Here is a 56,868-nt window from a genome sequence, read left to right on the forward strand (position 1 = left end):
GGCACCGGGGAGACGGCAAAGTGACCGAAGGCCCCAAGCAAAAAGTCGGACCGTTTGTCACCATGAGCTCATCTTCCACCTCGTACCCTCCGATCGATCCGTACGGCTCCGGCGCTTTGCGGGAAGCGAATTTCATCAAGACGCTGCGCGTCCTGTACCAACATCAACGGGCTGCCGGGAGTCTGGTTCCCTCCGTCGATTTCAAAGCAACGCTGGACTACATCGAAAAAAACGGGGTCAAAATCTACGGTGCCGTCATTACCGGACCGACCAAAGATATTTTAAAACTGAAGGAAGATCCGGAAGTATCCGCGATCCGCATCGGGGAGGTTGCGTTGTGGAACTGGCGCGAATAGGCCGCGCAGAATGATATTTACTCTTAAACCGTCTTTTCAGGCAACGGCCGAGGGGCGGTTTATTTTTGCATGCAGCCGTACCGAAAGGATCCTTTTTTTTCGAGACATGCACTCCCAACCTCCTAACGGGCCGGCGGACTGGCAACAATGGGTGAAAGAGGCACCACGCGCTCATGAAAAAATCAAAGAACGGCACAGGCCGAAATGCCTTATAATGAAAAAATAAAAAAAACGGAGTAGGGAGTGCTGTATATGAATATCAAGGATCAAAGGGAACATCGTCAGTACCCTGAACAAACCAAAGCGGACGCATCCCGGGCGACGTATGAACGGGATTATTCGCGGCTGATCCATTCGCCGACGTTCCGCCGCCTGCAAGGGAAATCGCAGGTCTTCGGTGCCGGCACGGGCGATTATTACCGGACGCGCCTGACGCATTCGCTGGAGGTGGCGCAAATCGCGCGGGAAGCGGCCAAAAGCCTCGTGCGGGCTTACCCGGAAGTAACCGAGGAACAGGCCGGCAACCCCGGGCTCGTCATCGATCCGGAGGTGGTCGAATGCGCGGCGATCGCGCATGATTTCGGGCATCCGCCTTTCGGCCATAAGGGCGAAGAAGTGCTGGACGGCATTTTGGAGCAGCTGATCAAGGATAAAACGAAAGAAGCCGTGGAAGGGCTCTACATGAATTCCGAGCAAATCCAGGACGTGCGGACGCGGATGCGGCATAAATACGAGCATTTTGAAGGGAATTCGCATAATTTCCGGCTGATCATGTTTCTGGAAAAACGCGAAAACGTGGACGGCCTGAATCTGTCCGACGCCGTGCTGCTTGGCATCAACAAATATCCGTTTCCCGGCACGGTCAATAAAAAGGGCTTGTACAAGCATGAATGGAGCTATATTTCGGAGATTCGCAACGAGTGGGGCATTCCGGCAGGAAAAAGAACGCTGGAATCCCAGCTGATGGACCTGTGCGACGACATTGCCTATTCGGCCCATGACCTGGAGGACGGCATCAAGGCGGGCAAAATCGAAGTGCATGAGCATTTTCTATATGACCCGTACATTATCCGGCTGATCATCGAAAAAATCATGACGCTCGAGGACGCTTTCTGGCAGGGCTGGGACGCGGACCGCATCCGGCTGAAGGTGGAAGAGGTCATGGCCGCTTTTCTTCACGTGTGGAAGGAGAAGCTGCCGTATTGCGAGCATGATTTTTCGCGGGCGCGGCGCGAGGTCAAAGCCTTTTGGGTGAGCCATTTTGTCGGCAGCCTGGGCGTCATCCCGGACGGGGATTGGAAAAAGGTCACCTTCATCAAAGGGCAGGAAGAAGATTTCGATATGCTTCGGACCGTCAGCGTGCTGAAAAGCTTTGCGTGGGTGACGATGATCCGCGACCTGCGCGTGCAGCGACTGCAAAAACGGAGCGAATGGATGATCAAACGGCTGTGGGACGCTTTCCTTGATCCGGTGGCATCGAAATCCATCATCCCTTCCGACTGGCTGCAGCGGTTCGAAAGGGATCAGGCCAGCCCGAACCCGATCTGGACTTGGGAGCATATGGTGATCGATTATATTGCGGGCATGACGGACGCCTTTGCGGAAAAGATTTATAATGAACTGTACGGACTGAAGGTCGGGTCCATTTACGATTTGGATTAAGCGGCCGGGTTCGCTTGAGAAGAGACGAGAAACAGCGGCATGAGGGGAGAGTTTCGCAGATGGTTACGGGGTTAAGCTTGGGAGTGCTGGACTTGGTTCCGAAAATCGGGGAGGCTTCTTACGAACAAGCCCTGCAAGAGGCGGCGGCGCTGGCCGTATCCGCGGAAAAATGGGGTTATGAACGTTATTGGGCGGCCGAGCATCATGATCTGAAGGATTTGGCCTGCGCGTCGCCGGAAGTGCTGCTGGCTCACATCGGGGCGAAAACGAAACGCATTCGCCTCGGCACGGGCGCGCTGCTGCTGCCCCATTACAGCCCGCTGAAGGTCGCGGAAAGCTTCCGCCTTCTGGCGGCGCTGTATCCGGGACGGATCGACCTCGGCATCGGGCGGGCGCCCGGCGGGTCGGCCCACGCTTCGATGGCGCTAAGCGGCAATTTCCTGCAAAACGTGGCGGATATGCCCAAAAAGCTGCGCGCTTTGATCAAGCTGCTGGAAGACCGTTATATGTATGAGGACAGGCTGGTCCAGGCGCGGCCGCTGCCGATGGTGCAGCCTAATGTGTGGATGCTTGGAACGAACAGCAAAAGCGCCGGTTTTGCCGCCGAATACGGGACCGGGTATGTTTTCGGGCAGTTCATGAGCGAGCGGGACGGAGCCGAAGTGCTGCAAACGTACCGCGAACAGTTCAAGCCGTCGGCATTGCTGGACAAACCCCGTGCGATGCTGTCGATCGGGGTCATCTGCGCCCGGACGGAGGCGAAAGCCCGGAAGCTGCTGGAGAACGCAAAGCTGCCGGGACCCGAGCGGGCCGCGGAGCAGGGGGAGCCGGAGGAGCACCCCGATCCGCAAAGGCGGTTGATATCGGGTACGCCCGAGCAGGTGCGGGAACGGCTTGTCCGGATGGCGGAATCGACCGGATGCCGGGAGTTTTTGATCTTTTGCCCCATCCAGGATTACCGGCACCGCCTGGAATCTTACAGGCTTTTGGCCGCCGGCGGCTGGAAAGGGTAAGAAGCCGAAAGATGCAGGGAAAGGTACGGGGTACATGGATGAATAAAAAACAGGAACAGGCAAGTGGTCGGATGCATCGGCCGATGCATGAACAAATTGCTGAGCGGATTGATGAACCAATCGATGAACGGATCCAACAAGCGCTGGCAGACGGCCGCTCGCTTTATCTATACGCGTACGCCAGCCATGAAACGGAAGCCGAGCTTTGCGCGATGGAGCTGCGGGCGTTGTTCGGCGGCTGCATGGAATGGCAGACGGGGGCGCTTTTGCTCAGCCGCCGGAGGATCGACCCGGATCGCAGCCCGTTTCTAAACCTGCGTTTGGATATCGCCGCATCCGGGGACTCTGCGGAAAAAATCGCCGAGCTTGCGGGCTCAAGGCGTTGGGTAGAAAGCGGAGAACCGTTTAAGGTCACGTATATCAAAGCCGGGGATCCGTTTGATTATGCAGAACAAAGAAGCTTCGAACGGCTGGTCGGCAGCCGGATTCAGGGCAAGGCGGACATGAAACATCCCGATGTCACGCTGGGACTGACGGCTCTGAACGGGACCTGGGTGCTTGGCGTACGGCATGCCCCAAAGCGGGCTTGGCACGCGCATATCCATAAACCGCAGAACTATTCCACCGGCCTCTCCGCGGCCGTGGCCCGGGCCTTGGTGAACATCGCGGCTCCGGAGACGGAAGGGGTGCGCCTGCTTGATCCCTGCTGCGGCATGGGAAACGTCTTGATCGAGGCGTTGTCCATGGGGCTGGATATCCGGGGAAGGGACATCAATCCGCTTGCGGTCCGCGGCGCCAGAACGAACCTCAAGCATTACGGATTTTCCGAAACGCTGGTGACGCTTGGGGATATGAACGACCTGGAAGGCCATTACGATGCGGCGGTGTTGGACATGCCCTACAATCTGTGCTCGGTGCTTCCGGAAGAAGAGCAGCGGAGGATGCTGACTAGCCTGCGCCGCCTGGCGCCCCGCGCGGTCATCGTCACGACGGAAGAGGATGTGCGGGTCCGGGTGCAAGAAGCAGGATATCGGATCGCCGATGAATGCCAAGTGAGGAAAGGAAGCTTCGTGCGGCAGGTGTGGCTTTGCGAAGCGCTCCAATAACATGCGGGAAATCGAAATTATAATATATGGGGATGGGGAGCTAGTACCGAGGCTCCCCGGCCAATACCGGGCCATCGAAAGTTCCGGGTCGTACTTCAAAGGGAGGACCATGTTGGTCCTCCCCTTTATTTTTCTGCGGCCCCTAAACAGTATCATTTTTTGGCATGATTAAAAGTTATGATAAACCCATCAAGAGAAAAGACGAATCATTGAAAATTTAAAGGAAAATTTAAAGCGAAGGAAGGAATCGAAGATGAAAAATTACACCCTTGAGGAAAAAGAAAGCTTTAACGTTTTGGGCATTGGGACGGAGCTTCGAAGCGATTACACGGACTATGCCGGCATAAACCAGGAGAAGGCTGATTTTTGGAAAGCCGTGATGCAAGATGGAAGACTTGACACTTTAAAGGCCGTAGCCGCAAACGATTACATTTTTGCCGTAAACGAAGCGGTGAACAACAAAATGATGTACTACGCCGGCGTCATGACGGAGGCCGCGATGCCCGAAGCAACCCGCGTTATTCAATTTCCTAAAGGGGAATACCTCGTTGTCAAAGGGGAAGGGAAAACGGCCGATGAGCTGGGCAACATGCTTTCCGGCATTGCCTTTGGTCAAGTTTTGCCGGAAGCCACCGATTTTGCCTATGTCGGCGGGCCAAACGCAACGGTGGAGATGGGGGAGCGAAACGGTTTGGTATATGGAGAAATGTGGATTCCGGTCGTTAGGAAATAGAGACGTTCGCGGCTCGTTTTTTGAAACGAAAAAAGATTTTATAATGATGAGGAGGAGTCAAAATGAATAAGATGGTCGGTGTGGAAACAATCATGAAAGTCCATCCCCAGCCCCTTGGAAAAAGGGTGGCTTATTGGTCAGTCACATTACTGCTCGTAATTGCGATTGCGTTAAGCGGGATCGGACAGCTGATGCAATTTGGAGGAAACATCGATTTGGTGAAAAATCTGGGGTATCCATTATACGTATTGACCATTCTCGGGATTTGGAAGGTGCTGGGGGCCGTCGCTCTCGTCGTGCCGGGTTTGCCTCGGCTTAAAGAATGGGTTCACGCCGGGATCTTCTTTTTAATGACGGGCGCGGCATGTTCCCATGCATTGGCTAACGATTATGGCGATTACGGGTTTAATCTGATCCTCCCGCTTTCCTATGCTGCGCTAAATATGCTCTCGTGGGCTCTGCGGCCTTCGAATAGACGCTTGTCTTAAGGAAATAGAGAGGAAAAGGCGCCCGTTTACGCCGAATGAGAATATCCCTTACAGGGGATCGGAGGCCTGCATGGCGCTCCGGTGCCCGGTTAAGGGATATTTTTCGTTAAAGCCTATCGTTTTCTCAAATATGCCTGAATTTTAATACATCCGCCCGTAATCCACCAGATTGCGAGGCGGTTTTTGGCCTTGGGCATAGGATTTGAGGTTCTCCGTAAAAATGTCGATGACGCGTTCGGTATAACGGTCGTTGCTGCCCGCGACATGCGGGGTGATGATGACCTGCTCCATGTCCCAGAGCGGATGGTCCGCCGGAAGCGGCTCCGCTTCGAACACGTCGAGGCCCGCGCCGCTCAGCCGGCCGCTTTTGAGGGCATCCATAAGCGCGTCCGTATCCACCGTAGGTCCGCGGCCGACATTGAAGAAATAAGCGCCCTCCTTGGTTGCGTTCCAAGCCGCTGCATTAAAGATGCGGCGCGTTTCGGCCGTCAACGGCAGGATGTTCACGATGTAATCGCCTTGTCCCAGCGCCTCATGCAGGCCGTCCATCGTATACATCCGGTCCACATGCGGTTCCGGCTGGTCCGACCGTCTGACGCCGATCACCCGCATGCCGAACGCTTTGGCGAGCCGGGCCGTTTCCCGGCCGATTTCGCCGACGCCGACGATGACCAGCGTTTTGCCGCTGATTTCGCCCAACGTGGCGAGACCGGGAACGGAGAGGTCGGATTTCCACTCCTTTTTCAGTTGATGGCGAACCGCCATATGCAGCTGGCGCGAGAACGAGAGCATCATTCCGATGATGCTTTCCGAGATCGGGATCGCGTGCACGCCGCTGGCGCTCGTGAGCAGCACCCCTTTGTCCCGCAGGCGTTCCAAAGGCAGCGTATCCACGCCCGCCGACCAGGTCTGCACCCATTTCAGCTTGCTGGTTGCGAGCAGGGCGTCTTCGACGATCGTTTTTGACCAGCCGAGAATGACCTCCGCGTTTTGAACCTGTTCCGCGCTGAGTTCCTTTTTATTTTTTACGATCAAATCGTAGCCTGGGGCGGCCTGCTTGATTTGTCCGACTTGTTCCGGCGTTAAGGAATGAAGACATACGATAGATTTCATGGTTCGGCTCCTCCGTCGATCGTTATTTGCCTAAGCAGAATTGTTTTTAGGATACCAGATTCCGGCGGGAAGTGAAAAGGCGTTTGGACGAATCGCCGTTGGAGCGGCGGCGAACCAACATCCAGTTTTTCTGGTCCCATGTGCGAGGAAATACGCTATAATTAGAGTATTTCATACAGAATTTGGAGGCACGAATACGGTTATGATGCAAAATGCAGCAGGTAAGGCTTCGGGCGCTCAGCCCGGCCTGATTCGAAGGTTTATGTCGTATTACCGCCCGCATAAACGGCTGTTTATGGTCGATTTCGGCTGCGCGGTGGTGGCGGGCTTGCTGGAGCTCGGGTTTCCGGTCGCCGTCCAGTGGGTCGTGGACCGGCTGCTGCCGGACGGGGCGTGGGGGACGATCGTCGCCGCCGGATGCGGCTTGCTCGCTTTATATTTGATCAGCATGGGGCTGCAGTTTATCGTCAGTTATTGGGGGCATAAGCTGGGAATCAACATCGAGTCGGACATGCGCCAGCAGGCGTTTAATCACGTGCAGAAGCTGTCCTTCAAGTTTTTTGACAATACGAAAACGGGGCATCTCATGTCGCGCATGACCAACGACTTGTTTGATATCGGGGAAATGGCCCACCATGGGCCGGAGGACATGTTTATCGCCGTCATGACCTTTTTCGGGGCGTTTGCGATCATGTGGTCGGTGAACTGGCAGCTTGCCCTGATCACGTTTATCGTCATGCCGGTCATCGTATGGATGATCGTTTATTTTAACCAGAAGCTGAACCATGCTTCCTCGGAAATGTTCCGCAACATCGCGGAGCTGAACGCCGGCGTGGAAGACAGCGTGTCCGGCATCCGGGTCGTCAAATCGTTCGGCAACGAGGAATACGAAATCGCGCGTTTCCGCGAAAGCAACGCCGCATTCCGCCTCGCCAAGCTTCGGTCGTACCTGGCCATGTCGTTCAGCGTCTCGGGCATGTATATGCTGACGCGGCTGATTTCGCTGATCGTGCTCGTCTGCGGGGCCTGGTTTGCATACCAAAACAAGCTGAGCTACGGCGAATTGGTGGCATTTTTGCTGTACGTCAACATTTTCCTGAAGCCGATCGACAAAATCAACGCCTTGATGGAGATCTATCCGAAAGGAATGGCGGGTTTCAAGCGCTTCTGCCAGCTGATGGACACCGAGCCGGACATCCAGGATCAGCCGGATGCGATAGAGGTGCGGCAGCTGCGCGGGAACATCGAGTTCCGGAACGTTTCCTTCGGCTATGAGAAGCAGCGGCGGATTTTGGAAGGGATCGACCTGAGCATCAAAGCCGGGGAGACGGTAGCGCTCGTCGGGCCTTCGGGTGCCGGCAAGTCGACGCTGTGCAGCTTGATCCCGCGGTTTTACGAGGTGGAGGAAGGAAGCATCACGATTGACGGCATCGATATCCGCGAAATGACCCAGCAATCGCTCCGCTCGCAAATCGGCATGGTGCAGCAGGACGTGTTTTTGTTCAGCGGGACGATCCGGGAAAATATCCTTTACGGCAATTTGAACGCCTCCGAAGACGAGCTGATGGATGCGGTGCGCAAAGCCCATCTGGAGTCGCTGGTTGCTTCCCTGCCGGACGGGCTGGATACGGTCATCGGCGAGCGGGGGCTCAAGCTGTCGGGCGGGCAGCGCCAACGGCTGGCGATCGCAAGGATGTTTTTGAAAAATCCTCCGATCCTCATTTTGGACGAAGCGACGTCGGCCCTCGACACCGAAACGGAAGCGATCATCCAGGAGGCGCTGGAAGCTTTGGCGGTGAACCGGACCACGCTGGTCATTGCGCATCGGCTGGCCACCATCCGGAACGCGGACCGGATCATCGTCGTCACGGAGGAAGGCATCGCCGAACACGGGCGGCATGAGGATCTGCTGAGAAGCGGGGGCGTATACGCAAGATTGCACCGGGCGCAATTTGGGTGACGCTGAATAGGGGCAAGGATGTTTTGAAGGCTCTTGGAGCTTTCGGAACATCCTTTTTGTTTTGGTGGAAACAGGCGATTTTGGATATGATAAAATGGACGGTATTATATAGTAGCAAAAATTTGTGAAAGGAGCAGATTTTACTTGGACAAGGAAAATAAGGAGCGGCCGCTGCGGCTGTTTATCGCGGTCAGATTGCCGGATGAATTGAAATCGGTGCTGGAACGTTGGCGGGAAGCCCATCAACATCTGTATCCTTTCAAAAAATGGACGCACAGGGAAGATTATCATATTACGGTGCAATTTTTAGGGGACGTCGAACCGGAGCGCGTGCCGGCCATCGCGGAAAAATTAAAGTCCATCGCCAGCCAATTTCGCCCATTTGAGCTTGGTTTTGGAAAGGCGGGGGTGTTTGGCGCAGAGGCATCCCCGAGAGTGCTTTGGGCTGGAGTAATTGACTACAAAAACGGCCTCGCCGAACTGCAGGAAAAGGTGACGGACGCCATGGAAACCTTAGGGTTCGCCAAAGAGTCCAGACCTTATCGCCCGCACATCACGATCGCCCGAAAATACGCGGGAAATCAGGGATTTCAGCTGGCTTCGATGCCCCCTCTGCTTCAGCAAACAGCGGCTTCGGAACAAGGGGACGACATGGCAACATGGATCGCCGATGAATTTGTACTTTTTTCCACACATTTGCACGAAAAGCCAATGTATGAGATACTAGAATCCTTCCGTATGGAATATTCGTAGATTGATATTTTCGAGCGTTTTTAGCATACATGGATTTTGCGGGCATCCGGGCGAGGATGTCCGGCAAAATCCGATCATTCAAAACATTCCTGCACATAAAACAATAGCTTGTTCCCTTTAGCCGTATCTGTGAACCGTAAAATTGTGCCGTCACGAAGCTGTTTGGTGTTGTAAAGATGTAACAAACGTATTTTCCGTTTTCTCGTATTCGCGGATGCAGCAAATCACTGAAAATATTAACAGGTTTTCAAAACCTCTATTTTCGGTTACATGAGAATGATGCAAGATGATCGTCATTTGCAAAATTCGGTGTGAAAAGGGAATGTGCCGGGAGTAGTGGGAGGAAAAACATGTACACTTTAAGACAAAACCGCTGGATGGCTTTGCTGATCGGAGTTCTTCTGGTGTGTTTCTCTGCGATTTGTTTGCTTCTGCAAGACGAGCAAGCGAAAAAACTGCAGCATAAAGGCAATATGACGCTGGACCGGATCGGTGCGGTTTCTTTGAGCATGAACGAAAACGCGAGCGCGGTGAACAAGGAACATATACAGGTTCAGGGCAAACGGAGCACGTCGCAACAGACGCGTTTTGAGTTGCCTATTCAATTGCAAAATGTAAATAATTTCAAATTGTGGAATAATAAAACGAAAATTGCTTTTGTTGAGCAGCTTCCTTCGACGTCGCCGAAGTCCAAAACGGTGTTGGCACGCGAGCAAGCCCAAGCGAAACCGAAGGTCGTTCAGGCGGAGGCTTCCCATCGGCAAAAGCAAAATCTTCAGCTGACTCCCCCAAAAACATTATTCTTCAGCCGGACCAAACTGCTGAGTCCGTCGGAACGGGCGAAAGCCACCTGGCAGTACAACGTGACCGCTGAAGATGTGCTCCTGCTGCAAAAAATCGTCATGGCAGAAGCAGAAGGCGAACCGTACCAAGGCAAAATCGCAGTCGCGAACGTTGTCTTGAACCGGCTACGGTCAGCCAATTTTCCCAATACGATTAAAAAGGTCATCTATCAAAAACATCAGTTCAGTCCCGTGGCGAACGGACGCTTTGACCGCGTGAAGCCGAACCGGGATTGCATTCGCGCGGTGAACGAGGCGCTGAACGGCAAAAAAGCCGTGACGGATGACACGTATTTCTTCCTGTCCCTGAAGCTGGCGCAGGACCTGACCATTCATCATACCCGCACGTACGAAAAGCGGATCGGCAATCATACTTTTTACAAATAAATCCCAATTCGATATGATAGAGATGGGTTGTACAGGCTTTGCCGTTCAATCCGGAATATCATGTTTTGGCGATCAATTGTAGGAGGTGCCGACGTTTATGAAAATTACGTATTATGGTCATTCATGTGTGCTTGTGGAGGCGGAAGGGAAAAAAATCATCATCGATCCGTTCCTGACGGGGAATCCTGCCGCGACCGTTTCTCCCCGGGATATCCGCGTGGACGCGGTGCTGTTGACGCACGGCCACGGAGATCATTTTGGCGATTGCATCGACATCGCAAAAGCGAATGCGTGCCCGATCGTTGCCGTTTACGAATTGGCGGAATATTGCAAAAGCCAAGGGGTTGAAGCGTACGGCATGAACATCGGCGGCAGTCAGACGTTTGACGGCTTTAAGGTAAAATATACGCTCGCGTTTCACAGTTCTTCGCTTACGGTGGGGGATACCGTGATTTATACCGGCGAACCCGGCGGCATTTTGCTGACGATCGGCGACAAAACCTTTTTCCATGCAGGCGATACCGGACTGTTTGGCGATATGCGCCTGATCGGGGAAATGAACCGGATCGATGCGGCGGCGCTCCCGATCGGCGATTCGCTGACCATGGGGCCGGAGGACGCGCTCGTGGCGGCGGAATGGCTGCGGGCGTCCCACGTGCTTCCGGTACACTACGATACGTTCGAAGGCATCCGGCAGGACGCTTCCGCGTTCTGCGAACGGCTGGCCCCAAAAGGCATCCAGGGTCACCCGCTGAAATCCGGCGAAAGCTTCGAAATCTAGAACTTCGCTTCCCAAGCAGCGTCATGTCTTTAGACAAACACCACGCCGCTTCCCGGGCATATACTGGTCGGGAATAAGCCTACAGGAAAGGCGGGAGTCTCCCGATGATGGACCGGATGACCGGATGCAGCCCCATCGCCGTTCACGACCTTCAATACATGATTCAGGCGGAGTATCGTTCGATGATTTACGCGCAGCGATTGCTTCAGCTAGCGCCGCCGGAGCACCGGGCGTACTTCAGCAGGAACGTGGAAATGAAGCAGAAGGAGCGCCTTGCGGTCTGGACGCGATGGTATTACCGTTTGACCGCCTGTTATCCGGTGTTCAGCAAGGTTGAGCCTCCCAAGGAATATCCGGACGGGCTTCGCTTGTTGATTGGCGATGCGCTTGATGCCGCCGAGCTGTACGAGGGACTGCTGCACTGCACGCGGGATCCGCAGCTGCAATGGATGCTGCAGCGCGCCATGAACGGGGAAACCCGCTGGGCTATCCGGCTGCAGTCTTCATATGCAGATTATTTGGCCGGGAACGGGGATTCGGCGAAAAGCAAAGGGCGGATCGGCGTCATCCGGAAATAATTGCCGCATCCGGAGGCGCTTCTTGTAGAAGGGGACTTACTCCCCGTTCATCGCCGCAAAAAAACAGCTTCCTCCATATTGTTGGAGGGAGCTGTTTTTGCGTCCGCATTTAGGCTGGATCCTATGTAACCTGGTTGAAGAGTCCCTTGCTTTAAGACAGCGTATGTCGATGGAGCCATTCCAGAACCTGCTGCGCGCAATAACAAGGTTTTTTTCCGGGGCCGGTGGCCGTCAGCGCCTTCAGCCTGTCGTTTTCCACCTGGCCGTATTCATGCAGGAGGCGGTGGTGCCAGCGGCGAAGCACCATGGGAGAGATCATCTCCGCGCTGCCCAGCTCCACGAAATATTGGCCGTTTTCTTCCTCCTGCCCGGGAATCGCCTCGTAAAACAGCATCGGAATGCCTTTGGCGAGCCCTTCCGTGCATGTCATGCCTCCGGGTTTCGTAATCAGCAGATCGGAGACATCCATCCACCTGTCGATATCCTTCGTATACCCGAGAAGGCGGATATTCGGGTGGTCGAGCTCGGGGGTGCTTTTCATCTTCTGCAGCTGCTTTTCGTTGCTTCCCATGCAAAATATCAACTGAATGTCATCCGCCCAGGACAAGAGCAGACGTATCATTTCTTTATTAAAAGAAACGCCCCAGCCCCCGCTCATGATCAGCACCGTCGGCATCGGCTTCAGTCCCAGTTCTTTCTGCAGCTGCTCCTTGTCCCCTCGTTCCCAAAAATTCGGATGGACGGGGATGCCGGTAACCTGGACCGACTCGGCCGGCACGTTTCGCCGCAGCAGCAGATTCCGCACCTGGGGCGTCGAGACGAGGTATTGGTTCACCTCTTTGTTGACCCAGGTGGCATGGACGTCGTAATCCGTAATGAGCGTGATCAGCGGCACCTGGATTCCTTTCCGTTTCAGGCGGGAGATCACCGCGTTGGGAAAGGGATGCGTGCAAACGATCAAATCCGGCCTGAGCTGCTTCATCACCCGGGCCGCCTGCGTGTAAAAAATCCGGTGCAGCGCAAGTTTGGTCAGCCGGTTCAGCGATTTGTCGTATTGCTTGCGATAGAGCATTCCGACCAGCCTGGGGCTGCTGCTGACCGTTTTGCGGTAGGCCGAAAGGATGAAGGGGCCCATCTTCGGATTCAAAAAATTGCCGAGCTCAATAACGCGGCATTGCAAACGGGGGTCGAGCCTTTTCATCCCGGCCGCCAGCGCGTAGGCTGCTTGCGTATGCCCGGTGCCGAAACCTTCGGACAGCAGCAGCACTCTCTTTTTTCGCATGTATTCACCCACTTTTCCTTCCTCTATCTTACAGGAGGCCATATCAAAAATCCATAAAAGAGCAAGAGAATCGCCGGAGCATGAAAACCATCGCAGAAAATTGCAGAAAAACTCAAAAAAAGAGGATGGCAAGGGTTGCCAAAAAGCGATCGACGTGCTAAAGTATGAATTGACCAATTGACCGAAATGGAAAATCAGTCATAACTCATGAACGACCATTCCCCACGGAAAGGGGGCGAGGGTATGTCTGCCGTAGATCGCCGAAAGCAAATTCTTCGTGCGGCGGCGCAATCTTTTACGCTTTTTGGGTACAAAGCCACGACGATGGATCAAGTGGCCAAAATAGCGAATGTCGGCAAAGGGACGATTTATACGTTTTTCTCGAACAAGGAAGAGCTGTTTGACGAGATTTTGAATACGGCCATATTGGAGATGAAACGGTTGGCCGAGAGCAAGGTGGACAGGGAGAAAACCTTTTTCGAGAATCTGTTCAGCGTCCTGGATGCTTTGCTGGAGTTTCGCGGCGAACATGAGCTGTTCATCAAGCTTTCCCAAGAGGTGCGGGACGTCGGAACGCTTAAAGCCAGAGACGGCCTTGCCAGGCTGGAGCGGGTCATCTTGGAGTATTTGGAGAAAGAGATCGCCTATGCGCTGGATCATGAGGAGATCGGCACATGCGATCCTCAGGTGGCCGCTTTTGTCATGTTCAAGCTGTACATTGCGCTGACTTCCGATTACAAGCATGTTCGGGAGCCGCTCGGCAAAGAAGAAATCCACCATTATATCCGTTTATTTTTGGCGGACGGTCTCGCGAATCCCGAATGCAGGCCATATCAGCATACCTGATGAAAAGTGCTTCCCCGTAAGCGGTCCGGACGGACGGCGACGAAGAGGAAGTTTTTATCGGTCAAAAATTGACCAAATGATTAAAACGGTCAATTGGTTTCACCACTTCAATACGGATTTAAGGAGAGAACTATGATGAGGTCATTATCGGTATTCTTAAAGGATATGGCTGCGACGGCCCGCAACCGTAAACTGCTCATTTCCATGATCGCGGTCATTTGCATTCCGGTGATGTATGCCGGACTGTTCCTGGGTGCCTTTTGGGACCCCTACGGCAAAATGGACCAGCTGCCCGTAGCGGTCGTCAATAACGATACCGGGGCGAAGTACGGGGACGAGGAATTGCAGATCGGCAATGATCTCGTTGAGGAGTTGAAAAAAGGAGCGGACTTCGCCTGGAAGTTCGTCAGCCGCGACGAGGCCGAGAAGGGGATGGAGGAGAACCGCTATTATATGACGATCGTCATCCCTGAGGACTTCTCCTCCAAAGCCGCAACGGTGCTGGATGAACATCCGCAGCCTTCGGAGATTATTTTCGAACCGAACGAGGGGTATAACTTCCTGGCTTCCCAAATCGGCGGGACGGCCGTCAAGGAAATCCGGGCCAAAGTATCCGAAAAAGTGACGGAGGCTTATTCCAAAAGCCTGTTTGAACAAATCACCAAGGTAGCGGACGGGCTCGGGGAAGCCGGAAAAGGAGCCTCGGAGCTGTCCGACGGCACGGTTAAGCTGAATGAGGGGGCTGCCAAGCTGAAAGAGAACTTAAGCAAAATGGTAGCGGGCACCGTCAAACTTCAACAGGGAGTCCAGCCGCTGGCAGGCGGTGCGGCCGATTTGCAGAAAGGCGCGTTGAGCTTGAAAGAAGGCTCGCAGCAGCTTGCAGGCGGTCTTGGACAACTCGCCTCGGCGCATAAGCAGCTGGAAAACGGCGTGAGTGCATCGCATCAGGGCACGGTCCAATTAAAAGAAGGGCTGCAGGCCTCGGCGGCCGGCAGCGCGAAGCTGCAGAGCGGGCTTCAAAGCGCCGTGGAAGGCAGCGGCAAACTGCAAGCAGGATTGGCGGCCACACTGGAAGGCAGCGGCAAGCTGCAGGACGGCTTGAAGCAATCGGAGGCCGGCAGCGCAAAGCTGGCGGAAAGCATGAAAACGGCCGAAGCCGGGGGAGCCAAGGTCGCCGCAGGCGCCCAAAGCGTGGCGCAGGGCCTCCAGCAGCTGGCTCAGCAGAACCCCGAGCTGGCGCAAAACCCGGCTTTCCAGAAGCTTGTTGCAGCGAGCCAATCGGTAGCCAAAGGCACCGAAGAGCTGCATCAAGGGCAACAACAGCTTAGCGAGGGGACCTTCCAGCTGCATCAATCGCAGCGGCAGCTCGCAAGCGGAGCCGCGGGCCTGCATGACGGGCTGCGGCAGGTTTCGGGAGGCGCGGATGAGCTCGGCAAAGGCGCGAAGCAGCTGACGGCCGGGATGGAGCAGCTGCATCAAGGGCAAAAGGAGCTTCTTCAAGGGGCGACCCGGCTTGAAGCCGGGCAATCCAAGCTGGAATCCGGCATGAAGCAGTTCGGGACGAAGCTTGGCGAAGCGGCGGGAGGCGGCAAGCAGCTGGCAAGCGGCGCCGCGCAAATCGCCGAAGGCTCCGGCAAGCTGAAAGGCGGCATGAGCCAATTGGGCAGCGGCGTAGCGGCGATTGCGGACGGCTCCAAGCAGCTGGATGACGGCGCCGGACAACTGACGGAAGGACTCGGCAAGCTGCAGGACGGCTCCGGGGAGCTTGCGTCCAAGCTGAACGAAGCCGCCGAAAAAAGCGGGGAAGTGAAGGCGGGGGACGAGAACTTTAAAATGTTCGCCGAACCGGTAAAAATTGAGGAGAAGAAGTTCTCCAAAGTTCCTAACTACGGAACGGGCTTCGCGCCGTATTTCCTGTCCCTGGGACTGTTCGTGGGCGCTTTGATCTCGACCATCGTCATTCCGATGCGGGACAGTTCCGTGCTCGGGGCATCCGGGTTCAACCGGTTCATCAGCCGGACGTTGTCGTTTGTCATGATGAGCGTATTGCAATCGTTGCTGTCGGCCATCATCATTCTTTACGGTTTGAAGCTCGATGTGCAAAACGTGCCTCTGTTCTACTTGTTTACGTTTATTACGAGTTTGTCCTTTATGTTCATGATTCAGGCCATCGTCACCTGGTTGGATCAGCCCGGACGCTTTGTCGTCATCGTTTTGCTGATTTTCCAACTGACGACGAGCGCAGGCACGTTCCCGCTGGAGCTCATTCCGGACTGGATGAAAGCCCTCAATCCGCTCCTGCCAATGACGTACAGCGTGATCGGCTTCAAAGCGGTCGTGTCCACCGGCGATTTCGCGGCCATGTGGCAGCAAACGGCCGTGCTTGGCGCGGTAGGTATCGTCTTCCTGGCTCTGACGCTGGTTTACTTCCTGATGAAATCGCATAAAAGCGTCCTCGACCAACAGCAGTCTTCCGTGTCGGCCTAATTTAACGGGAGGCATGAATAAGGGACCGTTCCCCAACGTTTCATTCGGGGGGCGGTCCCGTTTTTGATTTCCGGCATGGTCCGTTGTATCCGGATGCCAAGCCTTTATGGCTCCATGGGCCGATCCAACCTTGCTTGATTCAGGCGGAACGGATGCCTTGGTGCCCTTTGCGTCGTACCTTGCATCCGAATCTTCGCGCGGCCGCGTGGTCGGCAATGTGATGAGCGGCTTGCTGCTCGGCATTATGCTCTCGCGCCCGCTGTCGATCCTGGTCGCCGATCTTTTTGGCTGGCATGCCGTATTTGTTTTGTCCGGCGCAGCCGTTTTGGTTTTGGCACTTGTATTGTCGAAGGTGCTGCCTGTGAGACGGCCTTCCTCGAGCGCTTCCTACCCGGCGCTGCTCGGATCGATGTGGCGATTGCTGCGAACCACCCCGCTTTTGCGCCGCCGGGCCGCGTATCATGCATGCGTGTTTGCGACGTTTAGCCTGTTTTGGACGACGGTTCCGTTCCTGTTGGCCGGCCCAATGTTTCATTTTTCCCAGAAAGCCATCGCGTTGTTCGCGCTTGCGGGCATCGCGGGCGCGGTTGCCGCGCCTGTGGCCGGACGGCTGGCAGACCGCGGCTGGACCAGGCCCGGAACAGGAATCGCGCTCGTTACGGTTGTCTTGTCGGTGTTGCTGCCGCTGGTCATCCGGACCGGTTCGCCGGTCGGCGTCGCGGTTCTCGTCGCTGCAGCCATATTGTTGGATGCGGGAGTATCCGCGAATCTTGTGCTTGGACAACGCGCGCTTTTCTCGCTGAGTCCCGAAATACGCAGCCGTTTGAACGGGCTTTTTATGGCTATTTTCTTTTTGGGCGGCGCCGCGGGCTCGGCGGTCGGGGGCTGGGCATACGCCACGGGAGGATGGAGCGCTGCGTTATGGTTCGGTCTGACATTTCCGGTCGCTGCGATATTATATTTTGCCACGGAGAAAAAATAACGAATCACGCCGAGGGCAGGGGCTGTTGGCCGTTCGCTAAAAAATTCGGCTTGACAATATAAAGGGGATCATGCAATTTTACTGATATCGAATATCGAATATTGAATAGAGCGCGGAAGCGGGAAAAGGGGAACCACTCTGAAAGCAAATCGCATGGAAGCGTTCAGCGATGGCGTGCTGGCGATTATCATTACGATCATGGTCCTGGAATTCAAAGTGCCGGAAGGCCATGACTGGCATGCGTTGATCGGCCTTGGGCCGAAAGTTCTTAGCTACATTTTCAGCTTCGTGTATGTCGGCATTTACTGGAACAATCATCATCACTTGCTGCACATGGTTCGAACGATGAACGGCCGGTTAATGTGGCTTAACCTGCTGCTTCTGTTCTGGTTGTCCCTGGTGCCGTTCACGACGGCCTGGATGGGGGAAAGCCATTTTGCAGCCACTCCTACGGCATTGTACGGCATGGTTTTAATGCTGGCGGCGTTCTCGTACTGGCTGCTTCAGCGCACGATCATGAACCAGCATGCCGGCGACTCCTCCTTCGTCGTAACGATGGGGAAAGACTGGAAAGGGAAATTGTCTCCGCTGCTCTACTTGTTCGCGGTTTTGACCGCTTACGTGAGTCCATGGTTGTCCGGCATCTTTTTCGTGCTTGTTGCCGTGGTGTGGTTCATGCCGGATCAACGGATCGAGCGTACCTTAAGCCATTAAAAAAACTCTTCGAATCCCGCGTTTCAAGCGGGCTTCGAAGAGTTTTTTTCGCTGATGCGGCACCTCGGCGCGCGATATCTCCGAATCTTCACAAGGTCCCGTTATTTGGAAGAATCCTGGGAGCTTTGCGGCTTCGTTGGATCGTTGGTCTTGGCCTGCTTCTCATAAAGCGCGATCGCTTTGTATAAAATCGAAGCGGCATCTTCCCGCGTTATTTGGGTTTGCGGATGGAAACGGCCCGACTCGTCAAGATCAACCAAACCGTAGTGCAGGGCGCGCTGAATCGTGCCCTGGTATTCGACGGTCAACTGGTCTTCATCGGCGAGGGCTGCAGGAACCAGATTGATCATAGGGAAACGCTTCGTCGACTCCAAAGCCTGCATGACATAATGGACAAACTGCTCTTTGGTCACGGCGCCTGCCGGATCGGCGTCGGCGGGCAAATCGAGCCCGCGGTCATGCGCAGCAACAAATGAAGCATGATACCAAGCATCCGCAGGGATGCTTGTGAAATACGCGCCGCCCGGGCCCGTTTTGTCATCGCTTGCCGGCGCATCGGCTAACAGGCCGCGTGCGATCATGGCCATGCCTTGGGCCAACAGGAGCCGTTCGCCTGGCGCAAACCGGTCGGCGGCAACGCCCGTCACGACTCCCTTGGCCTGCAAAGCTTCGATTTGTTGCTTGGCGCCGCTTTCGCCGATGTCCCGAAAAGATGCCGAAGCCAAGGCGGAGCCGGCCGCCGATACCAGCAGGGCGAAAGACAGGGCGGTTACAGTCCAGGTTTTTTTCATGGGATGTAGTCTCCTTCTCCATAAGCTTTGATAGATTACCGCATTTTAACAAACGGCCCGGAAGGCAAAAATGTTTCAAGCAACGATGAATCCATGTGCAAGGGGAGTATTATGGCCGGTGGAGGAAAATCCAGGATGCGCCATGCATTTTTATTCGGCATTTATAGTATTTAACCGGAAAACGCTTTAATGCGGCACTGCAAATCATTATTTATCGGGCTCATAAAAACTTTGAATTGCGCTGCTTTTAGGGCAGTGATAAAATAAAAAAACCAATTCTTGCTGAATAAATATCAATACCCATTCCCCTAAGCAACAAGGTTGTCCGCTGTTGTAAGTTACCCCATTCCCCAATCTTAGTCACTGTTTTGTTCTGTAGCCAATGATCGTCTCGACGTGGTTTTGTTTTGCCGTACCCGAAATTAAGTCATTATTCATTCTGAAGACAGAAAGGTTGCTTTCCATGAGACATACGGTACTTCCCCCTAAACAGGGACTTTATGATCCGCAGTTTGAAAAAGACGCCTGCGGCATGGGGTTTGTTGCTCACATCAAGGGCAGGGCTTCCCATGAAATCGTCACCCAGGCGCTGACGATGCTCGAAAATATGGAGCATCGGGGCGGACAGGGCAGCGAACCGAATTCCGGTGACGGAGCCGGGATTATGCTGCAGATTCCGCATCGTTTTTTTGCCGAAGAGGCGCAAAAACAAGGTTTCGAGCTTCCGGAGCCCGGGCAATACGGAGCAGGCATGTTGTTTCTATCCCATGATGAGGCCGTTCGTGAGGCTCATGAGAGCCGGCTGATTCAGATCATTAAGGAAGAAGGGCAGAAATTCCTCGGATTCCGCGACGTCCCGACCTACGACGAAATGCTCGGCAAATCGGCCAAAGAAGCCAAGCCTTACGTACGCCAGGTGTTTATCGGACGCAGCGCCGACCTGAAAGAAGATTTGGATTTCGAGCGCAAGCTGTACATCATCCGCAGACGCGCGGAACGGGCCATTCGTTACGGCGGCACGCCTGAAGGCGAAACGTTCTACATTTCCAGCCTGTCCTGCCGGAAAATCGTATACAAAGGGATGCTGACGACGGCGCAGGTCGGCCAATTTTACCTTGATCTGCAAAACGAAGCGGTCGAAACGGCCATCGCGCTCGTCCACTCCCGTTTCAGCACGAATACCTTCCCGAGCTGGGAGCGGGCGCACCCGTACCGCTTCATGATCCATAACGGCGAAATCAACACGCTGCGCGGCAACGTCAACTGGATGCATGCCCGCCAATCCTTGTTCAAAAGCGACGTTTTCGGCGCCGACCTGGACAAGGTAAAGCCGGTCATCAATCCGGACGGTTCGGATACGGCGATGTTCGACAACACGTTTGAGTTCCTCTATCTGAGCGGCCGTTCCCTGCCGCACGTGGCCATGATGATGGTGCCGGAGCCGTGGAACAACCATGAAACGATGGACGAAACGAAAAAAGCGTTCTACGAATACCACAGCACGCTGATGGAGCCGTGGGACGGGCCTGCGGCCATGGCGTTCACGGACGGCGTGCAAATCGGGGCGATCCTGGACCGGAACGGCCTGAGACCTTCCCGTTATTACGTGACCAAAGACGATTTGATCGTCCTGTCCTCCGAAGCGGGCGTGCTCGACATCGCGCCGGAAAACGTGCTGTACAAGGACCGGCTGCGCCCGGGCCGCATGCTGCTGGTCGACACGAAGGAAGGGCGCATCATTTCCGACGAGGAAGTCAAGGCGCAAATCGCCTCCGAGCAGCCTTACCGGCAGTGGCTCGACGAGCATTTGGTCAACCTGGATGAGCTTCCGGACGCGCCGGAGCTGCCGAATCCGAAGCATGACAACGTGACGCAGCTGCAGCTGGCGTTCGGCTATACGTTCGAGGAGCTGCGCAAAGTGTTGGAGCCGATGGCGGCTACCGGCATGGAGGCGCTCGCCTCGATGGGGTACGACGCTCCGCTGGCCGTGCTGTCCGACAAGCCGCAGCGTTTGTACAATTACTTTAAGCAAATGTTCGCGCAGGTCACGAACCCGCCGATCGACGCGATCCGCGAGGAGATCATCACGTCGACCGCAACGACGATCGGACCGGAGCGCAACCTGCTGCATCCGGAGCCGGAAAGCTGCCGGCAGATCCGGCTGGACACGCCGATCCTCTCCAACGAGGATTTCGCGAAAATCCGCCATGTGCATCGTCCGGGCTTCAAGTCGATGACAATTCCGATCTTTTTCACGGCGGCGGACGGGGCCGAAGGTTTGCGTCAGGCGCTTGACGTGCTGTGCGAAGCCGCGGACCGCGTGATTGCCAAAGGCCATAACATCCTGATTTTGTCGGATCGCGGCGTCGACCGCGAAAATGCGGCGATTCCGGCGCTGCTGGCCGTTTCCTGCCTGCATCACCACCTGATCCGCCAGGGAACGCGCACGAAGGTGAGCATCCTGCTGGAATCCGCCGAACCGCGCGAAGTGCATCATTACGCGCTGCTGCTCGGTTACGGCGTCAGCGCGGTCAACCCTTACCTCGCTTTCGAGACGCTGGACGACATGATCCGGCAGGGGCTGCTGCGCGGCGTAACGCATGAAAAAGCCGTCAAAAACTATATTAAAGCGGCGACGAAAAGCGTCGTGAAAATATTGTCCAAAATGGGCATTTCCACGATCCAGTCCTACCGCGGAGCCCAGATTTTCGAGGCGGTGGGCCTGAAGGAAGAATTCGTGGAGCGATACTTTACCAACACGCCGTCCCGGATCGGCGGCATCGGCCTGGAAGAGGTGGCGGCCGAAGCGCTGGCGCACCACAACCGCGCCTTCACCGACAAGGACGGCAACGACAAGGTGCTGGACTCCGGCGGCGAATACCAATGGCGCAAAGACGGGGAAGAGCATCTGTTCAACCCGCAAACGATCCACCTGCTGCAGCAGGCCGTGCGCACCGGCGATTACCAGGTGTATAAAAAATACGCCAAGCTGGTGCAGGGCGAAAACGAGCAGCGGATGACCATCCGTTCCATGCTGAAGCTGAAGCCGGCGGGACCTGCCGTGCCGCTCGAAGAGGTCGAGCCGGTCGAATCCATCATGCGCCGTTTCAAGACCGGGGCGATGTCCTTTGGTTCGATCAGCAAGGAAGCGCATGAAAGCCTGGCGATCGCGATGAACCGGATCGGCGGCAAAAGCAACACCGGCGAAGGCGGGGAAGATCCCGCGCGTTACATTCCGGATGCGAACGGCGATTCCCGCCGCAGCGCCATCAAGCAGGTTGCGTCGGGCCGATTCGGCGTCACGTCGCATTACCTGGTGAATGCCGACGAAATCCAGATCAAGATGGCGCAAGGCGCCAAGCCGGGCGAAGGCGGGCAGCTGCCCGGCCGCAAAGTGTACCCGTGGGTAGCCGAAGTGCGCGGTTCCACGCCGGGGGTCGGCCTCATTTCGCCGCCGCCGCATCATGACATCTATTCGATCGAGGATTTGGCGGAGCTGATCTATGATCTGAAGAACGCCAACCCGAGAGCAAGCATTAACGTCAAACTCGTATCCGAAGTGGGCGTCGGCACCATCGCGGCCGGCGTCGCCAAAGGCAGAGCCGACATCATTCTGGTCAGCGGGTATGACGGCGGCACGGGAGCATCGCCGCAAAGCTCGATCCGCCATGCCGGCATGCCGTGGGAGCTCGGGCTCGCGGAAACGCATCAGACGCTGATCCTGAACAATCTGCGCGACCGCGTCGTGCTGGAGACGGACGGCAAAATGCTGAACGGACGCGACCTGGCCGTCGCCGCGCTGCTGGGGGCCGAGGAATACGGCTTCTCCACCGCGCCGCTGATTGCGCTCGGCTGCATCATGATGCGCGTCTGCCAAATGGATACGTGCCCGGTCGGCGTCGCCACGCAAAATCCGGAGCTGCGCAAGCATTTTATGGGCGATCCGGCCCATGTCGTCAACTTCATGAAATTCGTGGCCGAAGATCTGCGCGAGCTGATGGCCGAGCTGGGCTTCCGTACCGTACAAGAAATGATCGGACGTACCGATTGCCTGGATGCAGATGCGGTCAGCGACCATTGGAAGCGGAAGGGCATCGATTTGTCCGCGCTGCTGCACATGCCGGACATTCCGGAAGACAGCACGCGTTACCGCAGCAAAACGCAAAACCATGGTTTGGAAGAAACGCTGGATATGCGCCGCCTGCTTTCCCTCGCTGAACCGGCGCTGGAAAACGGGGCAGCCGTATCGGGCACGCTTCCGATCACCAACGTGGACCGGGCCGTCGGCACGATCCTGGGCAGCGAGGTCACGCGGAAATACGGCGCGGCCGGGCTTCCGGAGGATACGATATCCTTCACATTTACGGGAACCGCCGGCCAAAGCTTCGGGGCATTCGTGCCGAAAGGCATGACCCTGACGGTCGTGGGCGATGCCAACGACTATACGGGCAAAGGCCTCTCCGGCGGCAAGCTGATCGTGAAGCCGTCGGATCAAGCGACCTTCAAAGCCGAAGAGAATATCATTATCGGCAACACCGCGTTTTACGGGGCGACCAGCGGCGAAGCGTACATCAACGGGATTGCCGGCGAACGTTTTGCCGTCCGGAACTCCGGAGCTTCGGTCGTCGTCGAAGGCGTTGGCGACCACGGCTGCGAATACATGACGGGCGGACGCGTCGTCGTGCTGGGCGGCACGGGACGCAACTTTGCGGCCGGCATGTCCGGAGGAATCGCGTATGTCTACGATCCGGAGAATAACTTCATCCAGCGCTGCAACCTGGAAATGGTGCTGCTGGAGCGGGTGGAGGAAATCGAAGAGGCGGAAGAACTGAAACAGCTGATTCAAAAGCACGTATCCTATACAGGCAGCGCCATGGGACAAAGAGTGCTCGAAAACTGGGATCAAAACTTGAATCAGTTCGTGCGGGTCATTCCGAAGGATTACAAACGGATGACGCAGCATATCCGCAAGGTTCAAGAAAAAGGACTGACGGGCGAAGCGGCCCTGATGGCGGCCTTCGAAGCCAACATGAGAGAGCTTGCCAGAACCGGCAGTCAATAAGTCATAACATTTTCGTGAACGTGTAGGCTCGGTCATAAACGGGTCTGTGATTCGGGCTCCGAAAGGAGACAGAACTCGCAGACCCGTTTTTTTCGACAAAAATAGAACTATATTTAAGAGACAAATTCTCCATCAGACGACAGCATCACGGACGTTCTTGGGATATAATAGAAAAGTCCTATTCTCTTTGGTCAAGGAGACTCGACTTGAGGATAAGACGGATGATCTGATTCTATGATGAATAAATCGATGAGTGGAGCGAGGGTATCTTTCGATGAGAGAAGAGAAGGAGTTTGGTACCGAAGCACGGACCGATCATGAGCATCCGGCGCAGACCCATGTGGATATCCTTAAAGTACTGGAGCAATGCGGGATACACCCCGACAGCTGGCATAGCTACTGTAAGCGGCAGGATCGTTTGGTAGGGCTGGAACCCAAATAGATCCGTTCATTCCGGCTGAATACTGCTTGCAGGCTCCTACTTTTTCTATGGTAACTTGGGTTGAAACGTTGGATCTGCCTATCTGTTGTATAGAATTGCGGCAAATGATTATAGAATCCCTCTTCCTTTGCGTAAAGCGCATACATTCTATAATCTTGAAGACCTCGGCGGCTGATGGCTGCCGAGGTCTCTTTCTGTTTATTTCATGGAGCGCTCCATCCGAACGAAAGCGATGAAACGTCTGGCTTCCTCTTCGGTCAGGCTCCGTCCGTCGACGGTCAAGTTAAACCGGTCCAGCAAATCGGAATCCGAAAGCTCCAAATGATCCACGAATTCCCGCACCTCGGGGTCCATCTCCAGCTTGGGCTGATTCGTGCGGCCGATCAAATAATCGATGGAAACTTCAAACTTATCGGCAAGCTTGGTCAATATTTCGAAATCAGGTTTGCGGCGGTTCTTTTCATAATGGGAGAGTGCGGCTCTCGTGATGCCAATCGATTGGGCTAATTCTTCTTGAGTCCATCCTCTTTGGTCCCGGAGTTCTGCGATGCGATTACCATGATTCATGAATTAACCTCCTCTGATTGCTTGCAAATTACCGATTTAAGGAAACAAATGAATCGCATGCTTTCCTATGCTTATGTATATCGAAATTGGCTTAAAAAAGGATTGACTAGTTACAAAATGTATCGTAAAGTAAAAAATGCGAGTGATACTAAATGTATCCATATCAGAAACATTATGTATCGATAATAAGTGTAGTACGATTCACATATTTTTATACCCATAGGCAGGGTCGGTGCGATGAATATATTGACGTCATACGGCATACACCTTCAAATGTACATATCCATTAAACAAATAGGAGAAACCCTCGTTGCCCTGGGACGCTCCCGTCCGGCCGTATTGTGGGAAGTCGAATCCCGCACGCTCGTATTTATCAGTGATTTGGATTTTCCTCTCGTGCCGGAAATCCGGCTCTGCTTCGACATCGGTTACGATGGAAGGCCGATCTGCCGGATGCATGGCAAGCTGCTGTGGAAAGAGGACAGTTTGTCGAATGCCAAGCTGTACGGAGTCCTCCTCGATCCGGATGAGCACGGACAAGCAAACATGGCGAAACAAATCACCCGCACCGTCACGGGCGGCAGAGTTCGACAGCAACAATATGATCCCTATACGGATGTCATGGCCGGACATGAAAGCGGCCGGATCTTTGATGTTTCTACATAGGAATGTTGTTGAAAAAAAACATGGGATCGCTAGAAAAAAACCGTATTATTACGGGAAAAGAATATCAATGGGATAAAGTCATTTTACTATATTTATCGAAGCGCTGCATAGTGCTTTCGCCCGAAAAAACCATTTAAATAAGCGTGGAGTAATCCATACGGGGGACTCGGATTTGCGCAAAAGCATAAAAGCCATTTTTGGGGGCGATCCAGGCTTACCGGGTTTTGTGCCAACGGGCGGGGACACCTATTAACCAACGAAAGGTAGCGTGCCGATTCAATGAAAAAATGGATCCTTATCGTGTCTTCCATATTGATCATCGCCGTCGCGGGTGTTACGGCGTATGCCGCTTACATTTACCAATCGGTCAAGACGACCGCGCACAAAATCTATGAAAGCAGGGATGGGCAGGTGCTGCCTGAGCCGGCCGGCAAGGAAGGGAACACCGCCGAGGCAGCCGGGGCGGAGTACAGTGCCTCCCGAACGGAAAAGGCCGCTCCTTTTGATTTGCAGGATAAGAAACCATTCACCGTGCTTGTGCTGGGCGTCGATCAGCGCGAGCATGACCGGGGACGATCGGACGCGATGATCTTTCTGACGGTCAACCCGGCGAAGCAAAGCATGCTGATGTTCAATATTCCGCGGGATACCCGGACGGAAATTATCGGCCGCGGCACCGTGGATAAAATCAACCACGCATACGCGTTCGGGGGCGTCAACATGTCCGTCAAGACGGTGGAGCATTTCCTTGATTACCCCGTGAATTACTATGTCAGGGTGAATATGGAGGGGTTCGCGCGCATCATTGACTCCCTTGGCGGCGTCGATGTCGACAATCCTTTTGCTTTCTCTTATGCAGGGCACCGGTTTGATCAAGGACAGCTGCATTTGACCGGGCAAGAGGCGCTGATGTATTCGCGAATGCGGTTCGACGACCCGCGCGGGGACATGGGCAGAAACGCTAGGCAGCGCCAGATTTTGCAGCAGGTCATCAAAAATTCATTGAACATCGCCACCGTGACCAAAATCGAGTCGTTGCTGGATGAGGTTGCGGACAGCGTCAAAACGGATATTACCTTTGAAGACATGAAAACCTTTCTGATGGATTACAGAACCGACCTCAAAAAAATCGATCAGGTCGAAATCAGCGGCCAGGGGCAACGGATCCAAGGCATCTGGTATTACCTGGTGAACGACAAGGAACGAAGCCGGATCCATCAGTTGATCAAGCAGCATATGGAGTAAGGATGAAACCGACCGGGAAACTATCCCGGCGGTTTTTTTGCATTGTACGGCAAGAAACTTGACAGAAAGCAGCGCTTGATGTAGATTTCTGATAACGATACAAAACGTAACCTTTCCGGAACAAGAAGATGCGGCAGGCGGTTTGTCCACGAATCAGGATAAAAAATGCGGCTTTATACCCAGGGAGAGGAAGGCGGTTCCAATGAAAAACCTGCAGTACGTCTATTGCTTGTGCTGCGAGAACGCGGTGCCTGCATCGGACGCGATGGTTATTTTCCAGACGGGATACTACCGGGGGACGATTCCTTTGGGCTGCTGTCAACCATGTTATCAACAGGGGGAAAAAGAGAAAAATTACCAGTATATGGGGCATTTGCGTCACGGCTATGTTACAATGAGGCGATAATCTACGACGAGGGAGTGAAGCGAATGCAGCATGAACCGGTGGTCCGGCTGGAAGGGGTAACGAAAAAGGTTGGGTCCAGAACGCTGGTGGAAAACGTTACGCTCGACATTCCGCCCGGGCAGGTATTCGGATTTCTGGGACCCAACGGCGCCGGGAAAACCACGACGATTCGCATGATGGTCGGTTTGACCTCCATCAGCCAGGGAGATATCAACATTTGCGGTTACAGCATAAAGGAGCATTTTGAGAAGGCCGTCGCCAACGTAGGGGCTATTGTCGAAAATCCGGAGATGTACAAGTTTTTGACGGGATACCAGAATTTGCGCCATTTCGCCCGCATGATGAAGGGCATTGACGCAAAGCGGATCGAAGAGGTGGTCCGGCTCGTAGGTCTCGGCAACCGGATTCACGACAAGGTTAGGACTTATTCCCTGGGAATGCGGCAGCGCTTGGGCGTGGCGCAGGCCATTTTGCACCGGCCGCGGCTTTTGATTCTGGACGAGCCCACCAACGGGCTTGATCCGCAAGGAATCCGGGAGCTCCGCGATTATTTGCGCCATCTGTGCCGGGATGAAGGGACGACCGTGTTCGTCTCCAGCCACCTGCTGTCCGAAATGGAGCTGATGTGCGACAGCGTGGCGATTATCCAGAACGGTCGGCTGATCGACGTCAGATCGCTCCGAAACGGCAACGAAAGCAAGGCGGAAGCGGCCGAAACCGGATTTACGGTGGATGAGCCGGAGCGCGCCCTGGCCGTCCTGGAAGGCGGCAGCCGGGAGGGGAACGTGATTACCCTGAAGCTGGCCCGGGACGAGATTCCGGAAATCAACGCCAGGCTGGTTCAGGCGGGCATCAAGGTGTACGGCATACAAACGGTGACCCGGTCGCTGGAAGATCAGTTCCTGGAAATGACGGGAGGTGATCCGATTGGGTAATTTTCTCGGCCTCGTGCGAAACGAAAACATGAAAATTTACCGGCGCGTCCGGACGTGGGTCATGCTCGGGATTTTGGCGTTTTGCAATGCGATCCTTCCGGTGCTTTTTTCCATGGTCGATTCGGGAGGGCAAACCACGTTATGGGACAGCGTCATGTTGACCGCATCGTTTACGTTTTACCTGTGCACGATCTTTTCCGTCATCGTCGCCGCCGATTCCGTGGCGGGGGAATTTTCCTGGGGCACGATCAAGCTGCTTTTGATCCGCCCGTGGAGCCGGTCCAAAATTTTGCTTTCCAAATATATAGCGGTCATTCTGTTTAGCCTGCTGTGCACGCTGCTGCTTGCCGCGGTCGCGATGCTGGCGTCGAGCATTTTCTTTGCGGGCGGCGGGGAAAGCAGTTTGATCGGTCCGGGCGAGAGCGGTTCCGCCTTTACGTTCCGCTACCTGCTTTGCGATTACGTGAATTTGTTCATGACGGTGGCGATTGCGTTCATGCTGTCGACCGTGTTCCGTGCCGGAGGGTTGTCCATCGGTCTGGCGCTGTTCATCATGTTCGCCAAAGGGATTTTTGCGAGCTTGTTCAACCCGGACCGTTACGGCTGGGCAAAATATCTTCTGTTTTCGCACATGGATCTCTCGGGGTATCTGAAAGCTGACGAAGGACCGGGCGGAGCGACCCTTGGATTTTCCCTGGCGGTGCTGGCCGTCTATTATATCGTGTTTATGGCGGTTTCCTGGTACGTGTTCCATAAAAGGGACGTTGCCGCCTAATTCGTCAAGCCCGGCTTTAGCTGTGCGCGCATTCGCTCGCGTACCGCTAAGGCCGGGCTTTTTTGAGAAATGCCCTGGGAGGACTTATGATGGCGTGAAGCGTCACGCTTTCCGGCGGCAGTGCATCGGTTTTAGCCTGCTTCCGATTCCAGCAGATGCACATCGCCTGCTCCGGCGTTTTCCTGGCGTTCATCCTGTTTGGGCTCCATTTTGCTGGAACCGTTCAGGATCCCGCCCTCGGCGATGACGAGGGACGAGGCGGCGAGCACGTTGCCGAACATCTGGCCGGTCGAGGTGATCGTCAGCCTGCCTTCCGCCTGCACGTCTCCAAACACTTTTCCCGCAATGATAACCTCTCTGGCGCTGATGTCGGACCTGGCCTCGGCATGCTCGCCGATGGTGACGCAGGCGGTGCTTTCGATGACGCCGCTGAATTTGCCTTCGATGCGCACGTTGGCCTGGCAGGCCAGGGCGCCTTCAACCTCGGTGCCTCTGCCGATCAACGAATCCGTCGGCATGGCATTTTTCTTGGACGATTTGGATCTGCTCAACATAAAACCCTCCTTAATCGAATTCAGAATTCTGCGCTCGAATGTACGGAAGCGGATTCACGGGCTTATCGTTTTTGACGACCTGAAAGTGAAGATGGGGGCCGGTGCTGCGGCCGGTGGACCCGAGAAGAGCGATTTGCTCGCCTTTATCCACCGAATCCCCTTCTTTGACCTGCAGTTTGCTGAGGTGCATGTACCAGGTTTGCAGCCCGTTCGGGTGTTCGATGACGATATAGCGCCCGCGGGCGCCGCTTTGATCGGCAGCGATGACCTTTCCCGCGCCCGCGGCATAAACCGGTTCGCCGTTATCTCCCGCAATGTCGATGCCGGCATGGAAGGAAGCTCTGCCCGTAAAGGGATCGGTCCGGTAACCGAAGCTGGAGGTCATCACTTTGGATTCGGTCGGCCATAAGGTCGGGCTGCCTGCGATCTGCCGCTGGGTTTCCTGGGCTTTTTGCAGCGTTTGGGGGATCTTGCTTTCCATCATTTTTAGCAGCTCCTGCATCTCCTGAAAGTCGTCTTTCGTCTCCCGGGCCAAATCCAGCATCTCGTTTTGGTGCACGGCAACGAACTCGCCCCCGACATGCTGCGAAGCATCCCGGGACAGGGAAGACGCTTTATCCGATGAATCATCCGCGGCCATGCCGGTGCCGTGTTTTTGGATAAACTGCTGAAGCTGCCGCTCCAATTGGTCGACTTGCTGCATCCTTTGCTGCATATCCTTCGCCTGCGTCGACAGCTTGATGATTTCGTTTTGCAGTCGTTCGATGGATTGCTCGCGGCTGTTGACCGAGTTTTGCAGCTGCAGGTTTTTCGCGTTTTCGAGGGTGACCTTCTGCTCCAGCTGGGAAATGGCTTGGGAGGAATGGGCCTGGAGGGCAAGGATGAGGCCGGACAACGAGAGGACCGCGGCGGCGGGAACGGCCATCATCAAGGGTTTGGATAGATGGATCTGCTTGACCGAATGCTGGGCGTCCCGCATCACGAGAAGCGTCATGCGTCGATTGGCGGATGCACGTTTCATGGCGGCTCCTTTCCATAGCTTTGTTTATACTTGTCTTATCATCTATGTATTCGAAAGAGGCGCCAAACATGTCTAAAATGTTACCTTTTTCATCCCTTGCGTCTGCCCGTCCGTCCTGAGGTAATGACTTGAATAAAGAAGGCTTGGTTTGGTCAATGATGGATAAGTAACCGGTTCAAGCGGGAAGCGTTCGGGGGAAGGGGGAGTCTTTCATGGCATGGCTGCTGCTCGCACTCATCATCTTTATTTTTCAAATGGCAACGATTTTGCTGCTGGAATTCCGGAATCCTTCCAAAACGGTCGCATGGATGTTCATCCTGTTTTGCTGCCCGATGATCGGCTTCGTCGTTTACTATTTTGTCGCTCAGGACTACAAGGCCCGCAAGCAGCTCCGCACCCGGGGGACGCGTTTATTCCGGCAAGTCCGTCCGGTCATCTGGAGCAGAGCCGTTACCGTCCAAACCATCGAAGAGATGCACAATCCCGAATTCCGCCACCAGGAGCGGCTTTTTAATCTGCTGTCGCGTTTGTCGGAAAGCCCGATCACGGGCTGCAACAAAAGCCGGGTGCTGACCGACGGGGAAGAGACGTTCGGCGCGATGCTGAAGGCGATGGAGGCGGCCAAGGAGCACATCCATATCGAATTTTACATTTTCAGGCACGACGTCATCGGGACCCGTTTTCAGGAGATCATGATCCGCAAGGCGAAAGAAGGCGTCAAAGTGCGGTTCATGTGCGACGGCCTGGGAAGCTACAAGCTGAAACGGGAGTTCGTGGACAAGCTGAAGGAGGCGGGGGTGGAGTTTCATTTTTTTCTGCCGCCGCTTTTTGCCCTGATCGACCGCCGCATCAACTACCGGAATCACCGCAAAATCATCGTGGTGGACGGGGTCAAAGGGTTCGTGGGCGGCATCAACGTGGGGGACGATTATTTGGGACAATACCCGAAAATGGGCTACTGGCGGGACACGCATCTGGAGATCGAGGGGGATGCCGTCTATTTTTTGCAGAACGTGTTTTTGAACGACTGGCAGCTTGCTTCCGGCGAAAAAATCGCCGACCCCGCCTTGTTTCCCGAGCATCACTGCAAGGGAGACGAGCAGATCCAGATCGTCAGCAGCGGCCCGGACCAGGCTTGGAACGCGATACAGGAGTTTTGCTTCACGGCCATCTCCGTCGCGAAAAAAAGAATTTGGATCGCTTCGCCCTATTTCATTCCCGATCCCGGCATTTACGAAGGGCTGAAAACCGCGGCCGTCAGCGGCGTCGACGTTCGGATCATGATCCCGTGGAGGGCCGATTCCAGGCTTGTCCATCTGGCGTCCTTGTCATACGTGGAGGAGCTGATGCTGGCGGGCGTCCGCTTTTTTCAATACCAAAAGGGATTTATCCATGCCAAAGTGCTGATCGTCGACGACTTGCTGGCTTCGGTGGGCACCGCCAACATGGACATGCGCAGCTTTTTTTGCAATTTCGAGCTGACCGCCGCGCTGTTTGAGCCGTCCGCCATCGACCGGCTGACCGCTGATTTTGAGAACGATATGGGCGTATGCCGGGAGATGACGAAAAAGGAGTTTCAACGGAGGCCGTTTCTGCACAAAAAAGCGGAGATGCTTTGCCGCATGCTGTCTCCGCTGCTGTAGCGGCCCTGCCCCTCCTTAGGAGCGGGGAGCCCACAGAATAATCGATACGCCGACCAGGCAAAGCGCCGCGCCGATCCAATCGTAGAGATCCGGGACGTTTTTGTCGATCCCCCAGCCCCAGAGCAGGGCAAGGAGGATAAAAACGCCTCCGTACGCGGCATACACCCGCCCGAAAGAAGGAAAATGCTGAAGCGTGGGGATGATGCCGTACAAGACCAGCACGGCCGCGCCGGCCAGCCCGTACCACCAAGGTTTGGATTCCCGGAGCCAAAGCCACACCAGGTAGCCGCCGCCGATCTCCGCCAGCCCGGCCGCCAGAAATAAAAATATGGTTCTCATGATAGAAAAACTCCCATCAACGTTAATACTCCGCTTAAAACTATGATATAATATATAAGAAGAATATTCACAAAAAACTCGCCGGGGGAGCGTTCAGTTTTATTGATAAACACACCAAATCGATAAGAATCGGGGGGATTCGATGGCTGGAACTTCTAATACCCAAACCGCGGAACGCGCAAAAATTCCGCATGGAAAGCAGCAACCGTTAAACGCGCCGACTTCCAAGCTCAAGGTTTTGTCGCGCATCATCGTGATGCTGATCGGCGCCGGGCTGGTGGCGGTCGCGCTTGAAATCTTTCTCGTAAACAACAATATCATCGATGGCGGGATTACCGGCATCTCCATCATGTTAGCTCACCTCTTTCATTTGCCGCTTGGCATCTTTCTGACGTTACTCAATCTTCCTTTCCTGTTTCTCGGTTATAAGCAAATCGGCAAAACCTTTGCCTTCTCGACGCTGGCAGCCGTACTCGTCATGTCGGTCGGCACCGCTCTTCTCGAGCCCGTCAAACCGATTACGTTCGATCCGCTGCTTGCCGCCATCTTCGGCGGGGTCATCCTGGGAGCCGGCGTAGGCCTGGTCATCCGTGCAGGGGGATCGACGGACGGCAGCGAAATCGTGGCGATCCTCATCAACAAGAAAACGCCGTTTTCCGTCGGCGAAATCATCATGTTCATCAACGTGTTCATTCTGACGAGCGCGGGGTTCGTGTTCGGCTGGAACAACGCCATGTACTCGCTTATCGCGTATTTCATCGCCTTTAAAGTGATTGATATCACCAACGAAGGCATCGACCAATCGAAATCGGTATGGATCATCAGCGATAAATACAAAGAGATTGGCGATGCGCTGACCCAGCGTCTCGGCCGCGGCGTGACGTATCTCGAAGGAGAAGGGGCCTATTCGGGCGACAGCAAAAAGGTTATTTTCGTCGTCATCACCCGCCTCGAGGAAGCGAAGCTCAAGTCCATCGTCGGGGATTGGGACCCGGACGCGTTTCTTGCGGTTGGTAATATCCATGACGTTAAGGGCGGCAGGTTCAAGAAAAAGGATATTCATTAGCGCAACGCATAAAGCAAGCCCGGAAGGTTATCTTCCGGGCTTTGTCGCGTTCAAATGGCGGAGCACCTGCTCCACCGGCTGCGGAGGCAGGGCGGCGATCAGGTCGCCGGTTTCCTTCAGCCGCTCCTCGATGTTCAGCAGATGGAAATCAAGCGGCGACACGTTGCTGTCCACCTCTTCCCAGTAAAGCGGCGTCGATACGGTCGCGCCGGGACGGGCGCGGGGAGTATACGGGGCGGCGAGGGTTTTGCCGTGATAATGCTGCAGGTAATCGAAATAAATTTTGCCCTCGCGGTTTTTCTTCAGCCGTTCGAGCGTGAACAGGTCCGGATGTTTTTCGGTCACGAACCGGCCGACGAAATGGCCGATCACCCGGAGCTCGTCGAAGGTGATGCCCTGGTTGATCGGCACGATGATCTGGATGCCGGTGGCTCCGGAGGTTTTCGGCACCGAAGCGAGTCCCAGGGAGTGCAGCACTTTGCCGACGATGGAGGCGGCTTCCATAATGCGCGGCTCTTCCTCGCGCGACGGGTCCAGATCGATCATCCATTCGCAAGGGAGGGTGCTCCCGACATAATGCAGGGAAGGATGGAACTCCAGAGCGGCAAGGTTGCCAAGCCACAGCAGCTCGGGCAGCCCGTTCAGCACAATATAATGGATGCCGTCCTGCTCGGCCGTTTTGACGAACTCGGGCAGCGGATCGGGAGCGTTTTTCTGGTAAAAAAACTCGCCGGGCACGCCATGCGGATAACGGATCGTCGTCAGCAGGCGGTTTCGGCAATAACGGAGCAGGTAAGGGGCCAGCGCGGCCAGCTTTTGCAGATAAATGGCTTTGGTGACGCCCATTTCGGGCCAGAGCGGCTTGTCCGGATTCGTGATGGGGATGTCGTGGCCTTCAATGTTGATGGTGCCTTTAATCGTTCGCGGCATCGGTGTACCTCCGTAGAAAATTTGTCGCCGGGCGTCCCTTTGGGAGCCGCCGTTCTCTTTCGTTAGACCGGTAGAACCTGCGCCCGGAAATGGAGGTGCTTTCGGCACGAAGGGATGAATGACCGGATGATGGCCGTTTCTCATGGGTCCAGCCTGCATTCTTCAGGCAAAACGTCGACGAAAGCCTGAATGCTCGGCTGCCGGAGCGTCCCGTAGACCGTCCATTCCAAAAAATTCACTTTCACGACCCACCGGGGGCGGATCCATACCGCTCCTTTATGGCGTTCCGGCTGATTGGCAAAGGGCCTTTCCTTTTGGACCATGCCGGCGGCTTCTTCCGTAATCCTCCGCCAATCGGCGACGCCGAGCTTGCCGGTTCCCGCGTGTCCGATGTAAATCAGCCGCCCGTCCTCGTCGTACAAGCCGAGCAGCAGCGCATTGACGATGCCGTCGCGGTAGGTGACGCCTCCGACGACCGCATTCAGGTCCATGATGTTTTTCAGCTTCTGCCATCGCTTGTCTTTGCCATGGGTCGCATAGGCGCTGCTTACGTCCTTGACCACGATCCCTTCCAGCCGGTGCTGCCGCGAAATATCGTGGAGCAGGGAAAGATCGGAATAGCTTGGCACCAGCTGAACGTGGGGACCCGGAATGAGCATTTCCTGCAGCAGGGCTTGCCGCTCGCGAAGCGGCTTCGACGTCACCCATTCCCCGTTGCAGTACAGGATGTCAAACACCATGTAAACGATCGGAATTTGCCGTACCCGGGCGCGGATCTGCTGCTCTTGGCGCAGCCCGTCCCTTTTCATGACCTGATGGAACGAAGGCACGCCGCCCGCCAAAGCGATAATTTCGCCATCCAAAATGACGGAGTCCGCTTTGCAGTATACGGACGTGTCCCACAGCTCGGGATATTGGGGCGTGCGCTTGTTCCCTTTGCGGTTGATCAGCTCCGTTTCCTCGCCGTCGTTGTATACGAGCATGCGCACGCCGTCCCATTTGATCTGGGCGATCCAGTTGTCCCCGGAAGGCAGAACGTCGGTCATGATCGGCTCGAACGGTTTTACCGGGGCAAATTTCATCTGATGTCCTCCGTCTTGGTCCGGTTACGATACCGTTTCATTTTTCTTTGCGGTTTTTCGCCGTTTCGGCTTCGGCCCTTCGGCTCCTGCGGCTTGCTTGTCTTCCGCGGCTGCGGTTTTGGTTTTGGCCTTGGCCGTTTTTTTCGGCTTTCCGGGATCGGTCGGAGTGATGGCGGCCGGCTTGGCGGCTTCGATGCTTGCCTGCAGGGCGGCCATGAGATCGATGACGTTCGTTTCCTGCTTGGCCGGCGCGATTTTGATTTCTTCGCCCGTTACCTTGTGTTCGATCAGTTCGAGCAGACGCGCGCGGTAGTCGTCCGTGTATTTTTCCGGATCAAAAGGGGTCGACAGCTGGTCGATCAGCATTTGGGCCATGCCGAGCTCCTTTTCGTTGACGGTGATGTTTTCGGGCAAATTCGGCACTTGCGAGACGGGTCGGATTTCATCCGGATAAAACATCGTTTCGATCGCCAGGCAATTGTCGAGCACCCGGATGGCGGCCAAACTGCTTTTGGAACGGATGGATATTTTGGCGATGCCGATTTTTCCGCTTTGGCTCATCGCTTCCTTCAGCAGCTGGTACGCGTTGCCGCCCGCCTGGTCCGGGGCCAGGTAATACGTTTTTTGAAAATAAATCGGGTCGATTTCGGACAAATCCACAAAATCCAAAATGGCGATGCTTTTGTTCGCCTGCTCGGCGATCTGCTCCAGCTCGTCCTTTTCGAACAACACGAATTTGCCTTTTTCGTATTCGTAGCCTTTGGAGATTTCCTCCCACTGCACTTCTTTTTCGCAGACGGGGCATTTCCGGACATAGGACAGCGGGCTGCCGCATTCCTTGTGCACGTAACGCATCGAGATATCCTTGTCTTCCGTCGCCGAAAACATTTTGACGGGCACGTGAACCAGTCCGAAGCTGATGGCCCCTTTCCAAACCGTATGCATGATTTTAGCCTCTCCTTCGCTTATTGATCATCGTTTTGCAGCATTTGCTCGTTCTTTATAGTATGGGTATGTTTCGCCGAATCTATGACATCCGGGTTGAAAGAAAGGGAGAAGTTTTGCCCCAAATGACATGGTTTTTCATGAAAAGGGCATAGTAAGGGGAGCGCGAGATCATTTTATGTTTCAGGAGGCAGCGAAAAAATGCGTGAACATCAGGATGAAGCGAAGCTGAACGCTTCCGCGGCGACCGAAAGATACGACGAAGAGTCCCGCAAGCTGGAGTCGGCCAGTTATACGCAAAGCGGCAATGACGTGGATTGGGAAAAGATGACCTCCAAAGATCCGGTCGTGACCCATGAAACCCATATGTTCGACATCGACCGCATGGTGAATGAAGGCCTCGGCGGCGGCAATATTACGGCGGATAACGGGTATATCGGCGACAGCACGACGGATGCGATGGTTCCCGAAGCGCGTTCCGACGAGGATGCGTAATTCCAAAACGATTATTAGCGAAAACATATACCGAAAGGATGATGACGATGGACGTTAAACGCGCCATGGAAATTTACACCGACAAGGAGCATACGTTCGAAGTGAAGCTGGAAGGACAACCGGTCTGGATCGAAAACGTCGATGAGCAAAACGGCATGGCGACGGTGCAGGTCGGATCCCGGCCGACCAACACGCAAACCGTGAAAGTGGAGCGTTTGCAGGAAGGCTGACGGAATGAAGCGAAAAAGCCCGAGGGACCCCGAGGCAGGGGAATCGGGCTTTTTTGTGCGTTTGGGACTGCGGCGGAAGGCTGAATCTATTGTCCGCTTTGCAGCATGGTAGATTCGCCTGTGGAAAAGAGAGAGGTTCATGCCCAAGATCGTCATTGATCCGGCAAAAGGCTTTTGATACAATCTTCCCGACAAAAGCCTTGCGCGAGAACGATGCTTCGATGGATTCCACACCTGCGAGTGAGAGGCTGCAAAAACAGTAGGATTCGGAAAGGTGCTGAAGCTGATGATGCCGGGAAATGACATGACGGAGGTTGCCGCCGGAAAAAAGGAAGCTGGAAGATGGTGCCCGGATTCGTATTTGAAGCAGCTGGCCGCGAAGGGGGCGGAGCGTGCGTTTCGCCCGGGGACCGATTGGCCAAGCTGGAGGAAGGCGTTGAAGGAGCGGGTTGCGTCCCTGTTGGGCGGGTTTCCCGAACGCGCAGCGGCGCTTGATCCGGTCGTTCTGGAACGGACGGCGTTCGGCGACCATATCCGGGAGCGGGTCGAAATCACGACTTGCGAGGGCTTGCGGATGCCGATCTACGTCCTGCTTCCCTTGGATGCGCATGCCAAGCCGCGGCCCGTCATCGTGGCTTTGCACGGCCACGGGTACGGCAGCCGGGAAATCGTCGGTTTGGAGCCGGACGGAACGGAGCGGAGCGGGGAGCCGGGGCTGCACAAGGATTTTGCGCTGGACCTTGTAAGGCGCGGATTCGTCGTGGCCGCCCCGGAGCTTCTCGGCTTCGGCGACCGCAGGCTGGCGGAGGATCTGGACGGCGATCCGAAAAAAAGCTCCTGCCACCTCCTGGCCCTTCATTTGCTGATGGCGGGCCGCACGCTGGCCGGCTATCGCGTCTATGAAACGATGCGGGCGGTCGATTACGCGCAGACCCGAACGGAGGCGGTTGCGGATCGGATCGGGTGCATGGGCATATCCGGCGGGGGGCTGGTCGCCTCGTTTGCGTCGGCGCTCGACGAACGGATCGGCGCGGCGGTCGTCAGCGGTTACGCCAATACGTTCGAAGACAGCATTTTAAGCCGCAGCCACTGCATCGACAACTATGTCCCGGGGATCATGCCGGAGGCGCGGATGGCCGACGTGATCGGCCTGATTGCGCCGAGGGCCCTGTTGCTGGAAACGGGAAGCGAAGACCGGGTGTTTCCGCGGGAAGGCGCGGTGAAGGCATATGCCGCCTTGGAAGAAATTTACGAAGCTGCGGGCGCGAAGGATCGGCTGGCAGCGGATTTCTTTGACGGAGGTCATGAAATCAGCGGCCGGATGGCTTATGATTGGCTCGAGCGACAGCTTAAGGGGAGCGGGCTATAATCGGATGTGACCGCACCTTGATGCGCTCCTGCAGAGCCTCCGGATGGATATGGAATTTTTAAAGGAGATCCCGCCACAACCTGGGCGGGCACCTCCTTTTTTCTTTTTCCTATACCACCCGATCCAGCAGCGGCGTCGAAGGCAAGTCAAGCCGATACCCCTTCACAAGCGTCTCCCCGTTCCGCATGTCCGTTTCATAAGCCCGTTCGAAGCCCAGTCGTTCGTACAGCTGGACGGCGGAAGCCATCATGTCGGAGGTGTGCAAATGCAAGGTCGAAGCGCCGAGCAACACCGCTCTGCGCGCGGCCTCCCGGATCAGGAGCGTGGCGATGCCGCGTCCGCGGTATGCGGGCGAAACGGCCAACAGCCGGATGATCGGCGCGTGGATGCCCAATTCGGGTCTGCCGTAGGCTGCCTCCGAGGATAAGAACAATTGGACGCTGCCGACGATTACGCCGTCGAGCACGGCCACGAGCCGGGCATATGGACCGTTTCCGTAGACGGAGTTGCGGATGGAATCCCGGTATTCCTCCCAGCGGGACTGGGGAAGATCGAAGGCATATTGCTGGTAAGCTTCGAGCATAACCTGCGCGATGTTCTCCTGCTCGAATTCCTCCGCGTCGCGGATGACGATTTCGGTTGCTGCAGTCATCGGATTCACTCCTTTTCTCGCTTTCTTCGAATTTGATATCCAGTATAACGTTTAAAACCAAGTAAACCTATATGGAATTATAAATATTGATTCCCTTATTAAAAAAATCAATCCTACGGTCTGAGGAGCAGGAGCCCGAACGAAAGCGGTCATCCGCGATTTGTCATGCGATGCCGGACAGCTTGAAGGGATTTTCTGCCTCTTTTGGGATTGACAATAAAATTCCAACTCCCTAAGATAAAAATAATTTATGGAAACTGCGCCGAGTTAAAACCATGTAATTTTATATGAATAATAAGTATTTAATTTATAATCCATAGGAGGTGGATGTCTCTTGAATATCGAAAATCTCGAAGCCTTTGTGTACATCAATCACTACGGCAGCTTCAACAAGGCGGCGGATGTGCTCTTTTTGTCCCAGCCGACCGTCACCGCCCGGATCCAGTCGCTGGAGCGGGAGCTGGATTGCAAGCTTTTCGACCGCTTCGGCAAACAGATTCATCTGACGGACAAAGGCAAGCAGTTCCTTCCCTATGCCCAGCAAATTCTTCAGACGTACCAAAAAGGCAAACATCAACTCCACTCCAAACGGGTCATGCCCAATGAACTGCGGATCGGGTGCACCGTGTCGGTGTCCAATTATTTGATGCCTTACCTGCTCACGCGGCTGAGCGAAAGGTTTGCGGATATCAAATTCAAAATAACGACCGCCGCGACGGATGAACTTGCCGGCAAACTGGCTTCCGGCGAGCTCGATTTGGCTTTCGTGCGCAAGCTGATGAATCCCGCCTTTCAGACCTACTCTTTTTTCGAAGATCCGATCCGTTTGTACGTTTATCAGGGCCACCCGCTGGCGATGGCCGAAAGGGCGTCGATCCGGGACATCCGGCACGAAAAGCTGATCTTCTTCGAGTGCGGCTCCCTCGATTGGATGCGAATCCACCGCGTGTTCGAAAGCCTGGAGCAGCCCCCGGGCATCGTCTATCAGGTCGACAATTCGGAGACCGCCAAAAAACTGGTGCTGCGCGGAGCCGGAATCTGCTTCCTTCCCGGATTATGCGTGCAGCAGGAAGTCAAAGCCGGGCTGCTCGTCCCCGTCGACATTACCGAAACGGCCGGAATCGCCCTGCAAACGAACCTCATCACGTTGACCGGCGAGCATACGGAAATCGCGGAAGCGCTTCTGGAATGGGGCGGGTTCCCGCCGGATTAAGGATTTGCATCCAAGAATAGAAAAACTCTATTAGACGCGTGCGGCGAATCGCGGTAAAGTTAATGTCAACCAATTCATACTAAACAGATTGGAATTTATTAAATTGGATGATAAAAGGGGATGAGATCATGCGAAAAACATGGACATGGGCCGCTTTGCTGCTGCTTGCGGGGGTGATGGCCGGATGCGGAACGGGTGCCGGCAAAACGGCGGACTCGTCGAAGGAAGGCACCGCCGCGGCATCTTCGGGAGACGTCAAAAAAATCGTGGTCGGCACCGGGACGAATTTTCCGAAGGTATGCTTTATCGACGAAAACGGCAAGCTGACCGGCTTTGACGTCGAACTGGTCCGGGAAATCGACAAGCGGCTGCCGCAATACGAATTCGAGCTGCAGACCCAGGAGTTCGCCAATCTCCTCCTCAGCCTGGAGACGAAAAAAATCGATTTTGTCGCGCACGAGATGGAAAAAAATCCGGAACGCGAACAAAAATATCTGTTCAACAAAGAGCCTTACGCCCACTGGCGGAACAAAATCATCGTGGCCAAAGACAATGATTCCATCCATTCGCTGGACGATTTGAAAGGCAAAAAGGTGCTGACCGGAGCGACAAGCGCCGCAGCGCAAATTTTGGAGAACTACAACAAGAAAAACAACAACGCGATCAACATCGTGTATCAAAGCGGGGCGGCGCAGGATTCGGTAAGCCAGATCACAGGCGGACGCGTCGAAGCCACGATCGGCGCCGATTTCTCGCTGCCGCTGATCGATCCGCAGGGCAAGCTGAAAACGACCGGCGAGGACTTGTCCGATGCGGATATCCTGTTCGTTTTCCGCAAAAACGATCCGGAGGCGCAGAAGCTGGCGGACGACATCGACGGCGCCATCAAGGCATTGAAGACGGACGGCACGCTGGGCAAACTCAGCAAGCAGTGGCTGGGCGACGACTTTACCGCCGATTCCAAGCCGTAAGCGGGGCTAAACATTGGCCGAGAGGCAGGAAGGAGGAAGCTCATGGGAGCGCCGTTTGATTACACGTATATTTTCAGCTATTTTCCAAAGCTGCTGTCGACGCTGGGCATGACGCTGCTGATCGTGGCAGGTTCGCTTCTGGTAGGGATCGTCGTCTCTTTTCTCATCGCCCTTCCCCGTCTGTATCGGATTCCGGTGTTGAACGGGCTAGCCAGGGTCTACGTCTCCTTTTTCCGCGGGACCCCGATCTTGATCCAGCTGTTCCTGTTTTATTACGGCCTTCCCGAGATCCTAAAGCTGGTTCAGATCGACATGTCCAAAGCTCCGGTGCTCGTATTCGTCATTTTGACTTACGGCCTTCATACCAGCGCATTCATGTCGGAGACGATTCGGGCTTCGGTGACGGCGGTGGACCGGGGACAGGTGGAAGCGGCGTATGCCATTGGGATGAAGGGGTATCAGGCGTTCAGCCGGATCGTGCTGCCCCAGGCGCTTGCGATTGCGGTTCCGGTGTTCTCGAACCTTGTGATCGCGCTGCTCAAGGACACGTCGCTCGCATTCACGCTGGGCGTGATGGAAATGACGGGCAAAGCAGACACGCTGGGGGCGCTGACGCAGCATTTCGTCGAAGCCTACATCTCGCTATCGCTGATTTATCTGGCCGTCAGCCTGACGCTGGAGAAGCTGCTGCGGATCGCGGAGCGCCGTTTGCTGCGGCATGAGCTGCCCGATCCTGCGGGGCAAAGACGGTTCCGGCTGCAAAGAAAACGCGGTTACCGGCGGCTGATCGCGGGCATCGGTTCAGGCAAAGGAGGAGCGGAAGCATGAAAATCGATCCTTCTTTTATCTGGACTGCTTTTACCCAGCTGCTGCCGTCGATTCCCACGACGCTGGCGATTACGGCCGTATCCGTTTCGTGCGGGTTTATCATCGGCCTGATCGCAGCGCTGCTTCGGATCTACAAAGTCCCCGTCCTGGGGCAGATCGCATCCGGTTACGTGACCTTTATCCGCGGCACCCCGATGCTTACGCATTTGCTGCTCATTTATTTCGGGCTGCCGATGCTGCTTGGCGCCGTGTCCGCCCAGTTCGGATGGAAGTTCCAACCGTCCTCGATCCCGATGATCGGTTTTGCTTTCATCTCCTTTTCCATAACGGCGGGGGCGTATATGTCGGAAGTGATCCGAGCGGGGCTGCTCGCGGTGAACCGGGGCCAGCTGGAAGCGGCCTATTCGATCGGGATGACGACGCCGCAGGCGCTGCGGCGGATCGTTTTCCCGCAGGCATTGGGCGCAAGCCTGCCGAACCTGTCCAATTCCGTCATCGGCATGCTGCACGGCTCCACGCTTGCTTTTGCCGTATCCGTGGTGGAAATCAACGCGAAGGCGCAGATCGTGGCGTCGACCAACTGGAAGTTTTTCGAAGCCTATTTGGCCGCGGCCGTCATTTTTTGGGGGCTGACGCTCTTGATCGAACGGCTGACCGCGGTCATCGAGAAACGAATCAATATGTACAATCGGGGGGGAGTGGCATGATCAAGCTGACCCGTATCACCAAGTCCTTCGGGCGCCAGCAAGTCTTGAAGGGCATCGACCTGACCGTGCAAAAAGGCGAGGTGGTCGTGATTCTGGGCCCCAGCGGTTCGGGGAAAACGACGCTCCTGCGCTGCGTGAACATGCTGGAAAAGCCGAACGACGGCGTGATCACGGTCGGGGATTACACCTTGGACTGCAAACGTGCAGGCAAAAAGGACGTCTACCGGCTCCGCCAAAAATCGGCGATGGTGTTTCAGCAATACAATCTGTTCAAACATAAAACGGCGCTTGAAAACGTGATGGAAGGCCTTGTCGTCGTGAAAAAGCTGCCGAAAGAAGAAGCGAAAGCCCGCAGCATCGCGGTGCTGGAAAAGGTAGGGCTTGGCGGCAAGCTGGATGCTTACCCGAGCCAGCTTTCCGGCGGACAGCAGCAGCGGGTCGGGATTGCCCGGGCGCTGGCGCTCGAACCCGAAGTCATCCTGTTCGACGAACCGACGTCGGCGCTGGATCCGGAGCTGGTCGGCGAGGTGCTGGCCGTCATCCGGAAAATCGCGAAGGAAGGCATCACGATGATCGTCGTCACGCACGAGATGGGGTTTGCCCGGGACGTGGCGAATCACGTGGTGTTTATGGACGGGGGCGTCATCGTCGAGGAAGGCAAGCCGTCGGAGATTTTCAACCATCCCCGCGAGGAGCGGACGAAGCAATTTCTGCAGCGGATCACGCCGGAACTTAACTATAGCATTTAGGAGGACAAAACTATGGCGATTACGATAAGCGTTCTCGATCAAAGCCCGATTTACCCGGGGGAAACGGGAGCCGAAGCCCTGGCGCGCACGGTGCTGCTGGCGCAGGAATCGGAGCGGCTTGGATTCCGTCGTTTCTGGGTGTCGGAGCACCATGATTCCGAGCAGCTGGCAGGCTCCTCCCCGGAGGTGCTGATCTCCTATCTGCTGGCCAAGACGAATCGCATCCGCATCGGCTCGGGCGGCGTCATGCTGCAGCATTACAGCCCGTACAAGGTGGCCGAAAACTTCAACGTGCTCGCCTCCCTGGCGCCGGGGCGCGTCGATCTTGGCATCGGTCGCGCGCCGGGCGGCTTGCCCCGCAGCACGCAGGCGCTGCAGCGCGGAAATGCCGATGCCGCCTCCTTGACGGACAAAATCGCCGAATTGGACGGCTATGTGCATAACCGCCTGGCCCCGGACCATCCTTTGGCCGGGCTGAAAGCCGTCCCGCTGGCGGAGCGGCCCGCTGAAATTTATGTGCTGGGCGCCAGCGTCGGCAGCGCGGAAATCGCGGCCGGCCTTGGACTGCCGTATGTGTTCTCCTTGTTTATCAACGGGGATGAAAACGTGGCGCTCGAAGCGATCCGGAAATACCGGGAGGGCTTTAACGCCGAACGCGGAACCCGGCCGCAGGCGATTATAGCGCTTGCGGTGGTCGTAGCCGATACGGAGGAGGAAGCGGAGAGCCTGGTCGCCTCCCAGAAGCTGGTGAAGATCCATCTGTCCAGCGGCAAAACGCTGACGCTCGGCACCCGCGAGCAAGCGGAGGAATTCGGCCGGCAGGCCGGCGAGCCGTATACGATCGAGGAGCAGGAGCCGTTGATCACCAAAGGGACGAAGGCCTCCGTAAGAGCGAAGCTAGAGGCGCTGCAGCGGTCGTTCGGCGTGGATGAAATCATCGTGACAAGCAACATCGCTCCGTTCGAGAAACGTCTCCGTTCCTTCGAACTGCTGGCCGAGGCCTTGAACGGGGCGGTTGCGGAGGTATAAAAATTCGGGTCGGGCATGGCCTGCATTTGGCGATGGCTGCCGGCCTTCATTTTACAGGAGGTGGAAATGATGACGGGACATCAACTGGAGCCGGTGGCCGAAACCGGTTATGACAAATTCATAAACATACGCCGGCGTTTGCACCAATATCCGGAGCTGTCGAACGAGGAGTTCGAAACGACGAAGTCGATCCGGGCATGGCTTGAGGAAGCGGAGATCCGCATCCTGGATTACCCCTTGGCGACAGGCGTCGTGGCCGAAGTCGGTGGCCGGAAGCCCGGACCCGTGATAGCGCTGCGCGCGGACATCGACGCGCTGCCGGTCCAGGAGGAGACGGGGCTGCCTTTTGCCTCCAAAATCCCCGGGAAAATGCATGCCTGCGGGCATGATTTCCATACCGCCGCGTTGATCGGAACGGCGTATGCCCTGAAAGAAAAGGAAAACGAGCTGGAGGGAACGGTCAGGCTCATTTTTCAGCCGGCCGAGGAAAAAGCCAAGGGAGCCAAGCAGGTGATCGACGCCGGGGCGCTCGAAGGGGTGCAGGCCATCTTCGGCATGCACAACAAGCCGGATTTGCCGGTCGGAACCGTCGGCATCAAAGGCGGGCCGCTCATGGCCGCCGCGGACGGCTTTGCCGTCGAAATCGAAGGGAAGGGCTCGCACGCGGCCGTTCCGGAGGCCGGGCTCGATCCGATCGTCACGGCCGCCCATGTCATTACGGCGCTGCAGTCCGTCGTCAGCCGGAACGTGAGCGCCCTGCAGAGCGCGGTGATCAGCGTGACCCAGCTCCATAGCGGAGCGTCCTGGAACGTGATCCCGGACCGGGCGGTGCTGGAAGGAACGATCCGGACGTTCGACGAGACGGTACGCGAACGGGTGCTGGAGCGCTTCAGCCAGGTGGTCGAAGGCGTGACGGCCGCTCTCGGCGCCAGCGCCGGCGTGCGCTGGATCGAGGGGCCGCCGCCGGTGAACAACGACGAGGCGCTGGCGGAACTCGGCCGGGAGGCGGCGGCCGCCGCCGGGCTTCGCGCCGTGGTCCCCGCGCCGTCGCCGGCAGGCGAAGATTTTGCCGTCTATCAGCGGAAGGTTCCGGGATTGTTCGTGTTCATGGGGACGGCGGGTACGCAGGAGTGGCATCATCCGGCGTTTACGCTCGACGAAGCGGCGCTTCCGGTCAGCATCCGTTTTTTTGCCGAATTGGCCGAACGCGCATTGGCGCAGCTCCGAGCCGCCGGAGGTGAGCGGAGATAACCATGATCCAAAGCTATGACGTCATCATCGTCGGAGCGGGCTCCATGGGCATGAGCGCCGGTTATCATCTGGCCAGGCGGGGCGTGCGGACGCTGCTGATCGATGCCTTCGACCCGCCGCACCGGGAAGGGAGCCATCATGGGGAACCCCGGTTGATCCGCCATGCTTACGGAGGCCACCCCGTTTACACGGAACTGGCCGTTCATGCCCACCGGCTGTGGAACGAGCTTGAGGATCAGGCGGAAACCCAGCTTCTGGTGCAGTCCGGCGTCCTCAATATGGCGGACCCGAAGCTTCATAATTTTCATGGCCGCCTGGCGGAAGCCGCGAAACACGACGTTACCGCCGTCAAGCTGAATGCGGACGAAGTTCGCAGGCGCTGGCCGGGTTTGGCGATTCCGGATCATTTCGAAGCGATGTTTGAGCCGGCGGCCGGGTACCTCCGCAGCGAAGCATGCGTCGACGCCTACAAAAGGTTGGCGTTGGCCTACGGAGCCGAGCTGCTGACGCATTCGGCCGTTACCGGCATTACGGCCCGGAGAGGCAGCGTCGTGGTCCATACCCGAAACGGCAAATTTCACGGAGCCGCGGCGATTTTGACCGCAGGGGCATGGTTCGGAACGCTGGCACCGTTCATTTCCATCCCGGTGAGGGCGGTCCGCAAGACGGTCGGCTGGTTCGAAACCGCAGGTCCGGATTACAAGGTTGGGAGATTTCCGGGATTTACGCTGCATACGGAGGAAGGCGGGTTTTACGGCTTTCCGGATATCGGCGGGGCCGGGCTGAAAATCGGGCGGCATGACGCTGGAAGGGAGTGGAAGCCGGGTGAACCCTTCTTGCCCTTCGGAAGTTTTCCGGAAGACGAAGTGGATTTGCGCGCCGCCCTCGGGACATATATGCCCGGCGCGTCCGGGCGCCTGATCCAAGGCGCCGCATGCAAATACGAGCTTTCGCCGGACGAAGGGTTCATCATCGACAGGCACCCTCATTACCCGCATATTGTCGTCGCCGGGGGGTTTTCCGGGCACGGCTTCAAATTTTCGAGCGTCGTCGGCGAACTTTGTTCGAAGCTCGTCATGGACGAGGAACCGCCGTATGATCTGGGCCCGTTTGCGCTTTCGCGTTTTTCGGGGCAGGCAGCGCCTGCGCCAAGCTTTGCACAAGGAGGAGAATGAAACATGAGCGAAGTGGATTTGGATGCTTTTTTGGACACCCATGGGCAGCTGGCCGAAGCGGTGGCCGGACTGAACGAGGAGCAGGCGAAATGGAAGCCCGCGCCGCAAATCTGGAGCGTGCAGGAGGTGGCCTCGCATCTCGTCGATCACAGCTTCGTGATTTCGTTCCGGATCCGGGACATTTTGGCGGGGACGGCGGCAAGGCTGCCGGCGTTCGACCAGGATGCCTGGGTGAGCGGCCAACATTCGAACGAAGGGCGGCTGTCCGACATTTTGGATGCCTTTCACGCGATTTTGGAGTACAACGCTTTGCTGATCGGACGGTTGAGCGAAGAAGAGCTGGAAAAGACCGGGGTCAACTTTAAAGGGGAGAGCGTCAGCATCAAGGCGATCATTCGCGGCTTCGTCCGTCATGTTCAAGGCCATCTCGGCCAGATCGAGCGGATTCGGCAGGCCGCTGCCCTTGCATTGGAAAAGGCATAAGGAAGGGCTTTGGTTGGAGGACCCGTTTCAGGGGATTTTCAAAAGGGAGGAATAATCATGGCAAAGCAAAAACAGTTGAAGCTGGGAGCTCTCCTGCACGGCGTCGGCGGAGGAACTTCGCTTTGGAGGCATCCGGACGTCGACCCGGCCGCAAGCGTCAATTTCGAACTGTACAAAAGCTGGGTCCGCAAGGCGGAAGAGGGCAAGCTGGACCTGATTTTTATCGCGGACGGCTTATACATTACCGAAAAATCGATTCCGCACTTCCTGAACCGCTTCGAGCCGATCACCCTCCTGAGCGCGCTTGCGGCCGTCAGCACGAACATCGGGCTTGTCGGCACCTTGTCCACTTCGTACAGCGAACCGTTTACGGTGGCCCGCCAGTTCGGTTCCCTCGACGTCATCAGCGGCGGGCGCGCCGGCTGGAACGTGGTCACCTCTCCGCTGGAAGGGTCTGCCCTCAATTACGGCAAAAAAGAACATCCGGATCACGACAAGCGTTACCGGATCGCCACGGAATTTCTCGAAGTGACGCGCGGCCTGTGGGATTCGTGGGAAGACGACGCGTTCGTTCGGAACAAGGAGACGGGCGTATTTTTCGACCGGGACAAAATGCATGAGCTGAACCATCAAGGGGAGTTTTTCTCCGTCAAAGGGCCTCTGAATATCGCCCGTTCCAAGCAGGGGGGCCCGGTTATCTTCCAAGCCGGTGCATCGGAGGTCGGAAAAAACTATGCCGCGAAGGAAGCGGACGCGATATTTGCGGGAGCCGAAAATTTGGAGGAAGCGCTGCGGTTTGCGCAGGACGTCAAAGCCCGCGCCGCGGCTTTCGGCCGGAACCCGGACGACGTGCTGATTTTTCCCGGCATCGGACCGATCATCGGCCGCACGGAGGAAGAGGCGGAGCGCAAATATCAGGAGGTGGCGAGCCTCGTGACTATCGAAAATGCGCTCGACTATTTGGGGCGGTTTTTCGAGCATCATGACTTTTCGCAATATCCGCTGGATGAGCCGTTTCCGGAGCTTGGGGATCTCGGCAAAAACAGCTTTCAGAGCGGCACGGACAAAATCAAACGGAACGCCAAGGAAAAAGGGCTTACGCTCCGGCAGGTGGCGCTCCAATCCGCAACGCCGCGCGGAAACTTCATCGGAACCGCGGAGCAGGTGGCCGATCGGATTCAGGAATGGTTCGAGGCCGGAGCAGCGGACGGATTCATGATCACGGCCGCCGTGCCGCGCGGGCTGGAGGATTTCGTGGATCAGGTGGTGCCGATCCTGCGGGAACGCGGATTGTTCAGAACGGAATACGAAAGCGACACGCTTAGGGGAAATCTCGGGCTTGCGGTGCCGGAGAACCGGTATACGAAAGCCAGAGCGGAAGCCGTCCGTTCCTGAACCGCGGCAACCCTATCAAGCGAAGAGTGACGGACGCAATAGTTCAACCTAAGGAGGATGAAGATGACTAAAATCGCTGTGATTGCAGGCAGTCCATCAAACGGATCCCGGTTATTCGGTTTGATTCAACATGCTACGGACCGGTTGGCCCGGGCGGGGTATGACGTCGATTTGATCTCCGCCGCGGACCTTCCGGCCGAAGAGCTGCTAAGGGCAAATTTCAACAGTCCCGCCATTCAAGAGGCGCTTTCCTCCGTCGACGAGGCAGACGCCGTGATCATTGCCAGCCCGGTGTTTAAAGCTTCCTATTCGGGGGCGCTGAAGACCGTTTTGGACCTTGTGCCGCAAAAGGGCTTCCAGGGCAAAATCGTACTGCCGCTATTTATCGGCGGGACGATCGCGCATCTGCTGGCCGTCGATTATGCGCTGAAGCCGGTCGTGGCCGCGCTTGGTGGCACGAATATCCTGGGCGGCGTATTCGCCGTCGACGGGTGGGTCAGCCGCACCGAACACGGGGGATACGAGCTGACCGAACAGCTGCGGGAACGGTTGGATGCGGCCATCGGCGACCTGATCGACGAGCTTGGGCATTATGCCTCTGCTCCGAATCGGACCGAGCAGGGGCAGGCGGTATGACGGCGCCGGGTTTTTATGCCGTTTGGGGATACGGCCAGAAGTGTTCCGGCCTTAAGGGGGCAGGGATCTCATGAAGGTCGCATTATTCAGCTTGATGATGAACATCCCCAATGCCGTTACCGGCGAAACCTGGACGGCGCAGCAAAAGTTCCGGAACGTCATTCGCCAGGCCGTCCTCGCGGAAAAGCTCGGATTTGACGCTTACGGCGTCGGCGAGCGGCACGGCGCGCCGTTCCTATCCTCATCCCCCCCTGTCGTTCTGACCGCCATTGCGGCCCAAACGGCCCGCATCCGCCTGCTGACTACGGTGACGGTGCTGAGCGTGCTGGATCCGGTCCGGGTCGCCGAGGATTATGCGACGCTGGACCATCTGTCCGGAGGCCGGCTGGAGATGATTATCGGAAAGGGCAACGACCCGCGGCATTATCCGCTTTTCGGCATTACGGAAGAGGAGCAGTGGGAATCGATGGCGGAGCGTTACCGGCTGCTGAAACGATTATGGTCGGAGGAAAACGTATCGTGGGAAGGCAAATACCGCCCGCCCTTGGAGCAGGTGACGACATACCCCAGGCCTTATCAGAAGGCGATACCGGTATGGCACGGCAGCGCGTCCAGCACGCTTTCGACGGAGCTGGCGGCACAGTTCGGGGAACCGATTTTCTCCTCGAATTCGTTCCATCCGCAAGCCAAATACAAAGCGCTGATCGACCATTACCGCGAGCGGCTTGCCCATTACGGGCATGATCCGGCGCGCGCCGTCGTCGGTGCCGGATCGGGCAGCCTGTATCTCGCAGCGACGACGGAGGAGGCGATCCGCCGTTATCGGCCGTACTACAATGCATTCAGCGCGACCGAATCCTCGAAGCATAACCAATCGCCTTTCGTCAGCCTGGAGGACATGATCGATAACGGACCGGCTTTGATCGGCAGCCCGGAGCGGGTCATCGAGAAGGTGTTGAATTACCACGAAGCGTTTGGTCATCAGGTGCTGAGCATCAGCGTCGACGGACTGGCCGAATCGGAGCAGGAGGAGCAGCTGCAGCGTTTTGCCGAAGACGTGCTGCCCGTGCTCAAGCGGGAAATTCCAAGCGTGGTGTGGGAGCGCGGTCCGGTTTTGGCGGAAGAAGGGAAGGCGGTCGTTTCATAATCGGATGCAATCAAAGGCCCGCGGCGATTCGCGGGTCTTTTTAGGTATTTTTTATGATATTCAAGGGGATGCCCGGTTTGTTTTTTTTGCGATGAAATCCCCCTGAAATGCGAGGGACAAATCGGTTACACTATTCGTATAGCGGATAAGCGAGGGAGGAGTGAACATGAACGAGGAAGAAGCCAAGTTAAAAACGACATTGCTGCATTTGCGGGCTGGGCGGAAAGGAAGCGGGGATGATCTGCACCCGGAGCAGCTGCTTCCGGACATGTTAAAGCATATCGGCAGCACCGATCCAGAACTTAGGGACGATTTGATCTACAGTACGATTTGCCGCTGGACGAAGCAGCGGAACATTTCGCCTGCAGCTATGCGCAGGCTTTTGGTTTCCGCAATGGATAAGGATCATCTTTTTTTTCAGGATCGGGGAAAAGGGGACGGATTCGGTATTTACCCGGTCTTTTTCGGCGCTTATTCTCCCCGTAGCGGTGTATATGCATAAACAGACCCCTTTTTTGCAGAAAGATGAATTGCAAGCCATGAATACAAAGCTCATTCAGTACCTGGATTTGGAGGCGGATTTGAGAGGTTACGTGGAGGGGAGAGGCTGGGCTCATGCGGCGGCGCATGCCGCGGACGGCTTCGAATCGCTTGCGGGATTGGAGCCGATGACGGGCTCGGATTTGCTGAGGATGCTGGAAGCGATCCGAAATAAGGTTTGCATCGGCAGCTACCTGTACATGAACGATGAAGACGAGCGCTTTGCCAACGCGGCAACGGTCATATTGATGCGCAACGCCGTGGCGGACGATGATATTGCTGACTGGATAAGCAAGATTGCCCGTGCCCCTTTGGCCGGCAGCATGACGGAGAACGAGACCTTGCGGGCCAACACGAAGCATTTTTTGCGCAGCTTGTATTTCAAAATGCTGAAAGAACCAGCAGTTGCTTAAGTATACGTCTTTTCTATTGGAGCAATTGGCTGGGTAGCTGAAATCAAGATACGGAAAATCAAGCGAAGGGAGGAACGAACATGACCAAGATCGAGTTATCGCCGGAGCAACGCGAAGGACTGCTCAAAACATTAAAAGCCCGTTTCGAAAAAAACATGAGCCGCCATACGGGTCTTGAATGGGCAGACGTACAAGCAAAACTCGAAGCAAATCCGGAAAAACTGTGGCCGCTCCATGAAATGGAAGCAACCGGCGGAGAGCCGGATGTTGTGGGTTATGACAGCAAGACGGGCGAATACATTTTTTACGATTGTTCGACCGAAAGCCCGAAAGGCAGGAGAAGCGTTTGTTACGACCGGGAAGCGCTGGAGTCCAGGAAAGAACATAAACCGAAAAACAGTGCTGTCGACATGGCCGCTGCCATGGGCATTGAGCTGTTAACGGAAGAGCAATACCGGGAACTGCAGCAGCTGGGCGATTTCGATATGAAGACGTCGAGCTGGGTGCTAACCCCCGAAAGGATTAGAAAACTCGGCGGGGCCCTCTTTTGCGACCGTCGCTACGACACGGTCTTCGTGTACCACAACGGGGCAGAATCCTACTATGCCGCAAGAGGGTTCCGCGGCTCGCTAAGGGTCTGAATGTTGGCGGCGGGTCGGCGCGCCGTCCGCAGGTCAACCGATACCATCAATGGAAAAGGGAATGTGCTGGAGAAGGTCTTTTGGGGACGTTCTCTTTTTGTTTGGCCTGACCAGAAATAAGCTCCAGTTGCGGAGTTGGATGCTTAAGAGAGTCTGATCGAGCGTTTGCGATGCAAAAAGCGTTTGGGGAACGCCGGAGCGGCCGCAATTTTAATGAAGAAAAAAACCGCTCGGCTCCATGAAGCTCCTCTCGCCTGACGGCAGTACAGCGCGCATCATGGAACCTTCGCATTTGGAACCGGCGCCTTGACACGATGGCTTCGGAGCCGCCGGATGATTTCACGACGCGGGGAGCCCGTCGAGAAACCGGAGAAGAATCGCGGACAGCTCGTCGGGATGGCTCAGCATGGGCAAATGCCCCGAGTTTATAGCCGCAGTCATGCAGCCGTCAAGGTTCTGGATCATCCGTTCCTGCAGCTTCGCCGGGAGTTCCCGATCCTGCTCAAGTCTAACGTATAGCGAGGGAATTCCGGCAGGCCAATGAGCATTTATTTTATCGGTATAGATGCGAAGGGGCTCAGGCGTGAAATGCTTTGCGATCTCCCCAGCCTGTTCCGGCGACAGGCCGCTGCACAGGCTTTTGCGAATCGCCTGCTCCGGCGGCCTCGTTCCGAACGTGCGCATTAACGCCGCCATGAGGATGCGTTGGGCCGGCGGGAATACGGAAAGAAAGGAACCGCCGTCCGCAGGGATGACCGCACCAACCGCCGCCAAACCGGCCACCTGCTCCCGGCGGTCCGCGGCAATCCGCAATGCGGGAACGCCGCCGAGCGAATGCGCGACGAGGATAAAGCGCTCCACGCCCCAGCGATCGATCTGGTTGTTGATGTCCGCGATGTAGTCATGAAGCGACATCTTTTGCCTAATGGCATCTTCGGCTTGGCGAAAAGGAAAATCGATAGACAAACAGGGAACCGGAAGCCGATGCATAACCTGTTTCCAAATACCGCCGTTTAATCCGGCGCCGTGAATGAATACATATCCGGTTTGGGAGCCGGAATGATCGAATTTTTTCATAAAAAGTCCTCCTAAGCATGTTGGGTTTGGTGATGGGTCAATCCTTTGTTAACATCATACGACCGCTTCCCTGACAAAACCGGTCAGTGAAGTTCGGCCGTGCCGAAAATCGGGAAGATGGTCCCGTCCGTCCTTGCGGCAGCGAATACAGACCGATATAATTAAGGACAAGTTCATGCAAGGAATTGAAACCGAAGGTGGGTCAAGGTATTGGAACAGATTCAAAACGGGGAACCGTTTGTGTATACCTCTCTTCGTCCGCAGGATACCGAAGCGCTGGCGGCATGGCTGGCAAAAGCGGCGGTTCCCGGGACGGTCATCGGATTGGACGGAGATTTGGGAGCGGGCAAAACCGCTTTTTCGCAATTTTTCGCCAAACATTTGGGCGTCAAGGGCGTCGTCAACAGCCCGACCTTTACGATCATTAAAGAATATGAGGGGCGCCTGCCTTTCTACCATATGGATGTGTACCGGGTGTCTTTGGAGGAAGCGGAGGACCTGGGGCTTGACGAATATTTTTACGGCAGCGGGGTCAGCCTCGTCGAATGGTCGCAAATCGTCCGGGAGCTGCTGCCGGAGCAGCATCTGCATTTGTATATCGAGACGGTCGGCGAGACGGAGCGGAAAATTACGTTGCAGGGCTTTGGGCAGCCATATGAGGAATGGTGCGGAAGCCTGAAACAGAATGGAGTCTTTCAGGAATGAATCAACCACAAACACAGCCGCTGAAGCGGTTTTTGGCGTTGGATACGTCGACCGCTTGCCTTGCGCTTGCGGTGATGGAAAACGATAAGGTGCTCTATACGATCAAGGCTGCGGGAGAACGGAACCATTCGGTGCATTTGCTGCCGCTGGTTCAAAAAGGTCTGAGCGAAGCCGGAGTGGACGCATCCGCTTTGAACGGGATTGCGGTAGGGATCGGGCCGGGTTCGTATACGGGGACGCGGATTGCGGTAACCGCCGCCAAGACGTTGGCGTGGGCGTGGAACATTCCCGTCGCGGGCATTTCCAGCCTGCACGCCTTGGCATGGAGCGGCCTTCTAACGGCGGCTGCAGCAAGCACGGGCATAAACTGGGTGATCCCGATGATGGATGCCCGTCGCGGTCAGGCGTACACGGCATTGTTTCGGGCCAGAGGCACAGAGATGCCGGCGCGCCTGCAAGAAGACGCCATTCGTCTGATGGAAAGCTGGGTCGGCGAAATCGGGCGGATCTGGAACGAAACGCCGGCGGAGGAACAACCGGATGGCGTCTGGTTCGTCGGGGATGCCGGAAAACACGAACCCGCCATCGAACGTCTGCGCGCCCTGCTGGGAGACCGTCTTCATACCGTCGCTTGCGATATGGAGGGGGAACCGGTGGGCCGTTTGGGGTCTGACCGGCTGATGCAGGGAATCACCGACGACGTGCACGCGCTCGTGCCGAATTATACGCAGCTGGCGGAAGCTGAAAAGCTCCTGCGGAAGCCGTGAAGGGAGTTCGATAGTCATGGAGCAGGAGATGTATCCGAATCACGAAGGATTGTCCTTCCGCCAGATGGCGGTGGACGATATCCCGGATGTCATGGTGATCGAACATGAATCGTTTACGCTCCCCTGGACGGAGGAAGCATTCCGAAACGAGCTGACCCAGAACCATTTTGCGCGATACATGATCATGCAATATTTGGGACAGCCCGTAGGGTATGCCGGCATGTGGACCGTGATCGACGAAGCGCATGTGACCAACATCGCCGTTCTGCGGGCGTACCGCGGGCGGAAATGGGGGGAGCGCCTTTTGCGCGAACTGATGAAAACCGCCTCAGATCTGGGCATGCAGCGGATGACGCTTGAAGTCAGAGTGTCGAATGAAGTTGCGCAGAATTTATATCGTAAGCTGGGATTTAAGCCTGCAGGTCTCCGCAAAGGTTATTATTCGGACAACCAGGAGGATGCCTTGATCATGTGGGCGGAACTGCCTGAGCGCGGCAGCGCGCAGGGAAGTAGGGAAGGAAGCGAAACGTACTGATGAGTGAAATTCATAACGAGTTGGAATCCTGCTATATATTGGCGGTCGAAACCAGCTGCGACGAGACTTCGGTGGCTGTCGTCAAGGACGGCAAAGAGGTTCTCAGCAACTTGATCGCCAGCCAGGTCGAAACCCATAAAGCCTTCGGCGGCGTCGTACCCGAGGTTGCCTCGCGCAAGCATGTCGAAAATGTTACGCTGATGCTGGAAGAAGCGGTGCGCAAAGCCGGCATCGGCCTAAACGATCTGTCGGCAATCGCCGTGACGCAAGGTCCGGGGCTGGTCGGCGCCCTGCTGGTCGGCGTCGTCGCGGCCACGAGCCTGTCGCTGGCGCTGAACAAGCCGCTGATCGGCACCCATCATATCGCCGGGCATATTTATGCCAACCGCCTTGTGGCGAATTTGGAATATCCGTGCATGGCATTGGTCGTTTCCGGCGGGCACACGGAGCTTGTCTACATGAAGTCCGAAGGAAACTTCGAGGTGATCGGGCGGACCCGGGACGATGCCGTCGGCGAGGCGTATGACAAAGTCGCGCGGGCGATCGGCTTTCCGTACCCCGGCGGGCCTCACGTGGACCGTCTCGCCCTGGAGGCGGAGGAGGCGGTGGATTTGCCGCGGGTATGGCTGGAGCCGGATTCCTACGATTTCAGCTTCAGCGGCTTGAAATCCGCGGTGCTGAACGTCGTCAACCAGCGCAAAATGCGCGGGGAGCCTATTCTGGAAAGCGCCATAGCACGCGGTTTCCAGGAATCGGTCGTCGAGGTGCTGGTCACGAAGGCCATCCGGGCGGTCAGAGCCTATGAGGCCAAACAGCTGCTGCTCTGCGGCGGCGTCGCCGCAAACCGCGGACTGCGCCAAGAACTGGAGCGGCAGTGCCGCGAGGAAGGCATCGAGCTCATCATTCCGCCTTTCGAATATTGTACCGACAACGCGGCCATGATCGGCGCTGCAGCCTATTTGAAGTGGAAAAAGGGGCAATTCGCCGGTTTGGACCTGAAGGCGATGCCGCAATTTTCGCTTGAAGCATGGTCGGTTCAGGAGTCCTGATCGAGCTTGTCCGCAAACGCGGCTGCCTGCAGTAGCGAGGTACAGTCTGCAGGCAGATGAAGATCGGCAAGAAGCACCGATATAGCGCAGAAGCTCATGCCCGTACTTGGCAACAAGTACGGGCTTTTTTGCAGCATTCGACAAAGTTTTTGTCAAGTTGTGGACAAGATTATCCACATATTCGAGTAAATTTGTGTACAAACCCGCTATGGATGCGAAAACCGTTGATTTCAAAGGGCTTTGAAAACGTGGATATGAT

56 protein-coding genes and 1 pseudogene (1 of these 57 only partly in view) are annotated in these 56,868 nt (G+C 56.0%); 45 read left to right on the plus strand and 12 right to left on the minus strand.

Annotated elements, in window-relative coordinates; translation table 11 throughout:
* The 6 genes from KI367_RS13270 to KI367_RS13295 form a co-directional block, all read left to right on the plus strand.
* Window positions 1–356, plus strand: the final stretch of a protein-coding gene (locus KI367_RS13270) for an anti-sigma factor (protein WP_212950197.1). It extends 826 nt beyond the left edge of the window; the window shows 356 of its 1,182 coding nt (coding positions 827–1,182); its start codon lies beyond the left edge, outside the window; the stop codon is at window positions 354–356.
* A 252-nt stretch (window positions 357–608) separates the two neighbouring features.
* Window positions 609–2,018 (plus strand): deoxyguanosinetriphosphate triphosphohydrolase family protein, encoded by a 1,410-nt coding sequence (locus KI367_RS13275; protein ID WP_212950199.1) that lies wholly within the window; start codon window positions 609–611, stop codon window positions 2,016–2,018.
* Between the two features lie 59 nt (window positions 2,019–2,077).
* Window positions 2,078–3,031, plus strand: coding sequence for an MsnO8 family LLM class oxidoreductase (locus tag KI367_RS13280; RefSeq protein WP_212950201.1), 954 nt, complete (start codon window positions 2,078–2,080; stop codon window positions 3,029–3,031).
* 83 nt (window positions 3,032–3,114) lie between these two features.
* The gene (locus KI367_RS13285) at window positions 3,115–4,137 is read left to right on the plus strand and encodes a THUMP domain-containing class I SAM-dependent methyltransferase (RefSeq protein ID WP_212950202.1); all 1,023 of its coding nucleotides are present in this window, start codon (window positions 3,115–3,117) and stop codon (window positions 4,135–4,137) included.
* Between the two features lie 253 nt (window positions 4,138–4,390).
* Window positions 4,391–4,870, plus strand: a complete 480-nt coding sequence (locus KI367_RS13290; protein ID WP_212950204.1) for a GyrI-like domain-containing protein — start codon at window positions 4,391–4,393, stop codon at window positions 4,868–4,870.
* A gap of 62 nt (window positions 4,871–4,932) precedes the next feature.
* Window positions 4,933–5,358, plus strand: coding sequence for a DoxX family protein (locus KI367_RS13295; protein ID WP_212950206.1), 426 nt, complete (start codon window positions 4,933–4,935; stop codon window positions 5,356–5,358).
* A 141-nt stretch (window positions 5,359–5,499) separates the two neighbouring features.
* On the opposite strand, the gene KI367_RS13300 is transcribed toward KI367_RS13295, so the two are convergent.
* Window positions 5,500–6,471, minus strand: coding sequence for a D-2-hydroxyacid dehydrogenase (locus tag KI367_RS13300; protein ID WP_212950208.1), 972 nt, complete (start codon window positions 6,469–6,471; stop codon window positions 5,500–5,502).
* 247 nt (window positions 6,472–6,718) lie between these two features.
* Here KI367_RS13300 and KI367_RS13305 point away from each other — a divergent pair, with 247 nt between their 5' ends.
* The 5 genes from KI367_RS13305 (at window position 6,719) to KI367_RS13325 (ending at window position 11,772) form a co-directional block, all read left to right on the plus strand.
* Entirely contained in the window at window positions 6,719–8,431 is a 1,713-nt protein-coding gene (locus tag KI367_RS13305; RefSeq protein WP_212950267.1) for an ABC transporter ATP-binding protein, read from the plus strand.
* A 144-nt stretch (window positions 8,432–8,575) separates the two neighbouring features.
* Window positions 8,576–9,184 (plus strand): RNA 2',3'-cyclic phosphodiesterase, encoded by a 609-nt coding sequence (gene thpR / locus KI367_RS13310; RefSeq protein ID WP_212950210.1) that lies wholly within the window; start codon window positions 8,576–8,578, stop codon window positions 9,182–9,184.
* A gap of 350 nt (window positions 9,185–9,534) precedes the next feature.
* A complete protein-coding gene (locus KI367_RS13315) occupies window positions 9,535–10,413 on the plus strand; it encodes a cell wall hydrolase (protein ID WP_212950211.1) in 879 nt (292 codons plus the stop codon).
* Between the two features lie 97 nt (window positions 10,414–10,510).
* Window positions 10,511–11,194, plus strand: coding sequence for a metal-dependent hydrolase (locus tag KI367_RS13320; RefSeq protein WP_212950212.1), 684 nt, complete (start codon window positions 10,511–10,513; stop codon window positions 11,192–11,194).
* Window positions 11,195–11,298: 104 nt separating this feature from the next.
* The gene (locus tag KI367_RS13325) at window positions 11,299–11,772 is read left to right on the plus strand and encodes a hypothetical protein (protein WP_212950213.1); all 474 of its coding nucleotides are present in this window, start codon (window positions 11,299–11,301) and stop codon (window positions 11,770–11,772) included.
* A gap of 151 nt (window positions 11,773–11,923) precedes the next feature.
* Here KI367_RS13325 and KI367_RS13330 read toward each other — a convergent pair whose 3' ends face one another.
* Window positions 11,924–13,054: an MGDG synthase family glycosyltransferase gene (locus tag KI367_RS13330; protein WP_212950214.1), complete on the minus strand. Its 1,131-nt coding sequence runs from the start codon at window positions 13,052–13,054 to the stop codon at window positions 11,924–11,926.
* Window positions 13,055–13,297: 243 nt separating this feature from the next.
* Here KI367_RS13330 and KI367_RS13335 point away from each other — a divergent pair, with 243 nt between their 5' ends.
* The 4 genes and pseudogenes from KI367_RS13335 (at window position 13,298) to KI367_RS13350 (ending at window position 18,083) form a co-directional block, all read left to right on the plus strand.
* On the plus strand, window positions 13,298–13,900 hold the full coding sequence (locus KI367_RS13335; RefSeq protein WP_036709052.1) for a TetR/AcrR family transcriptional regulator: 603 nt from the start codon (window positions 13,298–13,300) through the stop codon (window positions 13,898–13,900).
* Between the two features lie 135 nt (window positions 13,901–14,035).
* The gene (locus KI367_RS13340) at window positions 14,036–16,387 is read left to right on the plus strand and encodes a YhgE/Pip family protein (protein ID WP_212950215.1); all 2,352 of its coding nucleotides are present in this window, start codon (window positions 14,036–14,038) and stop codon (window positions 16,385–16,387) included.
* 154 nt (window positions 16,388–16,541) lie between these two features.
* A pseudogene (locus KI367_RS13345) lies at window positions 16,542–17,369 on the plus strand (MFS transporter); the annotation flags it as partial.
* Window positions 17,370–17,507: 138 nt separating this feature from the next.
* Window positions 17,508–18,083 (plus strand): TMEM175 family protein, encoded by a 576-nt coding sequence (locus KI367_RS13350; protein WP_212950269.1) that lies wholly within the window; start codon window positions 17,508–17,510, stop codon window positions 18,081–18,083.
* Window positions 18,084–18,184: 101 nt separating this feature from the next.
* Here the strand turns inward: KI367_RS13350 and KI367_RS13355 are convergent, their stop codons facing one another.
* Window positions 18,185–18,874, minus strand: a complete 690-nt coding sequence (locus KI367_RS13355) for an S-layer homology domain-containing protein (protein WP_212950216.1) — start codon at window positions 18,872–18,874, stop codon at window positions 18,185–18,187.
* Window positions 18,875–19,337: 463 nt separating this feature from the next.
* On the opposite strand from KI367_RS13355, the gene gltB reads away from it, so the two are divergent.
* Entirely contained in the window at window positions 19,338–23,936 is a 4,599-nt protein-coding gene (gene gltB, locus KI367_RS13360; RefSeq protein WP_212950217.1) for a glutamate synthase large subunit, read from the plus strand.
* Window positions 23,937–24,576: 640 nt separating this feature from the next.
* Here the strand turns inward: gltB and KI367_RS13365 are convergent.
* Window positions 24,577–24,945: a helix-turn-helix domain-containing protein gene (locus tag KI367_RS13365; protein WP_036709062.1), complete on the minus strand. Its 369-nt coding sequence runs from the start codon at window positions 24,943–24,945 to the stop codon at window positions 24,577–24,579.
* Window positions 24,946–25,182: 237 nt separating this feature from the next.
* Between KI367_RS13365 and KI367_RS13370 the strand changes: the two genes are divergently transcribed.
* From KI367_RS13370 to KI367_RS13390, 5 genes are all read left to right on the plus strand, one after another.
* A complete protein-coding gene (locus KI367_RS13370) occupies window positions 25,183–25,611 on the plus strand; it encodes a hypothetical protein (RefSeq protein WP_036709063.1) in 429 nt (142 codons plus the stop codon).
* A gap of 279 nt (window positions 25,612–25,890) precedes the next feature.
* Window positions 25,891–26,856 carry an LCP family glycopolymer transferase gene (locus tag KI367_RS13375; protein ID WP_212950218.1) on the plus strand — a complete coding sequence of 322 codons (966 nt, stop codon included), beginning with the start codon at window positions 25,891–25,893 and terminating at the stop codon, window positions 26,854–26,856.
* A 202-nt stretch (window positions 26,857–27,058) separates the two neighbouring features.
* Window positions 27,059–27,262 carry a hypothetical protein gene (locus KI367_RS13380; RefSeq protein ID WP_036709064.1) on the plus strand — a complete coding sequence of 68 codons (204 nt, stop codon included), beginning with the start codon at window positions 27,059–27,061 and terminating at the stop codon, window positions 27,260–27,262.
* A gap of 23 nt (window positions 27,263–27,285) precedes the next feature.
* Entirely contained in the window at window positions 27,286–28,197 is a 912-nt protein-coding gene (locus tag KI367_RS13385) for an ABC transporter ATP-binding protein (RefSeq protein ID WP_036709066.1), read from the plus strand.
* Complete coding sequence (locus KI367_RS13390; protein ID WP_036709067.1) at window positions 28,190–28,972, plus strand: ABC transporter permease; 783 nt, start codon at window positions 28,190–28,192, stop codon at window positions 28,970–28,972. Before KI367_RS13385 ends, KI367_RS13390 begins: the two co-directional genes overlap by 8 nt.
* Before the next feature lie 131 nt (window positions 28,973–29,103).
* On the opposite strand, the gene KI367_RS13395 is transcribed toward KI367_RS13390, so the two are convergent.
* Entirely contained in the window at window positions 29,104–29,523 is a 420-nt protein-coding gene (locus KI367_RS13395) for a bactofilin family protein (RefSeq protein WP_246536890.1), read from the minus strand.
* Between the two features lie 13 nt (window positions 29,524–29,536).
* A complete protein-coding gene (locus tag KI367_RS13400) occupies window positions 29,537–30,547 on the minus strand; it encodes a M23 family metallopeptidase (protein WP_212950219.1) in 1,011 nt (336 codons plus the stop codon).
* A gap of 212 nt (window positions 30,548–30,759) precedes the next feature.
* Between KI367_RS13400 and cls the strand changes: the two genes are divergently transcribed.
* A complete protein-coding gene (gene cls / locus KI367_RS13405) occupies window positions 30,760–32,190 on the plus strand; it encodes a cardiolipin synthase (protein ID WP_212950220.1) in 1,431 nt (476 codons plus the stop codon).
* A 15-nt stretch (window positions 32,191–32,205) separates the two neighbouring features.
* Here the strand turns inward: cls and KI367_RS13410 are convergent, their stop codons facing one another.
* Window positions 32,206–32,529, minus strand: coding sequence for a YnfA family protein (locus tag KI367_RS13410; protein WP_373316231.1), 324 nt, complete (start codon window positions 32,527–32,529; stop codon window positions 32,206–32,208).
* A 142-nt stretch (window positions 32,530–32,671) separates the two neighbouring features.
* Here KI367_RS13410 and KI367_RS13415 point away from each other — a divergent pair, with 142 nt between their 5' ends.
* The gene (locus KI367_RS13415) at window positions 32,672–33,595 is read left to right on the plus strand and encodes a YitT family protein (protein ID WP_081992286.1); all 924 of its coding nucleotides are present in this window, start codon (window positions 32,672–32,674) and stop codon (window positions 33,593–33,595) included.
* Window positions 33,596–33,622: 27 nt separating this feature from the next.
* Here the strand turns inward: KI367_RS13415 and ligD are convergent, their stop codons facing one another.
* The 3 genes from ligD to ku all read right to left on the minus strand — a co-directional run bounded on the left by ligD (window position 33,623) and on the right by ku (window position 36,552).
* Window positions 33,623–34,525 carry a non-homologous end-joining DNA ligase gene (gene ligD, locus KI367_RS13420; RefSeq protein WP_212950222.1) on the minus strand — a complete coding sequence of 301 codons (903 nt, stop codon included), beginning with the start codon at window positions 34,523–34,525 and terminating at the stop codon, window positions 33,623–33,625.
* Window positions 34,526–34,665: 140 nt separating this feature from the next.
* The gene (locus KI367_RS13425) at window positions 34,666–35,607 is read right to left on the minus strand and encodes an ATP-dependent DNA ligase (protein WP_036709078.1); all 942 of its coding nucleotides are present in this window, start codon (window positions 35,605–35,607) and stop codon (window positions 34,666–34,668) included.
* Window positions 35,608–35,631: 24 nt separating this feature from the next.
* Window positions 35,632–36,552, minus strand: coding sequence for a non-homologous end joining protein Ku (gene ku, locus KI367_RS13430; RefSeq protein WP_036709083.1), 921 nt, complete (start codon window positions 36,550–36,552; stop codon window positions 35,632–35,634).
* Window positions 36,553–36,753: 201 nt separating this feature from the next.
* Between ku and KI367_RS13435 the strand changes: the two genes are divergently transcribed.
* The 3 genes from KI367_RS13435 to KI367_RS13445 all read left to right on the plus strand — a co-directional run bounded on the left by KI367_RS13435 (window position 36,754) and on the right by KI367_RS13445 (window position 38,646).
* Window positions 36,754–37,047 (plus strand): hypothetical protein, encoded by a 294-nt coding sequence (locus KI367_RS13435; protein ID WP_036709085.1) that lies wholly within the window; start codon window positions 36,754–36,756, stop codon window positions 37,045–37,047.
* 47 nt (window positions 37,048–37,094) lie between these two features.
* Entirely contained in the window at window positions 37,095–37,277 is a 183-nt protein-coding gene (locus tag KI367_RS13440) for an H-type small acid-soluble spore protein (protein ID WP_036709089.1), read from the plus strand.
* Between the two features lie 274 nt (window positions 37,278–37,551).
* Window positions 37,552–38,646, plus strand: a complete 1,095-nt coding sequence (locus KI367_RS13445; RefSeq protein WP_246536892.1) for an alpha/beta hydrolase family protein — start codon at window positions 37,552–37,554, stop codon at window positions 38,644–38,646.
* Window positions 38,647–38,755: 109 nt separating this feature from the next.
* Here the strand turns inward: KI367_RS13445 and KI367_RS13450 are convergent, their stop codons facing one another.
* Window positions 38,756–39,298: a GNAT family N-acetyltransferase gene (locus tag KI367_RS13450; protein ID WP_212950223.1), complete on the minus strand. Its 543-nt coding sequence runs from the start codon at window positions 39,296–39,298 to the stop codon at window positions 38,756–38,758.
* A 334-nt stretch (window positions 39,299–39,632) separates the two neighbouring features.
* Here KI367_RS13450 and KI367_RS13455 point away from each other — a divergent pair, with 334 nt between their 5' ends.
* From KI367_RS13455 to KI367_RS13520, 15 genes are all read left to right on the plus strand, one after another.
* Window positions 39,633–40,511 carry a LysR family transcriptional regulator gene (locus KI367_RS13455; protein ID WP_212950225.1) on the plus strand — a complete coding sequence of 293 codons (879 nt, stop codon included), beginning with the start codon at window positions 39,633–39,635 and terminating at the stop codon, window positions 40,509–40,511.
* 128 nt (window positions 40,512–40,639) lie between these two features.
* Window positions 40,640–41,482 carry a transporter substrate-binding domain-containing protein gene (locus tag KI367_RS13460; protein ID WP_212950227.1) on the plus strand — a complete coding sequence of 281 codons (843 nt, stop codon included), beginning with the start codon at window positions 40,640–40,642 and terminating at the stop codon, window positions 41,480–41,482.
* 42 nt (window positions 41,483–41,524) lie between these two features.
* A complete protein-coding gene (locus tag KI367_RS13465) occupies window positions 41,525–42,310 on the plus strand; it encodes an amino acid ABC transporter permease (RefSeq protein ID WP_212950229.1) in 786 nt (261 codons plus the stop codon).
* Window positions 42,307–43,017, plus strand: a complete 711-nt coding sequence (locus tag KI367_RS13470) for an amino acid ABC transporter permease (RefSeq protein WP_036709098.1) — start codon at window positions 42,307–42,309, stop codon at window positions 43,015–43,017. Before KI367_RS13465 ends, KI367_RS13470 begins: the two co-directional genes overlap by 4 nt.
* Window positions 43,014–43,766, plus strand: coding sequence for an amino acid ABC transporter ATP-binding protein (locus KI367_RS13475; RefSeq protein WP_036709101.1), 753 nt, complete (start codon window positions 43,014–43,016; stop codon window positions 43,764–43,766). The genes KI367_RS13470 and KI367_RS13475 overlap by 4 nt, the downstream gene beginning before the upstream one ends.
* Before the next feature lie 12 nt (window positions 43,767–43,778).
* Window positions 43,779–44,795 carry an LLM class flavin-dependent oxidoreductase gene (locus tag KI367_RS13480; RefSeq protein ID WP_212950231.1) on the plus strand — a complete coding sequence of 339 codons (1,017 nt, stop codon included), beginning with the start codon at window positions 43,779–43,781 and terminating at the stop codon, window positions 44,793–44,795.
* A gap of 69 nt (window positions 44,796–44,864) precedes the next feature.
* Window positions 44,865–46,046 carry a M20 peptidase aminoacylase family protein gene (locus tag KI367_RS13485; protein WP_052146928.1) on the plus strand — a complete coding sequence of 394 codons (1,182 nt, stop codon included), beginning with the start codon at window positions 44,865–44,867 and terminating at the stop codon, window positions 46,044–46,046.
* Between the two features lie 2 nt (window positions 46,047–46,048).
* Window positions 46,049–47,221: an N-methyl-L-tryptophan oxidase gene (gene solA, locus KI367_RS13490; protein ID WP_212950232.1), complete on the plus strand. Its 1,173-nt coding sequence runs from the start codon at window positions 46,049–46,051 to the stop codon at window positions 47,219–47,221.
* A 3-nt stretch (window positions 47,222–47,224) separates the two neighbouring features.
* A complete protein-coding gene (locus KI367_RS13495) occupies window positions 47,225–47,704 on the plus strand; it encodes a DinB family protein (protein ID WP_212950234.1) in 480 nt (159 codons plus the stop codon).
* Window positions 47,705–47,761: 57 nt separating this feature from the next.
* On the plus strand, window positions 47,762–49,099 hold the full coding sequence (locus KI367_RS13500; protein ID WP_212950236.1) for an LLM class flavin-dependent oxidoreductase: 1,338 nt from the start codon (window positions 47,762–47,764) through the stop codon (window positions 49,097–49,099).
* A gap of 63 nt (window positions 49,100–49,162) precedes the next feature.
* Window positions 49,163–49,735: an NADPH-dependent FMN reductase gene (ssuE, locus tag KI367_RS13505; RefSeq protein ID WP_036709122.1), complete on the plus strand. Its 573-nt coding sequence runs from the start codon at window positions 49,163–49,165 to the stop codon at window positions 49,733–49,735.
* Between the two features lie 70 nt (window positions 49,736–49,805).
* Window positions 49,806–50,882: an LLM class flavin-dependent oxidoreductase gene (locus KI367_RS13510; RefSeq protein ID WP_212950238.1), complete on the plus strand. Its 1,077-nt coding sequence runs from the start codon at window positions 49,806–49,808 to the stop codon at window positions 50,880–50,882.
* Window positions 50,883–51,048: 166 nt separating this feature from the next.
* Complete coding sequence (locus tag KI367_RS27150) at window positions 51,049–51,384, plus strand: hypothetical protein (RefSeq protein ID WP_246536898.1); 336 nt, start codon at window positions 51,049–51,051, stop codon at window positions 51,382–51,384.
* Window positions 51,356–51,835, plus strand: a complete 480-nt coding sequence (locus KI367_RS13515) for a DUF2785 domain-containing protein (RefSeq protein ID WP_246536902.1) — start codon at window positions 51,356–51,358, stop codon at window positions 51,833–51,835. Before KI367_RS27150 ends, KI367_RS13515 begins: the two co-directional genes overlap by 29 nt.
* Window positions 51,836–51,915: 80 nt before the next feature.
* Complete coding sequence (locus KI367_RS13520) at window positions 51,916–52,476, plus strand: DUF4256 domain-containing protein (protein ID WP_212950240.1); 561 nt, start codon at window positions 51,916–51,918, stop codon at window positions 52,474–52,476.
* Window positions 52,477–52,815: 339 nt separating this feature from the next.
* On the opposite strand, the gene KI367_RS13525 is transcribed toward KI367_RS13520, so the two are convergent.
* Complete coding sequence (locus KI367_RS13525) at window positions 52,816–53,553, minus strand: alpha/beta fold hydrolase (RefSeq protein ID WP_212950242.1); 738 nt, start codon at window positions 53,551–53,553, stop codon at window positions 52,816–52,818.
* Between the two features lie 219 nt (window positions 53,554–53,772).
* Between KI367_RS13525 and tsaE the strand changes: the two genes are divergently transcribed.
* From tsaE to tsaD, 4 genes are read left to right on the plus strand one after another with little or no spacing between them, the layout of a single operon-like run.
* Window positions 53,773–54,258: a tRNA (adenosine(37)-N6)-threonylcarbamoyltransferase complex ATPase subunit type 1 TsaE gene (gene tsaE / locus KI367_RS13530; protein WP_212950278.1), complete on the plus strand. Its 486-nt coding sequence runs from the start codon at window positions 53,773–53,775 to the stop codon at window positions 54,256–54,258.
* Window positions 54,255–55,025: a tRNA (adenosine(37)-N6)-threonylcarbamoyltransferase complex dimerization subunit type 1 TsaB gene (tsaB, locus tag KI367_RS13535; RefSeq protein WP_212950243.1), complete on the plus strand. Its 771-nt coding sequence runs from the start codon at window positions 54,255–54,257 to the stop codon at window positions 55,023–55,025. Before tsaE ends, tsaB begins: the two co-directional genes overlap by 4 nt.
* A gap of 16 nt (window positions 55,026–55,041) precedes the next feature.
* Window positions 55,042–55,560 (plus strand): ribosomal protein S18-alanine N-acetyltransferase, encoded by a 519-nt coding sequence (rimI, locus tag KI367_RS13540; protein WP_156124550.1) that lies wholly within the window; start codon window positions 55,042–55,044, stop codon window positions 55,558–55,560.
* Complete coding sequence (gene tsaD, locus KI367_RS13545; RefSeq protein WP_036709129.1) at window positions 55,560–56,609, plus strand: tRNA (adenosine(37)-N6)-threonylcarbamoyltransferase complex transferase subunit TsaD; 1,050 nt, start codon at window positions 55,560–55,562, stop codon at window positions 56,607–56,609. The genes rimI and tsaD overlap by 1 nt, the downstream gene beginning before the upstream one ends.
* Window positions 56,610–56,868: the final 259 nt, after the last annotated feature.

Origin of the sequence: Paenibacillus cookii (assembly GCF_018333375.1) — a bacterium.
GTDB classification, from domain to species: domain Bacteria; phylum Bacillota; class Bacilli; order Paenibacillales; family Paenibacillaceae; genus Paenibacillus_AQ; species Paenibacillus_AQ cookii.

Excerpts from the sequence above, each read along its gene's own strand:
- KI367_RS13275 (WP_212950199.1), top strand. The coding sequence starts at position 609 with ATGAATATCAAGGATCAAAGGGAACATCGTCAGTACCCTGAACAAACC.
- KI367_RS13280 (WP_212950201.1), top strand. The coding sequence starts at position 2,078 with ATGGTTACGGGGTTAAGCTTGGGAGTGCTGGACTTGGTTCCGAAAATC.
- KI367_RS13285 (WP_212950202.1), top strand. The coding sequence starts at position 3,115 with ATGCATGAACAAATTGCTGAGCGGATTGATGAACCAATCGATGAACGG.
- KI367_RS13290 (WP_212950204.1), top strand. The coding sequence starts at position 4,391 with ATGAAAAATTACACCCTTGAGGAAAAAGAAAGCTTTAACGTTTTGGGC.
- KI367_RS13295 (WP_212950206.1), top strand. The coding sequence starts at position 4,933 with ATGAATAAGATGGTCGGTGTGGAAACAATCATGAAAGTCCATCCCCAG.
- KI367_RS13300 (WP_212950208.1), bottom strand. The coding sequence starts at position 6,471 with ATGAAATCTATCGTATGTCTTCATTCCTTAACGCCGGAACAAGTCGGA.
- KI367_RS13315 (WP_212950211.1), top strand. The coding sequence starts at position 9,535 with ATGTACACTTTAAGACAAAACCGCTGGATGGCTTTGCTGATCGGAGTT.
- KI367_RS13320 (WP_212950212.1), top strand. The coding sequence starts at position 10,511 with ATGAAAATTACGTATTATGGTCATTCATGTGTGCTTGTGGAGGCGGAA.
- KI367_RS13325 (WP_212950213.1), top strand. The coding sequence starts at position 11,299 with ATGATGGACCGGATGACCGGATGCAGCCCCATCGCCGTTCACGACCTT.
- KI367_RS13330 (WP_212950214.1), bottom strand. The coding sequence starts at position 13,054 with ATGCGAAAAAAGAGAGTGCTGCTGCTGTCCGAAGGTTTCGGCACCGGG.
- KI367_RS13335 (WP_036709052.1), top strand. The coding sequence starts at position 13,298 with ATGTCTGCCGTAGATCGCCGAAAGCAAATTCTTCGTGCGGCGGCGCAA.
- KI367_RS13340 (WP_212950215.1), top strand. The coding sequence starts at position 14,036 with ATGAGGTCATTATCGGTATTCTTAAAGGATATGGCTGCGACGGCCCGC.
- KI367_RS13355 (WP_212950216.1), bottom strand. The coding sequence starts at position 18,874 with ATGAAAAAAACCTGGACTGTAACCGCCCTGTCTTTCGCCCTGCTGGTA.
- gltB (WP_212950217.1), top strand. The coding sequence starts at position 19,338 with ATGAGACATACGGTACTTCCCCCTAAACAGGGACTTTATGATCCGCAG.
- KI367_RS13365 (WP_036709062.1), bottom strand. The coding sequence starts at position 24,945 with ATGAATCATGGTAATCGCATCGCAGAACTCCGGGACCAAAGAGGATGG.
- KI367_RS13370 (WP_036709063.1), top strand. The coding sequence starts at position 25,183 with ATGAATATATTGACGTCATACGGCATACACCTTCAAATGTACATATCC.
- KI367_RS13375 (WP_212950218.1), top strand. The coding sequence starts at position 25,891 with ATGAAAAAATGGATCCTTATCGTGTCTTCCATATTGATCATCGCCGTC.
- KI367_RS13380 (WP_036709064.1), top strand. The coding sequence starts at position 27,059 with ATGAAAAACCTGCAGTACGTCTATTGCTTGTGCTGCGAGAACGCGGTG.
- KI367_RS13385 (WP_036709066.1), top strand. The coding sequence starts at position 27,286 with ATGCAGCATGAACCGGTGGTCCGGCTGGAAGGGGTAACGAAAAAGGTT.
- KI367_RS13400 (WP_212950219.1), bottom strand. The coding sequence starts at position 30,547 with ATGAAACGTGCATCCGCCAATCGACGCATGACGCTTCTCGTGATGCGG.
- cls (WP_212950220.1), top strand. The coding sequence starts at position 30,760 with ATGGCATGGCTGCTGCTCGCACTCATCATCTTTATTTTTCAAATGGCA.
- KI367_RS13410 (WP_373316231.1), bottom strand. The coding sequence starts at position 32,529 with ATGAGAACCATATTTTTATTTCTGGCGGCCGGGCTGGCGGAGATCGGC.
- KI367_RS13415 (WP_081992286.1), top strand. The coding sequence starts at position 32,672 with ATGGCTGGAACTTCTAATACCCAAACCGCGGAACGCGCAAAAATTCCG.
- ligD (WP_212950222.1), bottom strand. The coding sequence starts at position 34,525 with ATGCCGCGAACGATTAAAGGCACCATCAACATTGAAGGCCACGACATC.
- KI367_RS13425 (WP_036709078.1), bottom strand. The coding sequence starts at position 35,607 with ATGAAATTTGCCCCGGTAAAACCGTTCGAGCCGATCATGACCGACGTT.
- ku (WP_036709083.1), bottom strand. The coding sequence starts at position 36,552 with ATGCATACGGTTTGGAAAGGGGCCATCAGCTTCGGACTGGTTCACGTG.
- KI367_RS13435 (WP_036709085.1), top strand. The coding sequence starts at position 36,754 with ATGCGTGAACATCAGGATGAAGCGAAGCTGAACGCTTCCGCGGCGACC.
- KI367_RS13440 (WP_036709089.1), top strand. The coding sequence starts at position 37,095 with ATGGACGTTAAACGCGCCATGGAAATTTACACCGACAAGGAGCATACG.
- KI367_RS13450 (WP_212950223.1), bottom strand. The coding sequence starts at position 39,298 with ATGACTGCAGCAACCGAAATCGTCATCCGCGACGCGGAGGAATTCGAG.
- KI367_RS13460 (WP_212950227.1), top strand. The coding sequence starts at position 40,640 with ATGCGAAAAACATGGACATGGGCCGCTTTGCTGCTGCTTGCGGGGGTG.
- KI367_RS13465 (WP_212950229.1), top strand. The coding sequence starts at position 41,525 with ATGGGAGCGCCGTTTGATTACACGTATATTTTCAGCTATTTTCCAAAG.
- KI367_RS13470 (WP_036709098.1), top strand. The coding sequence starts at position 42,307 with ATGAAAATCGATCCTTCTTTTATCTGGACTGCTTTTACCCAGCTGCTG.
- KI367_RS13475 (WP_036709101.1), top strand. The coding sequence starts at position 43,014 with ATGATCAAGCTGACCCGTATCACCAAGTCCTTCGGGCGCCAGCAAGTC.
- KI367_RS13480 (WP_212950231.1), top strand. The coding sequence starts at position 43,779 with ATGGCGATTACGATAAGCGTTCTCGATCAAAGCCCGATTTACCCGGGG.
- KI367_RS13485 (WP_052146928.1), top strand. The coding sequence starts at position 44,865 with ATGACGGGACATCAACTGGAGCCGGTGGCCGAAACCGGTTATGACAAA.
- solA (WP_212950232.1), top strand. The coding sequence starts at position 46,049 with ATGATCCAAAGCTATGACGTCATCATCGTCGGAGCGGGCTCCATGGGC.
- KI367_RS13495 (WP_212950234.1), top strand. The coding sequence starts at position 47,225 with ATGAGCGAAGTGGATTTGGATGCTTTTTTGGACACCCATGGGCAGCTG.
- KI367_RS13500 (WP_212950236.1), top strand. The coding sequence starts at position 47,762 with ATGGCAAAGCAAAAACAGTTGAAGCTGGGAGCTCTCCTGCACGGCGTC.
- ssuE (WP_036709122.1), top strand. The coding sequence starts at position 49,163 with ATGACTAAAATCGCTGTGATTGCAGGCAGTCCATCAAACGGATCCCGG.
- KI367_RS13510 (WP_212950238.1), top strand. The coding sequence starts at position 49,806 with ATGAAGGTCGCATTATTCAGCTTGATGATGAACATCCCCAATGCCGTT.
- KI367_RS27150 (WP_246536898.1), top strand. The coding sequence starts at position 51,049 with ATGAACGAGGAAGAAGCCAAGTTAAAAACGACATTGCTGCATTTGCGG.
- KI367_RS13520 (WP_212950240.1), top strand. The coding sequence starts at position 51,916 with ATGACCAAGATCGAGTTATCGCCGGAGCAACGCGAAGGACTGCTCAAA.
- KI367_RS13525 (WP_212950242.1), bottom strand. The coding sequence starts at position 53,553 with ATGAAAAAATTCGATCATTCCGGCTCCCAAACCGGATATGTATTCATT.
- tsaB (WP_212950243.1), top strand. The coding sequence starts at position 54,255 with ATGAATCAACCACAAACACAGCCGCTGAAGCGGTTTTTGGCGTTGGAT.
- rimI (WP_156124550.1), top strand. The coding sequence starts at position 55,042 with ATGGAGCAGGAGATGTATCCGAATCACGAAGGATTGTCCTTCCGCCAG.
- tsaD (WP_036709129.1), top strand. The coding sequence starts at position 55,560 with ATGAGTGAAATTCATAACGAGTTGGAATCCTGCTATATATTGGCGGTC.